Source organism: Carboxylicivirga sediminis (assembly GCF_018156225.1).
In the GTDB taxonomy this organism is placed as follows: Bacteria; Bacteroidota; Bacteroidia; order Bacteroidales; family Marinilabiliaceae; genus Carboxylicivirga; species Carboxylicivirga sediminis.
Genome location: NZ_JAGTAR010000041.1, coordinates 1 through 48,894 on the forward strand (window position 1 = coordinate 1; position 48,894 = coordinate 48,894).

30 protein-coding genes and 1 other RNA gene are annotated in these 48,894 nt (G+C 41.8%); 18 read left to right on the forward strand and 13 right to left on the reverse strand.

Annotation, left to right across the window (positions count from 1 at the left end):
- Positions 1 to 177: 177 nt before the first annotated feature.
- The gene (locus KDU71_RS19780; protein ID WP_212192848.1) at positions 178 to 2,781 is read right to left on the reverse strand and encodes a TonB-dependent receptor domain-containing protein; all 2,604 of its coding nucleotides are present in this window, start codon (positions 2,779 to 2,781) and stop codon (positions 178 to 180) included.
- A 245-nt stretch (positions 2,782 to 3,026) separates the two neighbouring features.
- Here KDU71_RS19780 and KDU71_RS19785 point away from each other — a divergent pair, with 245 nt between their 5' ends.
- The 4 genes from KDU71_RS19785 to KDU71_RS19800 all read left to right on the forward strand — a co-directional run bounded on the left by KDU71_RS19785 (position 3,027) and on the right by KDU71_RS19800 (position 9,160).
- Positions 3,027 to 3,431 (forward strand): hypothetical protein, encoded by a 405-nt coding sequence (locus KDU71_RS19785; protein ID WP_212192849.1) that lies wholly within the window; start codon positions 3,027 to 3,029, stop codon positions 3,429 to 3,431.
- 126 nt (positions 3,432 to 3,557) lie between these two features.
- On the forward strand, positions 3,558 to 5,960 hold the full coding sequence (locus KDU71_RS19790) for a TonB-dependent receptor (RefSeq protein ID WP_212192850.1): 2,403 nt from the start codon (positions 3,558 to 3,560) through the stop codon (positions 5,958 to 5,960).
- 206 nt (positions 5,961 to 6,166) lie between these two features.
- Complete coding sequence (locus tag KDU71_RS19795) at positions 6,167 to 7,327, forward strand: MBL fold metallo-hydrolase (protein ID WP_212192851.1); 1,161 nt, start codon at positions 6,167 to 6,169, stop codon at positions 7,325 to 7,327.
- A gap of 204 nt (positions 7,328 to 7,531) precedes the next feature.
- Entirely contained in the window at positions 7,532 to 9,160 is a 1,629-nt protein-coding gene (locus tag KDU71_RS19800) for an AMP-binding protein (RefSeq protein WP_317195176.1), read from the forward strand.
- Positions 9,161 to 9,373: 213 nt separating this feature from the next.
- Here the strand turns inward: KDU71_RS19800 and KDU71_RS19805 are convergent, their stop codons facing one another.
- Both KDU71_RS19805 and KDU71_RS19810 read right to left on the reverse strand, forming a co-directional pair.
- A complete protein-coding gene (locus tag KDU71_RS19805; protein ID WP_212192852.1) occupies positions 9,374 to 10,432 on the reverse strand; it encodes an NAD-dependent epimerase/dehydratase family protein in 1,059 nt (352 codons plus the stop codon).
- Between the two features lie 148 nt (positions 10,433 to 10,580).
- Entirely contained in the window at positions 10,581 to 12,218 is a 1,638-nt protein-coding gene (locus KDU71_RS19810; RefSeq protein ID WP_212192853.1) for an ABC-F family ATP-binding cassette domain-containing protein, read from the reverse strand.
- 718 nt (positions 12,219 to 12,936) lie between these two features.
- On the opposite strand from KDU71_RS19810, the gene ligA reads away from it, so the two are divergent.
- The 5 genes from ligA (at position 12,937) to KDU71_RS19835 (ending at position 18,560) form a co-directional block, all read left to right on the forward strand.
- Positions 12,937 to 14,940 (forward strand): NAD-dependent DNA ligase LigA, encoded by a 2,004-nt coding sequence (gene ligA / locus KDU71_RS19815; RefSeq protein WP_212192854.1) that lies wholly within the window; start codon positions 12,937 to 12,939, stop codon positions 14,938 to 14,940.
- Positions 14,941 to 14,974: 34 nt separating this feature from the next.
- A complete protein-coding gene (locus tag KDU71_RS19820) occupies positions 14,975 to 15,523 on the forward strand; it encodes a DUF6913 domain-containing protein (protein ID WP_212192855.1) in 549 nt (182 codons plus the stop codon).
- Positions 15,524 to 15,533: 10 nt separating this feature from the next.
- Positions 15,534 to 16,442: a 4-hydroxy-tetrahydrodipicolinate synthase gene (gene dapA, locus KDU71_RS19825; protein ID WP_212192856.1), complete on the forward strand. Its 909-nt coding sequence runs from the start codon at positions 15,534 to 15,536 to the stop codon at positions 16,440 to 16,442.
- Between the two features lie 58 nt (positions 16,443 to 16,500).
- Positions 16,501 to 17,091: a penicillin-binding protein activator LpoB gene (locus tag KDU71_RS19830; protein WP_212192857.1), complete on the forward strand. Its 591-nt coding sequence runs from the start codon at positions 16,501 to 16,503 to the stop codon at positions 17,089 to 17,091.
- 83 nt (positions 17,092 to 17,174) lie between these two features.
- Entirely contained in the window at positions 17,175 to 18,560 is a 1,386-nt protein-coding gene (locus KDU71_RS19835; RefSeq protein WP_212192858.1) for a COG3014 family protein, read from the forward strand.
- A gap of 4 nt (positions 18,561 to 18,564) precedes the next feature.
- Here the strand turns inward: KDU71_RS19835 and KDU71_RS19840 are convergent, their stop codons facing one another.
- The 3 genes from KDU71_RS19840 to moeB form a co-directional block, all read right to left on the reverse strand.
- Entirely contained in the window at positions 18,565 to 19,089 is a 525-nt protein-coding gene (locus KDU71_RS19840; RefSeq protein ID WP_212192859.1) for a hypothetical protein, read from the reverse strand.
- Between the two features lie 75 nt (positions 19,090 to 19,164).
- Positions 19,165 to 20,070 (reverse strand): NAD(P)-dependent oxidoreductase, encoded by a 906-nt coding sequence (locus KDU71_RS19845; RefSeq protein WP_212192860.1) that lies wholly within the window; start codon positions 20,068 to 20,070, stop codon positions 19,165 to 19,167.
- 216 nt (positions 20,071 to 20,286) lie between these two features.
- Positions 20,287 to 21,516 carry a molybdopterin-synthase adenylyltransferase MoeB gene (moeB, locus tag KDU71_RS19850; RefSeq protein ID WP_212192861.1) on the reverse strand — a complete coding sequence of 410 codons (1,230 nt, stop codon included), beginning with the start codon at positions 21,514 to 21,516 and terminating at the stop codon, positions 20,287 to 20,289.
- Between the two features lie 166 nt (positions 21,517 to 21,682).
- On the opposite strand from moeB, the gene KDU71_RS19855 reads away from it, so the two are divergent.
- The 9 genes from KDU71_RS19855 (at position 21,683) to KDU71_RS19895 (ending at position 35,735) form a co-directional block, all read left to right on the forward strand.
- Complete coding sequence (locus KDU71_RS19855) at positions 21,683 to 24,130, forward strand: TonB-dependent receptor domain-containing protein (protein WP_212192862.1); 2,448 nt, start codon at positions 21,683 to 21,685, stop codon at positions 24,128 to 24,130.
- Between the two features lie 150 nt (positions 24,131 to 24,280).
- Positions 24,281 to 24,649 carry a PKD domain-containing protein gene (locus KDU71_RS19860; protein ID WP_212192863.1) on the forward strand — a complete coding sequence of 123 codons (369 nt, stop codon included), beginning with the start codon at positions 24,281 to 24,283 and terminating at the stop codon, positions 24,647 to 24,649.
- A gap of 33 nt (positions 24,650 to 24,682) precedes the next feature.
- Positions 24,683 to 25,387, forward strand: coding sequence for an epoxyqueuosine reductase (locus KDU71_RS19865; RefSeq protein WP_212192864.1), 705 nt, complete (start codon positions 24,683 to 24,685; stop codon positions 25,385 to 25,387).
- Positions 25,388 to 25,468: 81 nt separating this feature from the next.
- Positions 25,469 to 26,146, forward strand: coding sequence for a LuxR C-terminal-related transcriptional regulator (locus tag KDU71_RS19870; protein WP_212192865.1), 678 nt, complete (start codon positions 25,469 to 25,471; stop codon positions 26,144 to 26,146).
- A 214-nt stretch (positions 26,147 to 26,360) separates the two neighbouring features.
- Positions 26,361 to 27,509, forward strand: a complete 1,149-nt coding sequence (locus KDU71_RS19875) for a hypothetical protein (RefSeq protein ID WP_212192866.1) — start codon at positions 26,361 to 26,363, stop codon at positions 27,507 to 27,509.
- A gap of 74 nt (positions 27,510 to 27,583) precedes the next feature.
- Positions 27,584 to 30,349: a S8 family peptidase gene (locus KDU71_RS19880; protein ID WP_212192867.1), complete on the forward strand. Its 2,766-nt coding sequence runs from the start codon at positions 27,584 to 27,586 to the stop codon at positions 30,347 to 30,349.
- 292 nt (positions 30,350 to 30,641) lie between these two features.
- Positions 30,642 to 31,169 carry an FKBP-type peptidyl-prolyl cis-trans isomerase gene (locus KDU71_RS19885; protein ID WP_212192868.1) on the forward strand — a complete coding sequence of 176 codons (528 nt, stop codon included), beginning with the start codon at positions 30,642 to 30,644 and terminating at the stop codon, positions 31,167 to 31,169.
- Between the two features lie 300 nt (positions 31,170 to 31,469).
- Entirely contained in the window at positions 31,470 to 32,546 is a 1,077-nt protein-coding gene (gene aroC, locus KDU71_RS19890) for a chorismate synthase (RefSeq protein ID WP_212192869.1), read from the forward strand.
- 840 nt (positions 32,547 to 33,386) lie between these two features.
- A complete protein-coding gene (locus KDU71_RS19895; RefSeq protein ID WP_212192870.1) occupies positions 33,387 to 35,735 on the forward strand; it encodes a glycoside hydrolase family 95 protein in 2,349 nt (782 codons plus the stop codon).
- A 39-nt stretch (positions 35,736 to 35,774) separates the two neighbouring features.
- Here KDU71_RS19895 and KDU71_RS19900 read toward each other — a convergent pair whose 3' ends face one another.
- The 7 genes from KDU71_RS19900 to KDU71_RS19930 all read right to left on the reverse strand — a co-directional run bounded on the left by KDU71_RS19900 (position 35,775) and on the right by KDU71_RS19930 (position 48,883).
- Entirely contained in the window at positions 35,775 to 37,142 is a 1,368-nt protein-coding gene (locus KDU71_RS19900; protein WP_212192871.1) for an exonuclease domain-containing protein, read from the reverse strand.
- 466 nt (positions 37,143 to 37,608) lie between these two features.
- A complete protein-coding gene (locus KDU71_RS19905; RefSeq protein ID WP_212192872.1) occupies positions 37,609 to 38,916 on the reverse strand; it encodes a YihY/virulence factor BrkB family protein in 1,308 nt (435 codons plus the stop codon).
- A 23-nt stretch (positions 38,917 to 38,939) separates the two neighbouring features.
- Positions 38,940 to 39,310, reverse strand: an RNA gene (gene rnpB / locus KDU71_RS19910) — RNase P RNA component class A.
- Between the two features lie 21 nt (positions 39,311 to 39,331).
- Positions 39,332 to 39,961, reverse strand: a complete 630-nt coding sequence (locus tag KDU71_RS19915) for an SPOR domain-containing protein (protein WP_212192873.1) — start codon at positions 39,959 to 39,961, stop codon at positions 39,332 to 39,334.
- Positions 39,962 to 39,996: 35 nt separating this feature from the next.
- Positions 39,997 to 42,024, reverse strand: coding sequence for an OmpA family protein (locus KDU71_RS19920; protein WP_212192874.1), 2,028 nt, complete (start codon positions 42,022 to 42,024; stop codon positions 39,997 to 39,999).
- Positions 42,025 to 42,080: 56 nt separating this feature from the next.
- Complete coding sequence (locus KDU71_RS19925; protein WP_212192875.1) at positions 42,081 to 43,013, reverse strand: PorP/SprF family type IX secretion system membrane protein; 933 nt, start codon at positions 43,011 to 43,013, stop codon at positions 42,081 to 42,083.
- A 68-nt stretch (positions 43,014 to 43,081) separates the two neighbouring features.
- The gene (locus KDU71_RS19930; RefSeq protein ID WP_212192876.1) at positions 43,082 to 48,883 is read right to left on the reverse strand and encodes a gliding motility-associated C-terminal domain-containing protein; all 5,802 of its coding nucleotides are present in this window, start codon (positions 48,881 to 48,883) and stop codon (positions 43,082 to 43,084) included.
- Between the last annotated feature and the right edge of the window lie 11 nt (positions 48,884 to 48,894).

Below are 48,894 nucleotides of genomic sequence, written 5' to 3' on the forward strand. Positions count from 1 at the left end.
TGTTCACCATAGCTCGCTATGCTTTCACAAATATTCCTTGAAACTAAACATTTATAAGCGATTTGAGCCAGTAATTTTATGTCGAACTCAGGTTAGTACAAAAAATCCCTTGCAATAACACCTATTAAATGGAACTGCAAGGGACCTATTGTTTATTTCAAAAACACAATTGTGGTATTAGAAATAGTCGTCGCTAATATGTTTTCTTTGTGATTTCTGCTTTTTATTATTGAATGAATAACTTATTCCAAATTCAACAATCTGGCCTTCATAATCGTAAACATACCCACGTCGGAGCAAAATCTGCTCTCCTTCATAGGCAGCCGTATACCCACCAGCCTGATTGGTTCCTAAAACATCAAGCATTCTGGCTGAAAAAGTCCAGCCCCGTAATTTCTCAGGCGTATAATTAATAGCCGCATTTAAGGCTTCAAATTGCAGGCTTTCTCCCTGTGGTGTAACGGAGGCCGATTTAATGGAATAGTCAACCGTTAACTTCAAAGGAGCGGTTATTAGCCAGGAGGCATTTGATTTAATATTCCAGTTGGTGCTCCTGCTATCACGGCTTTCACCCAATAACTCATCATCGGCAATTACCTGAAAATCATACAAAGCTCCACCTACAAAAACTTTTACTTTATTAATTAAGTCAAAGTTCATCCCCATTTCGGCTCCTAACGCAGTTTGGTTACCTGCATTGGTATAGCTTCGCAAAAGCACACCACCCGGGTTACCCATGTCATATGCTACCCTGTTTACCCGATAAATGGCATTATCAACACCACGATAAAATCCGGTAAGGGTAATGTTGTTTTTACCAAATCGTCGTGTATAGTTCAATTCTGCATTCAAGGTGTATTCTGGTTCCAGCAGGGGATCACCCATCTCGTATATCTCCTGGTGACGACGGTAAAGAAAAGGTGCCATATCCTTGGCTGGAGGACGGTTAATACGACGACTGGCCGCCAGCGACAGGCTATTGGCATCATTTATATCGTACTTGACATGCAATGTTGGAAACAGGTCAAATTTGCGTTGTTGAAAATCCTTTTGATTAAAATCGCGCCCTCCGCCTATCTCGCTAAAGTAACCGTACACATATTCGAAATACTCTGTACTGCTCACATTCATCAACTGATCCATGTATTCGGCACGCAACCCCAGTACATAATTCAGCTTACCAGTTTTTCCGCTATAGTCCACATAAGCCGAATATACATCGCGCTTCAGGTCTATACTATTGTCATAGCTTTCAATACTTGGGTCGCCCCAATAGCCATTGCCAATTATTGTATCGTATGCAAACTCGCCCTGAAGCCGTATCCATTGTGGCTGAACTCCTGTGTTTAACCTATTTCCATTATCAAATGTATGCTGATAATCCAATACAAAACGATAGGCATCTAAGGGTGTATCATCACTCTGAAACGAATGGAAATCAGGCGTATCATCGTAATAATAACGGTCGCCATCATAGGCATACTCTTTATTATCGATGGTTTGTTCCAGGTTTGAGGTCTCATAAATAAAAGAGGTGCTTAATTTCGACTGGTCCCCAATATTCTGGATATAATCCACACTTAAGTTACTAAACCAACCATCGCGGTGAATATCGTTAGGGTTGTATATTTGCTGCAAGGTACCATCATACGGTTCGCCATCAGGTGAGTCAGAAAAATAAGCTTTATAAACATAGTTGGCTGTTCGACCACTGGTACGTTTCGAATACTGATAGCTGGCAGCCAGCTCCGCATTATCGCTAACCTGGTAGTTAAGGCCGGCATTTGCCATCATATTTGTATACCATTTAGGACGTGAACCTTCCCCATCCAAAACATAGTAGCTACCGGGATAACCACTAACTGACTCATCAGGGTGCTGATAGATATAAGGATCGATTATACCTATCCCCTTATTATTGCGCGATTGCATAGTAAGAGCACCACTAACCGATAGTTTATCCTTGTTATACATGAGGCTCACACTGGTGTTATATCGGTTGTTATTCAAGGCCTGACGGCTATACACATCATCCTTATTTGTCCATGGGGTTCCGCCAATCATGCCACTGGCCACCACCGAAAGTCCGTCAAACGCCCCCTTTTGCGTGGTGATGTTAATGATACCACCTTTGCCCTGAGCATCATATCGTGCACCCGGCACAGTAATAATCTCCACATTCTTAATCTGAGCAGCTGGTATTTGACTAAGAATATCACTGGCACTTGTCTGTGTAGGCTTACCATTAATATATACCAAAAAGTCGCTTGTTCCGCGCACTGACACCATACCATCGCCATCAACTGATACTGCAGGTAGTTTATCCAGCACATCTACAGCCGTTCCTCCGCTTGCAGTAGCAAAATCTTCGGCTCTATAGCTTTTTCTATCAATTTTAGATGTTACGGTTTGTGCTGTTGCCATGACATCAACGCCTTCTATACTCACACTAGCTGCACTCAATGCAACACTTTTTAGGTCAGCTACCCGTTCAACTTCTGTGATTTCAATTTCATTTATCTCTTTAGCATCATAGCCCAAAAAAGACACTGATAGACTATAAGTGCCTGTACTTACATTATCAAGTTTAAAATGCCCTTTCCCATCCGTTACAGTACCGGTAAATATCTCACCGTTTTTGAGTAAAGCAACATTCGCAAATGGAATATCTTCATCACTTTGGGCATCAATCACTCTTCCCTTGACAACTCCTGTTTGTGCAAGCATTGATAATGACCATAGCAGGCCAAATACAACACTTGTAATAAATTTGTGATTCATTCTATTGATATAGTTAAAATTATTCGGGCGCTAAAATAGTATACTCATTTAAAGTATTATGGTAGTAATTTGCTTTTATATACCAATTTTGTTGATCTATATACATTAATTACTTAAGCACAGATAAATACAGACCTGATTTATTTTTAAAATAATCTTAAAGAAAAAGAACCTAGGCAGCTTTGAAATCATCCAATTCGTGTCATCTTTTGAAGCAACGCATTTAAAATAATGTTACTTAAATCATGACAAAATCCCTAATTGTAGGTATTGGCAGGAATAAAGAAATTTTTCATTTTTGCATCGTGATAAAAGAGTATATAAAATACCAAAAGGTCTTTAATAGATTAGCTGTGATGCTAATTGTAGTGTTTGCAATTCAAATTGCAAGCAATGCACTCTTCTATCATACACACAAGATAGATGGTAAAACATACAGTCACGCGCACCCTGACTGCGACGGTCATTCACATAACTCGGCCGATTTTACTTTTTATCAGCAGCTGCAAACAATACTATCTGAAGAAAGCCCTGAACTTCTTTATGATATTCTGCCAGTCTATTTCAACAAGCTTAAGTTTGAAACAGTAATTACTGCCAACAACAAATTCATCGAACACAGCGCTGGCAGGGCGCCACCTGTTGCTTAAGAACTATTCCTCTTAATATTTATTGACGGATAAAGTCAACCGTTTTTCGTGTCTTTTTCTAAAAGAAGACGCACAACCTAATTATTAACTCACAACTAATCTGCGGATTACAAATTACTTTTAACAATGAAGTACAGCATTACGAAAGCCCTGATACTATTATGTTTATTTATACAAGCATCTGTCTTCGCACAAGCTCCACCAGAACCGATGTGCCAACTAACCGGCACTATTTTATCTGAAGGCGAACCTTTACCATTTGCGACAGTTACACTGGCGAATACAACCCTTGGGGCAGCATCTGATCTTAATGGACAATTTGAATTAGGTTTTATACCCGAGGGCGAGTTTACGGTAAAAGTTCAGGCCATTGGATATAAGCCTGTTGAAAAAATTCTCGTATTTAAACGCGGCGAAAAGGTTGTACTTGATGTTAGCCTGGAGACCGATGTGTTAGGTCTGGAACAGGTGGTAGTAACTGCCGATAGAAACGAGCAAAAGAGAACTACGGCATCGGTTATTGTTAATACACTCACCCCTCGTTTGCTGGAAAATACACAATCTGTTTCCATTGCAGAAGGCTTAAACTATATTCCTGGTTTAAGGCTTGAAAACAACTGTCAGAACTGTGGATTTACACAGGTTCGCATGAATGGCATGGACGGTGCTCACTCGCAGGTATTGATCAACAACAGGGCAATTTTTAGCAACCTGGCTGGTGTCTATGGTCTGGAACTCATCCCTTCGAGCATGATTGAGCGCATTGAAGTAGTAAGAGGCGGTGGCTCTGCATTATACGGCAGCAATGCGGTGGCAGGTACCATTAATTTGATCACCCGCGACCCGATGAATAATTCATATGATATATCAACGCAACACAGCTCTATTGGTGTTGGAACAGATGGTAAGGTTGCTTCTGATTACTCGCTGAATATGAATACTACCATAGTGAGCGATGATAAGAAAACCGGCTTTGCCTTATTTGGCTTTTATCGCGATAAGGATCCGTTCGATGCAAATAATGATGGCTACTCTGAATCATCTAAAATTGAAAACCTGACCTTTGGAGGACGCTTATACCATCGTATTGATTATCGCAATAAATTAACCCTCGATTTTATCAGGGTAAATGAAGAAAGGCGCGGTGGAAATGGATTTGACAAGCCACACCACGAAGCAGATGTATCGGAGGCGGTAGACCATAAAATTACCACAACTGCCCTTACTTACGAACGGTTTATTGGAACCGGAAGTCTGCTGTCAGTATATGGTTCAGCTCAGAATGTTGATCGGGCATCATACTATGGTGCTAACCAAAGCCTTGCCGACTACGGACAAACTGATGGGTTGACCTTTAATGTAGGAACACAGTTTAAATCTGACTTTGGAAAAAACAGTATTGTAACTGGTATAGAGCTGGTGCATGATGATATGCTCGACCAGAAACTGGGTTACCTTGACCTGATATACGATGATAATGGCAATGTTATTGGCTCAAATGGCCACGTACCTAACACTGTCATTACTGACCAGAATAAGAATGTATATGGCGTATTTGCTCAATATGACAGATACTTTGGGCCGGTAAAAGCATCAGTGGGTGCCCGATTTGATCGCTATGAAATAACTGACCTTGATCACAAGGAAGGGAATAATTCGGGTAACGTTTTCAGTCCGCGTTTAAATATCTTGTGGGATGTTGCTCCTTCGTTGCAATGGCGCGTGAGCTATTCGCAAGGATACCGGGCGCCACAGGTATTTGATGAAGATTTACACATCGAAACATCAGGCTCTCGCAAAGTAGTGCATGCTAATGCACCTGATTTAAAACAAGAAACCAGTCACAGCTATATGACTTCTGTTGACTTTAACCGTAAAATTGGCAACTGGAATCTTGGCTTACTGGCTGAAGGGTTTTATACCCATCTGAATGATGCTTTTGCCCAAAACCCTGAATACGACGAGTCAACTGGCGTAACCACCTACATCAGAACCAATGCAGATAACGGTGCCACAGTTAAAGGTGTCAACTTTGAAGCAAATGCATCGCCAGGCAACCGTATCTATTTAAAGGCCGGTTATACTATCCAAAGTAGCGTTTATGGTGATGCACAGGAACTGGGAGAGAAAGATTTCCTGAGAACGCCTGATGATTATGGTTTCTTATCGCTTGACTATGATGTATTACCACGCTTATGCCTGATAGCCAGCGCTACCTATACCGGTAAAATGAAAGTAGCTTATTACGGAACCGAATTCAGACCCGACGACATTATCATTGAAGAAGATGGGATTCAAGGAACTATCAGAACTACACCAACTTTCTTTGACCTTGGTTTCAAAGCAGAATATGATCTTAAAGTGGCTGGCTTACCATTCAAAGCATTTGCAGGGATTAAAAACATTTTTAACTCTTTCCAGGATGATTTTGACTCAGGCATGGATCGCGACCCGGCATACATTTACGGTCCAACCAATCCAAGAACTGTATACTTTGGCATTAAACTCAGTAATGTATTCGGACACTAAGCAAGTAACAGCATAATGATATGAAGCCTGGCAATAGCCGGGCTTTTTTTGTTTTATAAAATTTTCTTTTTACTGCCACAAAAAGTTCAGACCTCGCGTTGATATATTGAATTGATAAATCAGTAAAATGTATACAGCAAGCTGTAAAAAGTTTTAGCCTGTGAGCCAAATGACCTTTACTTTTGTTAGCATTAAAATGTGCGGTAATGAAAAAAATGGCAAAGACAATGATAATAATAGCAAGCACCCTGGCATTAATAGTGATATCGGTAGTACTGTTTATGGCACTCAGTCCCCAGTTCGGTGGCCTTCCTACCCAAAAGCAACAATTAATATACAATCAATCACCTCAACATCGTGATGGTAAATTTGCCAATATGGGCGACGTTAAAATGGAGATGACTGGCAAAAAGTTCTGGGCCATGCTCAAAGAGCAGTTCAACGTGCACCCCAATGCTACTCCAGCACAGCCGCCGCATCCGGTATCTATGGATTCAACAGATTTATTGAGGCACAATGGCGATTTTCGTTTGTTTTGGTTTGGCCATTCATCCTTCTTAATACAAACTAATGGAAAAAACATATTGATTGACCCCATGCTCGGACAATCAGCTTCACCGGTACCATTTATTGGTGTAAAGCGCTTTAATAAAAAAATGCCCATTGAGATTGAACAACTACCCCTTATTGATTTGGTGCTTATTTCACACGACCATTATGATCACCTCGATTACCAATCAATTAAGCGACTGAAAGATAAAACAGAAGCGTTTTATACACCTCTGGGTGTTGGAGCGCATCTAAGGGCATGGGGTGTGGATAGCATGCGCATCACCGAACTGGATTGGTGGCAACACGCTCAATTGGATGAGTTGAGCTTTACCTGCACGCCCGCTCAACACTTTTCAGGACGTGGCAAATGGTTCAGCGATCAGGCCTCAACGCTCTGGTGTTCATGGGTGATTCAAACACCTGAAAAGAAAGTGTTTTTTAGCGGTGACAGTGGTTATGGCCCACACTTTAAAACCATAGGCGAGAAATATGGCCCCTTCGATTTGGCCCTGATGGAATGCGGCCAATATAATGACTTATGGAAAGAAATACACATGATGCCCGAAGAAACCATATTGGCAGCACAGGATATTAAAGCCCGCATTGTGATGCCCATTCATTGGGGCGCATTTAAACTGGCCATGCACGACTGGCTTGATCCTATAACCAGAGCCAGTGCCAAAGCCAACGAAACAGGATTACCCGTCATCACCCCACGCATTGGCGAAGGCCTGTTGCTGAATGGCGAAATACCCGCTACAACACAATGGTGGGATGAAAGACGAAATGAACCTATAATAACAGCCAATCAATAAGAATTCGATTCATAGTAATGCCAACAAAAACAAAACATTAATACGTTAATGTTATTCATATTACAGATAAAAGCATATCTAGATAAGATCGTGTGATGTAAAGTTTTATTGTTGATTATTTGCGTTGTGAGTTATTTTGTGTTAATTCAACATTTATTTTAACCAAATAACTTCAATTTATAATTAACCATTAAACCACACATTGTGAACAATCTATTATCGTACGACAACGGAACGTCCGACGTGCCCTTGTTGGGTATTACTATTTCAGAACAACTTAAACAAACTGTTGATAAATATCCTGATAGTGAAGCCCTGGTGGTTCCTTATCAGAATTACCGCGCCTCTTACCGGGAGTTTTGGCAGCAGGTAGAAGAAGTGGCCAAAGGTATTCTGGCCTATGGCGTTAATAAAGGTGACCGTGTGGGGATCTGGTCGCCTAACCGCTTTGAGTGGGTGTTGGTGCAGTTTGCCACGGCGCGCATCGGAGTTATCCTGGTCAATGTTAACCCTGCTTATAAAGCATCGGAACTAAAATATGCACTGAAGCAATCAGAAATCAGCCTGCTCATCATGTCGAAAGGCTTTCGACAGACCAATTATGTGGAGATACTGGATGAAGTAAGGGCCTCGTGCATTCGCCTGAAGCACATCATTGTAATGGAGCATGACTGGAACTCACTGCTTGAAGCTGGCAAAAAAGTAAGCACTGACGATTTGCTGACCAGAGAAGCCAACCTGCAGTTTGACGACCCCATCAACATACAATACACTTCTGGCACAACCGGCTTTCCCAAAGGGGCTACCTTATCGCATCATAACATCCTGAACAATGGCTTTTTCATTGGCCAACGTCTCAAATACACCGAAAAAGACAGGGTGTGTATTCCGGTACCTCTGTACCATTGTTTTGGCATGGTATTGGCCAACCTGGCCTGTATTACACATGGTGCCTGTATGGTATTAACCGGTGAAGCATTCGTTCCCGATACGGTATTGCAAACTGTTCAGAACGAAAAGTGTACATCGCTCTATGGTGTACCACTAATGTTTATTGCCGAACTGAACGATCCCAACTTCGACAAGTATGACTATTCGAGTCTGCGTACAGGCATAATGGCAGGTGCCTCGTGCCCCGAATCTACCATGCGGGCCGTGCGTGAGAAGATGAATATGCGCGAGGTAGGCATTTGTTATGGCATGACAGAAACCTCGCCGGTGAGCACCCAAACCTTTGTGGATGATAATGAGTACCGCCGCTGTGCGACCGTTGGCAAGGTACACCCACATCTCGAAATCAAAATCATCGATCCGGAAACGGGCCGGATTGTAACCCGTGGTGAGCAGGGTGAATTTTGCACCCGCGGTTATTCGGTGATGCTTAAATACTGGAATAATCCAGAAGCCACCGCATCGGTGATTGATGAAGGACGCTGGATGCATACCGGTGATTTGGCCGAGATGGACGAACACGGCTATGTAAAGATTGTGGGCCGTATAAAAGACCTGATCATCCGCGGTGGAGAAAACATATCGCCGTTCGAGATAGAGGAGTTTCTGCACAAACACGATGACATTAAAGATGTGCAGGTGATTGGTGTACCATCGGCCAGATATGGTGAAGAAGTGATGGCCTGGATCATCCCTCAACAAGGTGTTACACTTTCTGGCGAAACGCTTCACAACTATTGTAAGGGGCAGATTGCCACCTTTAAAATTCCTAAATACTGGAAGTTTGTGAGTGAATTTCCAACCACAGTAACCGGTAAGGTGCGTAAGGTTGAAATGCGCGAAATATCGGCCAAAGAACTTGGTTTGGAGCAACGCAAGTAAGCTTTTTATACTAATAGGCTGTCCTGAAGAGAACTATAAACTACCACAACTCCTAATAACATGTGGTATGTATGGAATCATACGCAAATACTAAGTACTCTTTGGGCCAGCCTTTTAAATCAAACTTACTAAGCAAGCATTTAAAGCCACCTCCTCAACTACATTAAGATTACAGCACACCATTAGCATTCAAAACTAAACAAGCCATTTCCCTTACAAAACATCCGCTTCCACCAACTGCTCAAACATCTCATTAACGGTCTCTTCCAAAGAGCGATACTGAATACCCAATTCCCGAATACTCTTTTTACTGTCAGCTTTCCAGCCATAGCCCACATTTCTTGAAATATATTTACGCGTCAAGGCTTTGTTAAGCATGGGGCCTACCAGCCATATCAACCATTTGGGCATTTCTTTTTTGGGTATAGGATAGGCATTACCATACTTTGGCAATAGCGTATTAGACAACCCCAGAAACGTAGTATTATGGCCTGACACAATGTGCCGGCCACTGGCAGTTGATACAAATCCTGCCTGAAAGTGGGCCTCTGCAACATCACGCACATCCACCACACCCCAGCCAATATATGGCACCCCGGCTTTCAGTGTACCATCGGCTATTTGTTTGATAATGGCATAACTCTCAGATGTTACATTTTGCGGATTAACAGCCGGTCCCATCACCAATGATGGATTAATCACTACCAAATCCCATCGGCTTTGCTCACGATTAATTTTCCAGGCCTCTTTCTCTGCCAATGTTTTAGAATAAGGATAAGCACCGTGTGTGAGCGACGAACTGGTATTCCAGTCTTCCTCGGTAAAGATGCCATTGGCGGTATTCTTAATATCGATATTATCACCGTAGATGGCCGCCACACTACTGGTTAGCACCACTCGCTTAACCGATTCCGTGCGATTGGCCTGCTCCAGCACGTTACGCGTTCCCAAAAGCGCCGGTTCAACGAGTTCCTTTTGCGGATCATTGACGCTTAAGGTAAAAGGCGATGCCGTATGAAACACCAGTTCACACCCTTCCATGGCCTCAGCATAGGAACCTTCATCCAATAAATCACTTTTGAAATATTTAATAGTACCGGATGATTGATTAGCCAGTTCATCTAGTACTTTCAGTTTCTCTCTATTATCAGGGTTACGAACTGCAGCATGCACAGTCAATCCTTCGTCCAATAGTTTTTTAACCAGCCAACCAGCCACATAGCCTGTTGCTCCGCTTACCATTACAGGTTTTGTTTTATCAATCTGTATCATAGTTTGGTGCTTATATTTACTGCAATATACGAATTACAGCACTAAGCATTAAAGTGATTAACAGGCCTTTTTGTTCATAAAAAAATCCGGTACTACAGAGTAATACCGGATCAATACCATCATATATAAATAACAGCTTTAGCTGTCTTTAGTTTTTCATTTCAAGTTCATTCAGGTGTGCCATCTTTTTCATTTCCAGGAAGCTCTTAATATCTCCCAGATGTTCTTTGACGCGTTTATTGCCAAACTCATACACTTTGTCTACCAAACCATCCAGGAAATCCCTGTCGTGCGAAACCAGAATCAGTGTACCGTCAAAGGCCTTCAGGGCATCTTTCAACACATCTTTGGTTTTCATGTCCAAATGGTTGGTCGGCTCATCCAGTATCAGCAGGTTAACGGGTTCCAGTAAAAGCTTTATCATGGCCAGACGTGTACGCTCACCTCCCGACAGCACACGTACTTTCTTATCGATATCTTCGCCACCAAACATAAATGCGCCCAGCATATCTTTAATCTTGGTACGGATGTCGCCCACGGCAATGTCATCTATCGTCTGAAACACGGTTAGCTCATCCTCCAGCATCGAGGCCTGATTTTGCGCGAAATAGCCAATTTGCGTATTATGTCCCAGTTGCAACTGACCATCGTACTTTATCTCGTCCATAATGACCTTAACCAGTGTAGATTTACCTTCACCGTTGCGTCCTACAAAGGCAATCTTCTCTCCTCGCTCAAGGGTTAATGAAGCATTGGCAAATACAAGATGATCATCGTAATACTTAGTGACTTCGGTGGCTATCAGTGGGTAGCTACCTGAGCGAGGTGCAGGCGGAAACTTCAAACGCAAAGACGAGCGGTCTTCTTCATCCACCTCTACCCTATCAAGCTTCTCCAACATCTTAACACGGCTCTGTACCTGAAGGGTTTTAGAGTAGGTCCCCTTAAAGCGCTCGATAAAAGCCTCATTCTCGGCAATCATCTTTTGCTGCTCTTCATAGGCTTTCAACTGCTGCTCACGTCTCTCCTGACGTAGTACCAGGTATTTGGAGTAGTTCACTTTATAGTCATAGATACGTCCCATGGTCACCTCAATGGTACGCGTGGTGATATTATCGACAAATGCGCGGTCGTGCGATATCACAATTACCGCTTTTCCACAACCAATCAAAAACTCTTCAAGCCATTGGATAGATTCAATATCCAGGTGGTTGGTAGGCTCATCCAACAGAATCAAATCCGGTTTCTGAAGCAGAATCTTGGCCAGTTCGATGCGCATGCGCCAGCCACCACTAAACTCGCTGGTTGGCTTGTGCAAGTCATCACGTAAAAAGCCGAGACCCAGCAGCACCTTCTCTACTTCAGCATCAAAGTTGGTTTCCTCAATGGAGTAATACTTTTCGCTCAGTGTCGACACCTTCTCAATCAGCTCATAATAGCTCTCCGACTCATAGTCGGTGCGTGTTTCCAGCTCCTTATTAATTGCTGCCATCTCCTGCTCCATGGCAAAGATGTGGGCGAACGCCTGTGAGGCCTCCTCAAAAACGGTGCGATTATCCTCGGTCATCAAATGCTGTGGCAAATAGGCCACCACCTTATCGCTCGGAACCGCCACATGTCCTTTATTGGCCTCGCGCGCACCAGCCAGTATTTTCAGCAAGGTTGATTTACCTGCCCCATTCTTCCCCATCAGCGCAATGCGGTCCTTTTCATTAATAACGAATGAGATATTTTTAAAGAGTGTGGTAGCTCCAAATTCTACCGTTAAGCCATCTACCGAAATCATAATTCTATTTTTTGCGCCGCAAAGATAAAATTATCCACCTAAGCATGAAGCACCTTCATGGCGTTTTAAGGTTTTTTTGATTTAAAAGCCGCCAGAGTATAGCTTCTAGCTACTAGCAATTCACATGGCGCTTAACTCCTCTTCTGCCATCCGTCATTCGTCTTCGGTTCCCAATCTTCTGCCTCCTGCCTAACTACTGACCACTAACTAATGTCAACTTGCATACTTTTCGATTGCCAACCACAGATTCTTCCGTGGCCTAACACAGAAAAGTCTGTAGCCTCGCACAGAAAAGTCTGTGGCCTCGCACGGAAAAATCTGTGGGATTTACCTCCATTGGTGAAAAATGTCACCAACATTGATGGAAAACGTCACCAACATTGGTGGAAAACGTCACCAGCATTGGTGGAAAACGTCACCAGCATTGGTGTAAAGTGTCACCAACAGGTGAGAAACGCCACCAATCTTAGGGGAAGATTCATTGTCTTAGGCTTTAGAACTGCAAACTTCAATCAGATAGCTGTTTTCATAGTATTAGATTCACTCCAGCCGCCAAATCTCTGCCTAACTACTGACTACTATCTACTGCATAACAATCCCTCTGCGCTTTGCTGTTAATAACTTCCTGGCCGTGTACACCACTAACATTGCCAATACCGCCTTTCTGAATGAAATATTATTGTATTTTTGTTTGTCAACCTTACGAAATAATAAGAAGATGCCGAATATCGGGGATAAAATACACGAATTAAGAGAATTACTTCATCACCATAATCATCAGTACTATGTATTGAATGAGCCACAAATATCAGATTTTGAGTTCGACCAGCTGATGCAACAACTGATTGAACTGGAAAAAGAACATCCGGAGCTGGCCGATGCTAACAGTCCGACCCAGCGCGTAGGAAGTGATATTAGCAAGGAATTTGAGCAGGTAAAACATGCCTATCCGATGCTATCGCTGGGTAACACCTACAACGAAGGGGAGATTAGTGATTTTTACACACGCATCAATAAACAACTGATTGATGAACCATTTGAGATTGTTTGTGAACTAAAGTACGACGGAACAGCTATTGGACTCACCTACGAGAATGGTCGTTTGCTGCGTGCTGTAACACGTGGTGACGGTGTTCAGGGTGATGATGTTACCGCCAATGTGAAAACCATCAGAAGCATCCCGCTCAATTTAAAGGGCGATTATCCGGATAGCTTTGAGATAAGAGGCGAAATATTCCTGCCTCACAAGGGATTTAATGCCCTCAATGAAGCCCGTATGGAGGCAGGAGAAGCTCCTTTTGCCAACCCTCGCAATGCGGCGGCCGGTTCGCTGAAAATGCAAAACAGCGCACAGGTAGCCAGGCGTCCGCTTGACTGCTTTCTGTATTATATGCTGGGCGACGGTTTGCCTAGTAACCTGCACTCCGAGAACCTGGAAAAAGCGCGCTCATGGGGTTTTAAGATACCACCACACATGAAAGTGTGCAAAACCATCGACGAGGTATACGCCTTTATCAACCATTGGGATGAAGCCCGTAAGGATTTACCATATGACATTGATGGTATAGTACTAAAAGTAAACAGTCTGGAACAGCAACGCCGACTTGGTTTCACAGCCAAATCGCCACGCTGGGCCATCTCCTATAAGTTTAAAGCCGAGCAGGGCTACACCAAATTAAAGTCGGTGACATTTCAGGTGGGACGCACAGGAGCAGTAACGCCGGTAGCTAATCTGGAACCCGTATTTTTAGCAGGTACTACGGTTCAACGTGCCTCGCTGCATAATGCAGATATCATCAACTCACTGGATTTGCACCAAGGTGATATGGTGTATGTGGAGAAAGGTGGCGAAATCATCCCAAAAATTGTTGGTGTTGATGAAACAGTAAGAGAAAACAATGCTCCAAAGGTGGAGTTTATCAAGAACTGTCCCGAATGTGAAACCCCGCTTGTAAGGGTGGAAGGTGAGGCAGCACATTATTGCCCCAATGTTAGCAGCTGTGCGCCGCAGGTAAAGGGACGCATTGAGCACTTCATTGCCCGCAAAGCCATGAATATTGACGGACTGGGCATCGAAACCATCGACCTGCTGTATAAAAACGGACTGGTGAAAAACGTAGCCGATCTGTATGCACTGCACCCCATGCAACTGACAGGACTGGAACGTATGGGCGATAAATCGGCCAACAATATTATTGCCGGGCTCGAAGAATCAAAACAGGTAAATTTTGCTCGCGTTCTATTTGCATTAGGTATTCGCTATGTGGGCGAAACGGTGGCTAAAAAACTGGCTTCCGCCTTTAAAAACATCGATGCCCTGATGAATGCTACCCTGGAACAGTTAACCGAAGTTGATGAGATAGGCGAACGCATTGCGCAAAGCGTACTTGAATATTTTGACAATGAACTTAATCGCGAACTTATCGATAAGCTTAAGCAAATAGGTTTGCAGTTTCAGCTATCAGACGAAGAGCAGGCTCAGCATTCCGATGCACTCGAAGGCATGTCCTTTGTAGTAAGTGGCAGCTTTAGCAGCTTCTCGCGTGATGAACTGAAAAGTCTGATTGAGAAAAACGGCGGTAAAAATCTGAGCGGCGTGTCATCAAAAACCAATTACCTGGTGGCCGGTGATAAGATTGGCCCAAGTAAACTGGCCAAAGCCGAAAAGCTGAATATCACCATCATCTCTGAAGATGAATTTAAACAACTGATAAACCAGTAACCAATCATCAAATAACATTGAAACGACCCGATAAATGAGCAACTTCATTGATACAATACGACAAAAGGTAGCTTTATACAAGTTGGATAAACAGCTGCAAAAAGCGCCCCGAATTAAAAAACTTCACAACCTTAAAACAGCTCAAACAGCTGGTATCCTTTACGATGCCACCAACGAGGCTAATCACCAGTTAGTAAAAGAACTAATTAAGGAATTGAAGGAAGAAAACATCAGCTCACAGGCACTGGGATTTATTGACAAAAAGAAGCGAGACGACAACTACATTGGTGATAGCACCTACAGCTTTGCCTGTCGAAAAGACTTCAGCTTTTTCTACGCCATTAAAAAGGAAGCTATTCAATCTTTTATTGATACACCGTTTAATTTGCTCATTATACTGGTTAATGAACAACCATTTGCCATTGATTACCTGGGCCAGCTATCAAAAGCTGAATTTAAAGTAGGAAAAGCCGGACTGGATAATGACTTATACGACCTGATGATTGAGCTTGCTCCAACAGCTAGTATGTATGAGCTAAAAAAGCAAATCACCTTTTACCTCAAACTTCTTAACAACAACTAAAATGGCCCCCATGATATCAGCACAACAACTAAAAGGTACTGGCGTAGCACTGGTAACACCCTTTAACGAGCATAAACAGGTTGATCACACAGCATTGACCAAACTGGTGAATTTTGTGATAGAAGGTGGTGTTAACTTCCTGGTTGCACTGGGTACAACTGCCGAAACAGCCACACTAAATGACAAAGAGAGGCTGGAGGTGGTGAAAACCATCAAAAAAGCGAATGACAGCCGGGTGCCAATAATTATGGGAATGGGTGGTAATAATACCAGTCAATTGACTGATACCATCAACAAAACTGATTTTGATGGTATCGACGCCATATTATCAGTCACTCCCTTCTACAATAAGCCTACACAGGAAGGACTGTATCAGCACTATAAAACCATTGCCGAGGCATCTCCCGTACCGATTATTTTGTATAACGTGCCTTCGCGCACAGGGTGCAACCTGGATGCTTCAACATGTCTGCAGCTCGCCAATGACTTTGACAATATCATTGCTGTGAAAGAGGCTTCGGGTGATTTATTGCAGGTAATGGACATCATCAAATACAAACCTGATGATTTTGCGGTATTATCGGGCGACGATGCATTAACATTACCTATCCTTGGCCTTGGTGGCGATGGGGTAATATCGGTTGTTGCCAACGGGTATCCAAAAGCATTCAGTCAAATGGTGCAGGCTGCGCATAACGACAACTACATTAAAGCACGCAGACTACACTATGGCCTTACGGATATTATAAAGAATCTCTTTATTGAGAGTAATCCAGCAGGTATCAAAGCCATTTTAGAAATGCGTGAAATCATTGACAACCAATTACGTCTGCCACTTGTTCCTTTAACAGAACAGACGTATGATACGCTTAAAGCTCAATTTAAAGCCTTTCAGGCTGAATTTTGGAATGCTTTTTGATATTTTCAATCACGGATTCATAAATTAGACTATCCAATAAAATCTAAACTTATTACTTATGAAACGAAATTTGTTATTCGTACTGGCAATAGGACTAGCCGTAAGCTTACTCACCGGATGTGCCCACACTGTTGAACGCGTTGATACCAAAGAAGCCATTGATTTAAGTGGCCGTTGGAACGATACTGATTCTCGTCTGGTAGCCGAAGAAATGGTTAACCAGGTGCTGGGTGGTGCATGGATTGATAACCATCAGGGCGATAATAATGGACAAAAGCCGGTAGTGGTTGTTGGTTTAATCTACAATAAATCACACGAACATATTAGTGCCGAGACTTTTGTAAAAGATGTAGAACGCGCTTTTATTAACAGTGGCCGTGTTCGCCTGGTACAAGCCGGCGATAAACGCGAAGAACTTCGCCGCGAGAGAGCCGCACAGCAAGAGTTTGCCAGCATGGCAACAGCTAAGGCTTGGGGTAAAGAGTTAGGCGCTGACTTTATGCTTAATGGAGATATTAACTCAATTGTTGATACCTACAAGAAAGAACGTGTTAATTTCTACAAGGTTAATATGGAGCTTTCCAACCTTGAAACCAATGAAATAGTATGGATTGGTGACAAAGAAATTAAGAAGTACATTAACAATTAATTGTTACAAAAACCTAAAGATTAATGCCTGTTGCCAGCCAACGGGCATTAATCTACACTTTTCCTCCAACAGCCCTTCATAGCATGAAAAGCAAAATCCTCACCTCATTACTCCTCATTACCATCCTTGGCGGATGCGCCACCTACTACGAACAAAATATTAAGTTACAAACCCTAATCACCTCCGGACAATTTGAAGCTGCTGATAAAGAATTGGCCAAAGATACCAAGGGAGCTGAAGGTAAGAACCGATATCTCTATTTTTGCAATCGCGGTGTAGTGAGCTTTATGAACGGACAATACGAAACCAGCATCAACTATTTTAATCAGGCCGACTATTATGCCGAGGACTTTAGTAAATCGTTTGGTAACGAGGCACTGGCTTTAATCACCAATCCCATGGTGAAGCCCTATCGCCCTGAGGATTTTGAGGCTGTACTTGTACACTTTTACAAGGCGCTTAACTTTATCTACCTGAAGAATTATGAAGGCGCCTTAATTGAATGCCGCCGCGTTAATATTGTCCTGCAAAACCTGAATGACAAGTATAAAAAGCATAAAAACAAATATGCACGCGATGCCTTTGCTCATTGTCTGATGGGCCTGGTATATGAGGCTGCCGGCAATACCAACGACGCCTTTATTGCCTATCGTAATGCCCTGGAGATATACGAAGAGGATTACAAAGCACTTTTTGGTCTGGATGTTCCTGAACAGCTTAAGTACGACCTGATGCGTACCGCTCATGAACTGGGTTTTGGAACAGAACTGGACTTTTATGAAAATAAGTTTGGCTATAAATACGAGCCCGAAGATCCGGATAAGGGCTACCTGGTCTTTTTCTGGTTAAATGGCTTTGGACCGGTTAAGGATGAATGGAGCATTAACTTTACCAACACAGGTTATAACGACGGTTGGATTACCCTGGCTAACGATGAATATGGGCTGAGTTTCCCCATTTATATTGGCAATAAGTCACGTAACGATCAGGCGGCCTTCAAAAACCTGTCTTTTCTTAGAGTTGCTTTTCCTAAATATCGCGAACGTAAACCGGTATTTAATACGGCCAGCATTAGCGCCAACCAGGAAAGCTATCCATTGGAATTAGGCGAGAATATCAATGCAGTGGCATTTCAGTGCCTGCAAGACAGAATGATGCGTGAATTAGCTTCTGGTATTGCCCGCTTAGCCACCAAAAAAGCATTGGAGGAAGTGGCACGTAATGAAAATGAAAACCTGGGAACCATCGTTAGCATTGTCAATGCTATGACCGAAAAAGCAGATACCCGCAACTGGCAATCATTACCTTACAGTATTTCCTACTGCCGTATTCCGCTTGATGAGGGAATGCAACAAGTCGAGTTAAATACATCGGGACGCATGCAGCATACTGTGCCATTTACCTTCGATATAAAAAAGAATCAGACAACCTTTTTTGCCTTCCACAACCTGGAAAGTCAACAGCGCTGATGGTTTAAATATACAAGGCTAAAACAGCCAAAATAAGGCCAACAGCGGTTAACACAAGGCCTCGCTTAAACTTGCTGCTTTTGGGTTTATACATCCAAAGCGATGAAATGGCCAGAAATAGCAGCAACACACCATAGGTCAGTCCCATCCAGTGTGCCCCAAACCGGCTCTTGGTTTTATGAAAACCGTTGATTTGCCACACCCAATCAGGATAGGTGTTAATCGTGTAATCTGCCAATCCTGTGGACTTACAATAAGTTCCATAGTTAAAATATATGGTGTCGGTACTTTCTTCTGTCACATTCAGGCGACGTAATTCCAAAGCGTCACCAAGTTCATCAGCTGGTGTATTAGGCGCTATTTGCTCAACATACCTTTTATCGACTGTAAATAAATTGGTATCCCGATACAACAGGATAATACCACTGACACAATATACAAGGGTTAAACCAATCATTAAAAAACCAATATCGCGGTGCAGTACGCGCATTATTTTTGTTACCGAATTCTTCTTATTCTCTGTTGCCATATTTTATAATTGGGCTGCAAGTTTACTTTTTACTCTTCTATTTCTGGTACTCTTTAACGTTGCATTAACACGTCTTTACTTTATATTGGCCAGGTAAGCGTTAAGATTATCCAGCACCTTGTCCGACAAACGGCCTTTTGCCTCACGTGTCCAGCCCGATGTTTTGTCGGAATAAATAATATTATTGTAGCGGGTTAATGTATTCATGTGTGGACCAAAGCCACAATTATCAAAAATGGCATAGTTCCCATTCCTTAGCAGCCACTTCTCAAACACCTCCTTCTCAAATGGCAGTCCAAGTGAAGTATTCACAATAATTTTGCGGTTACCGAGCCATTGAAAGTATTCCTCATTCAATACTTTTGCATTCCTGGGTAAATGAAAAGAGATAATATCATTGTTCTGCAAAAGCTCTTCCAATGGTTGATAATCTATTTTTAACTGCTCAACATATGGCTTTCTGCTGCGGCTGTAGTAACTCACCTTAGCACCAAAAAACTGCAAATGCCGGGCTGTTAACAGGCCTGTAGTACCCATACCTATTATTCCTACTCTACGTCCACCTAGTTCAAGTGGTTCAGACCGCCACTGATGCTTACCCAATCCTTTCAGCAGGCCAATTAATTCGGCTATGATAAACTCAGCAACACCTTCATCCCCATAGTCCCGTATACCAGATACTTCAATTCCATTTGCTCTGGCATAACGTACATCAACATTGGCAGAGTCTTCATCAATAAGGCTGCAGCACATACCTATGTATTTCAGCTTATGGCAATGAGCCAGCACTTTTGCACTAACAGGCGTATTCCATGATACAAAAAGCGCTTCAGCATCCCGCGCACGCTCTATGGTGGTAGCTTCATCCACTGGCACATCATTATATATGGCTACGGGATTTTCCGATAATTCTTGCAAGCGCTGCAATGCAAAGCCCTGCAAACCTGTATAATCAAGAACAACAATTTGCTTAAAAAACATTCTAAAAACAGTTATTGAGAGAACTAATCAGCACGTGGTATAGCCAATTAATTATAAAATTTCATATTGATTTAACATTCAATTTACGACATTGAGGTCTTCTATTGTTATTTTGTGCACCATTTAGCAATCGCTTAACCCATAGTATACATGGACGGACTCATAGTTATTTCCATCTCTTTCTTTTTCGCGATGAGTCTTTCCATGTTTATGGGCCTAATGGATAGCATCCCACGCATCTATTCCACCGCTTAAATTAATCAGGTTTTTATAGCCCTCTCGCTTCAGATACTGTATCACATGCATACTGCGCATGCCCAGATGGCAGAATACAACCACTGGCATATTCCTGGCTATTTCATGCTTACGATCCGGAACTTGCTGCATGGGTATATTTAGTGCACCAGCAATTTGCCCTTCCAACAGTTCTTCAGGTTCACGCACATCAATGAGCTGTAGCGGTCCTCCCTCACCAATCAATTGCTTCAGTTCATCTGCACTTATTTCATCCTTTTGCTCAACATCTTTGCCATCGCCACAAAAGATTTCGTAATCAATCAATTCTGTTAATGTGGGATGTTCGCCACAACATGGGCAATCAGGGTCTTTCATGAATTTAATTTCATTAAAAGACATGGCCAGTGCATCATAGTTTAATAAGCGACCTGTTAGTGCTTGTCCAATACCAGTAATCAGCTTGATGACTTCGGTAGCCTGCAGAGTGCCAATTACGCCTGGCAGAACACCCATAACACCAGCATCGGCACACGATGGTACACTGCCCGCCTCAGGTGGCTCAGGAAACAAACACCGGTAGCACGGACCATCCTTCGTACCAAACACACTTACCTGCCCTTCAAACTGACGAATGGACCCAAACACATTGATTTTACCACTCAATACACAGGCATCATTAACCAGGTAACGGGTAGCAAAGTTATCGGTTCCATCGGTAACAATATCGAACTGCTTTATAATGTCAAGGGCATTTTCTTTATTCAAAGCACAATTGAACAGCGACACCTTAACATGCGGATTAATCTCCTTAAGGGCCTCAGAGGCCGACCATGTTTTTGCTTCACCTACATGGCTGGTTTTATGAATAATCTGACGCTGAAGATTGGACACATCCACCACATCAAAATCTATTAATCCGATATGGCCGACTCCGGAAGCCGCCAGATACATGGCTATAGGAGAGCCTAAACCACCAGTGCCAACCATCAGCACAGAAGCCTGTTTCAGCTTAGTTTGCCCCTCTGCTCCTATTTCAGGTAACACGATGTGCCGCTTGTAGCGCTCTAACTCTTGTTTTGTTAATGACATGTTAATTTCACTCAATTTGGCAGTGAAGATAATTACTTTAGCCGATACAGTATGTATTTTGATGAAATCGTTACCAGTATTGGGATACAAAGCTACCGGATTAGTGAATTTCTGATTCATTGAGCAGGCGTTCTTAAAACATTCAATACCAATGAATGACTCAAGAGCCTAAAGGCAATAAAATCTTTTTTTTGACCTTATTGTTCTTCTTAGGCGCAGGAATTATAAATGATTAGCGTCAGATTACAGTAAACTTTGGAAACAACTATAAATAATAACAGTAAACGTGAAGATTTTAACCCTCTTATTAGGATTAACAATGACACTTTCGGCATGGGCAAATTCACCCGAGAAAGATGGAATTGTAAAAGGAAAGGTTTTCGATGGTAAATCGAAAGTGCCGGTTGAATATGCTACTGTGGCCATCTACAATGCTGATGACGACAATGTAATAACCGGAACCATCAGCGAGCAAGATGGTAGTTTTAAGATTAAAGGCCTTAAAGAAGGTAATTTTTACATCATTGTATCATTTTTGGGCTATGAAAATAAGCGCTACGACAACATTATTGTGGATGGTGGCCGCGACATGATAGACCTGGGTACTATCACACTTGGTTCATCTAGCCAGGCGCTTGATGAAGTAGAGGTAGTTGCGCAGCGCCAATCAGTAGAATTCCAAATTGACAAGAAGGTTGTATCGGTAGGCGAACAAATGACATCTGCATCCTTATCAGCTGTTGAAGTTTTGGAAAATGTCCCTTCTATCAAGGTGGATATCGAAGGAAATGTATCGTTGCGCGGCAGTACTGGTATAACTGTGTTAATTGATGGTAAACCAACAGTACTGGATGCCAGTGATGTATTACGTCAAACTCCGGCATCTACCATTCAAAATATTGAAATTATCACCAATCCTTCAGCCAAGTACCAACCCGATGGTACAGGAGGTATCATTAACATCATTACCAAAAGAAACCGCACACCAGGTGTGCAAGGCCTTGTGAATGTTAAAGGGGGTAACTTTGATATGTATGGCGCTGATTTCTTACTAAACTGGCGTAAAGAAAAGGTGAACTTCACTTTAGGTGCCGATTACAATAACCGCCCGCGAACCGGCACAATGTATACACGCAGAGAAACAGAAAATGAAAATGGCACCACCATCATTGAAGCCGATGGCGACAGTGAAAGAAAGTTTTATGGCGGCGGTGTCAGGGGTGGATTCGACTGGGATATATCCAAGCGCGATAACTTCAGTATTGAAGCCCGGGTTGGTAAATTTAACATGCAAAGCACATCAGATTTAAATTACTTTGAGCAAATACCCAATATTGAGAATCAGGTTTACCGCAGTATCAATGAATCCAAAAGGTCGGGTATGTACTATTCAATTACCGCCAACTATCTGCACCGCTTTGCACAAAAGGGCCATGAACTGTCTGCCCAGTTAAATTCACGCGGTTATGATGGTGATGAGTACTCCGAGAACTTCCGCTCGCAAAGCAACAGTATAGTTGATGGTACGCGCACCACGGAGGTAGGCCCGAGCAACCGCTGGGAATTAAGACTGGACTATAGCAAACCAATTGGTGAAGATGACCTGTTCGAAGCCGGTTTTCAGGGGCGCATGAGCTTAGGCGATGATGTTACAAAAGTATATAACTGGGATGTGGCACAAGGTGGCTTTGTACCGAATGATACCCTTCAGAATTATACCGAACTGGATCGTAATATTTACGGGCTCTATTCGGTATATAAGGGAAAGCTTAATGACTTTGGCTACCAATTGGGACTGCGTGCCGAATACACTGACCGAAAAACAGAATTTGAATATCAAATGAAGGAATCGGCCGACGCCACAGAAGTAATTCCTGTAAATGAAACCTATGTGATTGATCGCTGGGACTTTTTCCCAACGATACACCTATCGTACCAACTGCCTGCCGACAATCAGATAATGGCCAGCTATTCGCGCCGTATTGATCGCCCACGTGGCTGGTACCTGGAGCCATTTATCACATGGACCGATCAGTACAATGTACGCCGGGGTAATCCTGATTTGGCACCCGAATACATTGATGCCTTTGAACTGGGATATCTGAAAGAATGGAAGAAAATTTCACTTTCGCTGGAAGGCTACTACCGCATTACAAACGATAAGATACAAGGCATACAGATGCCTTATGATGAAAATGGTGAAATATGGCTACGCACCTACGATAATATCGGTAAAGACTACTCATTAGGTGTTGAAACAATGCTAAACATCACCCTGGCTAAGTGGTGGGAAATGAATGTCATGGGTAATTTATATGATTATCGTATTGAAAACTATTATGATGCCAGTCAAAACCGATCATCTTTTAACTGGAGCTCAAGAGTCAACAATTCATTTGCGCTTAAGAAAAATATAAAACTACAGATTGACGGTACTTACGATAGCCCAACAGTAACAGCACAAGGTGAAAACAAATCGAACTACTACATGAATGCAGCGGTTCGTATGGATTTTATGGATCGTAAACTTTCAGCTGTTGTACAGGCGCGAAATGTACTGGGTACTTCACGACGCATATCTATTATTGACAACCCCAACTCATACAGCTACCAGGAAATGATACCTGATTACCCGATGGTATCCGTTACACTTAGCTATCGATTGAACAATTTTGTGCAGAAAAGAGGTCGTAACGGCAATAACGGAGGCGGAGGAATGGAAGATGAATTCTAGATTTTTTTAGTTTCAATAATTACATCAAAGGAAGGTTTGGCACCTTCCTTTTTTTTGAGATCATTTCTAAATCAGTCTAGGTATTCTAATAACATACCAATTAGAATATTAACTTAGTATTGTGAAATGTATCAAAGCAAACTAATCCTTATGAAATTTATCCCTATCATCATTCTTTTTTGCATTGTAAGCAGTTGTGAGAAGAGTGATTCACCTAAGCCTGAAGCTTGTATATCAATCTCGGATGCGAGCAATCTACATATCAATCAAACTATTAATGTTTTATCCTGCTCTGAAAATGCAAAATATATCATGTGGGATTTTGGAGATGAAACAATCTCATATGAGCAAAAAACCTCGCATTCATACAAAGAACCAGGCACATACCTTTTGTCGTTGGTGGTTCAGAATGTAGATTTTACAGACTTAAATGGTGATGGACGCATCGATAAAGATGATATCAGCAGATACAACTCCTCTATTATCAGTATTGAAATAGTTGTTTTACCAGGCATATAATTCTTTAATACGGCTTCATCTGCAGTTAAATCTATGCCTGCAAATAATCAAATAACCAGCTTTTTAAACGATAAGGGCGCTTCCTTTATTCGCTTCGTTAATCTTCAATCGCTTAATAGTCAACAAACGCAAGGTTACTCTTCTGCAATCCTATTTGGTATCGCATTAGGTGCTGTTTATATCAAAAAGGTAGCTAAAAACACAAGCTACGTAGCACAAATGATAAAAACCAAAACTGTAAAACAGGATGAGTTTCATAATACTGAGATTTATACCGATAAGCTAGCTGATGAATTAAGTATTCTATTGCAAGAGGCAGGGTATAGTAGTTTTTCACAATCTGAAGCAAACCTGTCAAAAGCTGGCCTTTATAATTCAACCACACAAACCACGCCCCTTCCCCATAAAACATTGGCAGTTATGGCCGGCTTGGGTTGGATAGGTAAAAATAGCCTGTTGATTACGCCAGAATATGGTTGTGCCATAAGCATGTGTTCAGTACTTACCAGCGCGCCGCTTAACACTGGTACTTTTGATTTAGAGCCTTCTCAATGTGGCACGTGCACTATTTGCCAAAAAATCTGCTGTACAAGAGCCTTAAAAGGCCGTACATGGAACACTGCAACAAAACGTGACCAATTGATTGATATCCACCATTGCACCACCTGCTTACAATGCCTGGTACGTTGCCCATATACGAAAGCATATAGCATGAGGCATACAAGCCTCAAACTCTAATCAGTCAGACTCATATAACAATAAGTTAATTGATGCTGGATATTTATATTATTTGATTGTAATTTTAATCAATAATATGATATGGCGATTAATATTAGCATAATATACAAGCACTTACTCTGGGCTGATTCCCTGAATGCTTTGCTACGCCGGGAGGATTCATTTCATCTTAGCCATGTACTAAAAGTTGATCATATAGCATCACTTAATCACCGGTTTAAAGATATTGTGCTACTCGAGGCCACCTACCCCAATGCTGAACTGGTAAACCAGGTTATCAACCTAAAAAAAAACAAACTTCAGGTAATTGTTATTGGCTATCATCTGGATAATGAGTTTATTGATTTACTGCTGGTTAAAGGATTAGATGGCTTTGTACTTAAGACCTGTGGCAAAGCCAACTTGTTTGAAGCCATTAAAAACGTGCATCAGGGCAAAAAATACTTTTGTGCACCAATCGCCGAATCATTATCTAAGCGCCTATATAACCAATCTGACAAAAACACCTTAACCACGCGGGAAAAAGAAGTTTTAGTTGGCTTGGTTTGCTTCAAAAGCACTTCAAATATAGCACGCCAGATGCACATCAGTGATGCAACAGTTCGAACGCACCGCAAAAATATCATGCGCAAATTTGGTTCGAAAAATTACCTTGGGCTGCTAAGGTATGCCTGCCGCGAAGGATTGCTGCAAACTCCGGATGAGCAGTTCTGCGTTGGTTGCCGAAACAAAAGATGTTCCTCTCCACACTTTGGGTAGACATATATTGTCAGATGTGTAAAAAGGTTTGTATTGCAGGTAGTCAATTTCATTTCTATAAGTATTGAATCCACCTCCAACTAACAATAACTTTACTACTCCTAACTACTCATATGATTTCGCATAATCATTGACGTTGGCAGTTTACAAATGCAGCACTTTGCCTAGTTACGGCCATACACAAAGCAACAGACTTAACATTAAATTTTATGATATGAAATCAATCAAAAAAGTTTCCTTTGGAATTATGTTACTGGCAATTAGCCTGATTGGATGTGAAAGATGGGGAGGACGTGTAGACAACTTGGATTCAGACCGCCCTACTGATGTTGGCCCCGAGTATGGTAAACGTGGCAATGGTGGTAGCACCGATTTAGGCACACTATACGGCGACTTACTTTACATATTGCGTGATGCGGATGGGCTACCGGTTTATACCGATGACGGTTTTGTTCAACCTCTGGCCTTTGTAGATGGTGTGCCGCTAACAGATGATGGCACCCTGGAAGGTGTACAATATGTTTGCGCGGTAAACGATGAGGGCGAAGTGGAACTGAATTTTTACATGGATGGTGATGAAAAGAAAGCCTACGATGGCGTTGGTCCCATGGAAGTAGAGTTTGGCAGAACAAGCATATTCAGGTCCCCTCAAAGAGTAATGGATCAAGCTATCAGGGAGGCTCTGAGAGGTTTATCTGAAGCTGACCCTACTACCATCAGACTTGACTTCTGCGGACGTCTGTATGGCGTACGCCCCGATGGCACAGAAAAAACAGTTGATTCACCACGCGAAAACATGGCGCTCTACCAGAACATGATGGAAAACGAAGGTTTCAGTGGCATTTGTGATATATGTGCTGAACTCAACCTGAATCAACTGCATGACTTCTTTTACAATTGGCAGGAACCATGGATGCACGTTGCCGCCGGTTGTTTGGCAGCAGCCAATGATAAAACAGGCGTAGTTACTGTCGATAAAGTCCGCTATATTCACAGTTTCAAAAACCTGATTGGATTAAATCCTATAGAAGATGAGCAAAACAAGCTTTACTTCGATTTCTCAATATACAACAGCTACGATCGCAACATGTGGAGAAATATTGAACTGGGATTCCTGGTATGGAATGGTTCGTACAATACAGAACCAATTGAAGTCCTAAGCGTTTGGGATATTTTCGAATCCTCCATTACTGGATTTGGTTATGGCACACAGCCCAACTTCACCTATCACTCTGAGCATAACTGGTTCAAAACAACCAACATTGGAGGTTTTGCTCAATTTGCCGATGATTGTAATCAGGTGCTGGAGTATGTACATGGCGACTCTAATATTGTTTGGGTAAAAGAACAAAATGAAGAATAAATACGTCTAAACCTGCTATTTGGCCAATCAATATTAATTGGTTGGCCTTTTTTTACTCAATAAGCTCTTAGCTGATGCGGCCCGTTACTTTCCTATTATCCTTCTTCATCGTAACCTCCTTTTTGCATGCCCAGGAGAGTATTATCTATCGCCCTAAAACACAACAAATACGCTTAAGAGAATTTGCCACGCAGAGGCAATGGGCTCATAAGCATCAAAAGCAAATGGCTGAACAACTTGCAAAACGTTACTCCCTGCCTCTGACAATAGTGAATGATAATGGAGGCATCCAATCGTTGGCGATGGTTAAAAACAAGCGTCCTGTTTATGTGGCCACCCACAATACAAATGCCGCAGCAACTATATCGGCCGACTTGCTATGGAACTCCCCTTACCTGCCAATCCAGCTAGATGGTTCACATACCCAATTGGGCTTATGGGATGGTGGAGGCGTTTTCCAGGAACACCAGGAATTTAATAGTACAAGCAGAATATGGCAGCGCGATACGCCTCCCTTTCTGCTGGGCCATTCGACACACATTGCCGGAACCATAGGGGCTGAAGGTGTAAATCCATTGAGCAGAGGCCTGGCTAATCAGGTTACTTTTTATGCCTATGACTTTAGCAATGACATTGCAGAAATGGCTCTGGCAGCTTCCGAAAACCTGAGTCTCTCCAACCATTCATATGGAACGGTATGCGGGTGGAAATACAATAGCGATTCAGAGTGCTGGTTTTGGTATGGCGATATTAACTTAAATAGCTCAGTAGATGTTGCTTTTGGTCTGTATGACTCAACAGCCTGGCACATTGATTATATTGCTCATCTGGCTCCCTATTATTTAATGGTAAAATCAGCAGGCAACGATCGTAATGAGGGCCCAACTGAACAACCGGTTTCGCACTACTACTGGGACGATGGCTGGCAAGAGAGTTCGGCAATCAGAGATATTGATGGCGGCCCCGATGGTTATGATTGTCTGACACCCAAGGCAGTGGCTAAAAATAACCTGGTGATCGGTTCTGTAATGGATTTACCGGAAGGATATACATCGGCTGATGCAGTCACACTCTCCACCTTTAGCTCTTGCGGTCCAAGTAATGATGGACGTATAAAACCCGATTTAGTCTGTAACGGTGAATCAGTCTTTTCACCGGTGAATGATGCCGCTGACGCTTACGAGACCTACTCAGGCACATCAATGGCAGCTGCATCAGCTACCGGTACTATTGCCTTACTCTCTGATCTGCAACAACAATTGCAACCTGGTGTGCCATTACTATCATCCACGATAAAAGCCATACTTATAAACACTGCTGATGAGTGCGGCCCCTCTCCAGGGCCTGATTACCAATATGGCTGGGGTTTACTCAATGCTTTTAAAGCTGCCACCTGCCTGCACAACAACTATATATCGGGTGGCGCCTTCATTCACGAAGGAAGTATCAGTAACAATGAAACCGTCAGTTATCCTATACATATTGAGGATCATCAAAATGAGTTAAAGGTTACCCTCTGCTGGACCGATCCGCCGGGGCATGTGAAAGAAACAGATCCTGTGTTGGGTTTAATCAATGATCTAGATCTTCACATCGAAAAGCTAACAGAACAGACTATTTACTTTCCATGGGTGCTTAATCCTGATGTACCAGGTCAGGCTGCAAGCAAAGGAATTAACCGGCTTGATAATGTGGAACAGGTACATATCCAAAATCCTGTGCCGGGTGACTACCTAATAACAATAAGTGGCAATGCCATTATTGAAGGAGACCAACAAGCCTTTAGCCTGGTTATAAATGAGTGTTCTGCCAATAAAGACGTATTGCCGCCTGTTAACTTAAAGTATAGAATTGGTGATGCCAGAGCCCAATTATTCTGGTCACCTCCCACCAGTTTACCTCAAAGTTATGAGGTATATATTGATGCTGAGTCCATCATCCAAAGTAACGACACAACCGTTATTCTGAATACTTTATTAAATGAACGCACCTACACATGCTATGTCAAGGCTAAATACCGGGATGACTCATACAGTCTTCCGTCCAACACAGTATCATTCACCCCCCAACAAGCCGTTTCATCACCTTACTATACCAATTTCGAAGATGGATTAAACAAATGGCAAATTAAGCAGGAACTGGATGGCTGGCGATTAGGTAACAAGGATTCTCTCACCTCCTATTACCTCAATCTGGAGGAGAACACCAGCCAGTTTATATGGATAGATTCAGGGATCAACAAATGGCATTCGCACGTGACCGATGTTGCTACATCTCCCCCCATTAACCTGGAAGATCATACCAATATAACCGTTAACTTTAAATACGTATTTGCTACAGGCATTTATGATGTTATAGATGAACTGCATTTAGTATACCGACAAGTTGGCGATAATGAATGGATAAAAGCCGGGCAGCCTGAAGCATCGTCCAAATGGATGCAGGCCAGTTTCACCCTGCCCGATGAAGCGGCCGGACCAAATACTCAGATAGGTTTTTATTACGACGACTTCTATCTACACGGAATGGGCGCCGCCATTGATGAAATCTACATTAGCAGTTCTGTTCCTACACTGATACAAAAGCAGGTTCCTAAAGTCAACATCGACCTAAAGGGCAATACATTAAGCGTTTTAATCGATAATGCCCAAGACAACACCTGTAATTGGCAACTTTTTGATATGACAGGCAGATGCTTGCATCAGGGTATTTTTTACCTGTCAGGTGGTGAAGCAAGTACGATTCTTCCACATTTAGATACCGGCATATATCTTGTCCGGCTAAGTAGCAAGCATACAAATATTACCCGCAAAATATTTAACGCCAACATAGCCAGGTAGTCCAGGCCATATATCACTTATGAAAATATAAATCATCCACAATGTAAAAAATGCCTGATAACTGGAGTACTTGCAAATAGTCGAAAATTTTAAGTATTGTATTGAACTTTTTTTCGTGTCTGCTGTCTTTTTAGTACGATTACTTGCAAGGTTCGAAAAAAACTGGTTTACTTTGCAAGTTTTTTGCATGAAAGGCCAAATATTGAAAGCAATATGTAACTATTTGGCATGCTTGATGTAGAATAACAGCAAGCCATAAAAATGAAATAATTACAATACTAAATTTTATAAAATGGAAATAGGAAGAAATAAATTTGTTACCCTTTCCTACGAATTGCGTACCAACGGTGCAGAAGGAGAAGTGATTGAAAAAACAGAAGCAGAAGCTCCTCTAGGATTTGTATTTGGTGCCGGTAAAATGCTGGAAATGTTCGAAAACAAGTTGGAAGGCTTAGCTAAAGGTTCTGCTTTTGATTTTGAGTTGAAAGCTGCTGAAGCTTATGGCGAAGTGAACCCCAATGCGATTGTTGAGATTCCAAAGAACATTTTCGAAGTAGAAGGACAAATTGATGAGAATCTTCTAACAATTGGTAACCATGTACCTATGCAGGATGCACACGGTAACCGCCTTAATGGTTTGGTACTTGAAGTAGGTGACGAGAAAGTTAAAATGGACTTTAACCACCCACTGGCTGGTGATAACCTGTTCTTTAAAGGCGAAGTACTTGAGGTACGTGAAGCTACTGAAGATGAACTGGTAGAATCTTGTGGTACCGGTTGCGGTTCAGGTGGCTGCGGCGGTGGTTGCTCTTGTGGTTAATATACAAATACAAGCTATATAGATGAGGGAGGTGTTAAACACTTCCCTTTTTTTATCTCGTGACTCAGCCACTTGCTATGGAAGTCATTCTTTCAAAGCTCGTAATGTTTTTCAATAGGTTCTTTTTACAATTAAACGACCAAAAAATAATTAGCTTGTTAAACAAAAACAACTCATCCCGTACAGTAAAAGCTCATGTAAAGCTCTCACAACGATATTCAATAATTGTCTTGGGCAATAGCTTATAAACAACTATTTTTACGCTTCATTTTCTAATAATCTATAAATATAAACCGATATATGTCTGCAAATTCATTTGGCACCCTATTTAAGCTCACCTCTTTTGGTGAGTCGCACGGAAAAGCAGTTGGTGGTATCATTGAAGGTGTACTACCCAACACGCTTATTGACGAAGACTTTATTCAGAGCGAATTAGATCGTCGTCGCCCGGGCCAGTCAGCCATTACCACACCTCGCAATGAAGAAGATAAAGTGGAGTTTTTATCAGGCATCTTTGAGGGCAAGGCAACCGGTACACCTATTGCCTTTGTTATCTGGAACAAAGACCAGCGCTCCAAAGACTATGGTAATATTGCCGATGTGTATCGCCCTTCGCATGCCGACTATACCTACCAGAGCAAATATGGGATACGCGACTACCGTGGAGGCGGCCGTTCCTCAGCACGCGAAACCATTGCCCGTGTAGTGGCAGGTGCAATAGCCAAGCTGATGCTGCAGCAACAGGGCATCACCATTCAGGCATTTACATCAAAGGTAGGACCAATACAATTGGATAAGTCCTATGAAGAGCTTGATTTAGCCAATACAGAGAATAACATTGTACGATGCCCCGATACCACCATAGCCGATAAGATGATAAATTACATTGACGAGGTGAGAAAAAGCAAGGATTCGGTGGGCGGCATCATCAGCTGCGTTATTAAAAATGCACCCGTTGGACTGGGCGACCCGGTTTTTAATAAACTACACGCTACCCTGGGCCAGGCCATGTTGTCCATCAATGCCGTTAAAGGTTTCGAATACGGATTAGGCTTTGGAGCTACTAATTTAAAAGGCTCGGAGCACAATGATGAATTTTATATGGAAGGCGACCGGGTAAGAACTAAAACCAATCGTTCCGGCGGCATCCAGGGGGGTATCAGCAATGGTGAAGACATCTATTTCAATGTAGCCTTTAAGCCCATTGCCACCATTCTTATGGAGCAGCACACGGTGAACCGTAATGGAGAAGAAATAACATCGACCACCAAAGGGCGCCACGATCCTTGTGTGTTGCCGCGAGCAGTGCCAATTGTAGAGGCCATGGCTGCCATCACTATAGCTGATCATATTTTGGTGAATAAGATGTACAGATAATAAAACACTATAAGAGTCAGATGCCAATCCGTGAGGGTTGGCATTTTTTATATGCTGATTCGCATCGTTTTTTAAATATATCAAGTGATAATCTATTAATTATGCATATCAATAGTTGAACCCACTCCGGGGTTCTGTTTGTAATGTATTAATATACCATGGGTTGCAGCCATGGTTATTAAAAATAAATCCCTTCGGGATATAAAAATGTCCGTAGGACATTAATAATAATAGCCCCGTGCGAAGCGTGGGGTTATGAATATGGTGAGAAAACACAACCCTGTTATGGGTTGAAGGTTTATATTCAGCAAGTTTAACAATTGATTCATATTAATTGCCGATACACTGTGTACTCGGCAAAAATTAAAAAAGCGTCGATACACGGTGTATCCATCATTTTTGAACTTGGCGAAGCAAATACAAAGTGTATTTTGCATTTTTAGACTTGGTGGAGCAAATACAGCGTGTATTTCGACTTTTTAGGACTCAGCGGGCCCGATACACGGTGTATCGGCTTGTCTGAAGAGTAAAACAACCAAATACACGGTGTATCGGCCAGTTTTAATACCTGGGGAGCAAAATACACGGTGTATCGGGTTGCCCAACAAAAAAACTGGTAAATACACGGTGTATCCGTTTTTTACACTTTCCCGGTATAAGTACACGAAATATATTGGCTTCCAGAATAACCAGCATAGGAGAAAATTAAGTCTCCTATGAACCTGACTGGTTAGAATGATAATAAAGAGGTAGCTGAATGTACAAACATAATGCCCTTACAACAATGATTTGGTATATTTGAGGCTAATCATATAATTCACCGCATATCCTTTCAAAATAATGAAAAAACTACACCTGTTTCTTTTTATCATCGGCCTGTCAGCCATCTGCTCTTGCCGGCAAACAACCAATAAAGCCACCAATCATGTTTTATGGTACCAACAAGCTGCCGAAAACTGGAACCAGGCCTTACCCATAGGCAATGGGCGCCTGGGAGCCATGGTATTTGGTAAAACTGATACCGAACGCATACAACTGAATGAAGATTCGATGTGGCCGGCTGATTTAGGCTGGGATGAACCCGCAGGACAGGCAGAAGACCTTCAGGCCATTCGTCAACTACTATTTGAGGGTAAGCATCAGGAAGCAGATGCCATGTTTGTCGACAAGTTCTCACGGAAATCAGTTGTTCGCTCGCACCAGACGATGGGTGATTTATGGCTTGATTTCAAACATGACAACATCAGTGATTATCGACGTGAGCTGGACATAAATACGGCCATTGCCACCACCACTTACAAAGCAAACGGCTACCAATTTAGTCAAAAAGCGTATGTCTCGGCGCCACACCAGGTAATGGTGATTGAACTAAAGAGTGAAGCGCCCAATGGCATGAATGGTTCTATACGACTGAGCAGGCCCGATGATAAAGGACACACAACAGCAAAAAGCTACACCGATGGCAACAAGCGCTTATTGATGGAAGGTGAAGTTACACAGCATGGTGGTGCTTTTGACTCCCAGCCAGCCCCCATCAACCATGGCGTGAAATTCCAAACGCTTTTGCATATCGAAAACCACGATGGGCAACTTACTACCACCGGGAATTCCATAACATTGCAAGGCGTTAAAAACGCTGTTATTTACCTGGTAGCCAACTCATCATTCTATCATGATGATTATGCGGCCCAAAACAATGAACAGCTGCAACAAGCACTCAGTTTGTCTCCTGAGCAGCTGGAGCATACGCATATTGCCGATTATCAGCAACTTTACCAACGCGTTGACTTGCAACTTAGCGGCGAGATGCTGGACAGTATACCAACCGACACACGTATTAAACGAGTAAAAGACGGTCAAAGCGATATTGGTTTGGAGGCCATGCTTTTTAATTATGGTCGCTACCTGTTGATCAGTTCATCGCGCCCGGGCACCAACCCGGCTAACTTGCAAGGCTTGTGGAACGAACATATAGAAGCCCCCTGGAATGGCGATTACCACCTGAATATTAACCTGCAGATGAACTATTGGCCAGCCAATGTCACCAACCTTAATGAACTTAATCAGCCCTTGTTTAACTATGTGGATAAGCTGGTGGAGAACGGACAGTTAACAGCCCAAAAGAACTTTGGTTGTCAGGGAGCATTTCTGCCACATGCCACCGACTTATGGGCGCCTACCTGGCTACGTGCTCCTACAGCCTATTGGGGATGTTCAATGGGTGCCGGTGGCTGGATGATGCAACATTACTGGCAACATTATTTATTTACAAAGGATACCGATTTTTTAAAAAACACCGCCTTACCAGCCATAGAACAAGTGGCCAGGTTTTATAGCGACTGGCTGATTGAAGACCCGAGAGACGGCTATCTGGTATCGGCGCCTTCCACTTCGCCCGAAAACCGTTTCTATGATCAAAACGGGCAGCCTGTTGCCACTTGCCTAGGTTCGGCTATGGATCAGCAGGTAATAGCTGAGGTTTTTGATAACTATCTGCAGGCTTGTGCCACCCTGAACATCAGCAATGCATTTACGGAAAAGATAGCCGAACAAAAGGAACACCTCCGTCCAGGCTTTGCTTTAGATGACCGAGGCCTGATTATGGAGTGGGATCGCGCCTATAAAGAAGTAGAGCCAGGGCACCGCCACATGTCTCACCTTTATGGATTTCACCCTGGTACAGCCGTTACTGCCAGCGAGACACCTGAACTATTGCAGGCAGTCAGACGCACGCTGGAGCATCGCCTGGCAAACGGTGGCGCCGGCACCGGCTGGAGCCGTGCGTGGTTGATTAACTGTAGTGCCAGACTATTAGATGGCGATATGGCCCATCAGCACATACTGGAGCTATTTAAAAGATCATTGTTCATCAACCTGTTTGATGCGCATCCCCCTTTCCAGATTGATGGCAATTTTGGTTATACAGCCGGTGTGGCAGAGATGCTTATTCAATCACACGAAAACAATCTCATACGGTTACTGCCAGCTTTACCGAAAGCTTGGGAAAGTGGCTCGGTTAGTGGTTTAAAGGCAAGAGGTGATGTTACTGTCAATATCGTCTGGACCAAGGGCGAGGTAATATCCGCAGAACTCATCTCTGAAAAAGAATGTAATACAGATATTCTGGTCAATGGTGAAACACATACGGTTCATCTGCAACCCAATCAACCATACCAATACAGAAAGTAAAAAAATAAGGCAGTGATTTAGAAGTTCCTGCCTTTTATTTTAATACGGAATCAGCTTCTTATACTTTTTTTGGCGAATATAATTAGAAATAATGCTGCGGGTATCCCCATTATCATGGCAGAAGGTGATATGATCTTTAAACTGTTCGGGCGACTCTATACATGCATCCTCTCCAATAAAGCCCCAGCCAAGGTAACGGCCATTTTCCACAACTACTACCGCCATCTCGGAATCGTTTCGTCCTTTGTCGAGTATTACGAGATTAGAATGCCCATAGGATAGTTTCTGAAGCAACGCCTGTACACGTCTATTATAATTCAAATCCGACTCCTCCCCTACGCAGGCACCTTTACAGGTCTTAAGCTGATATTGAAAACAACCATGTTTTCCATCATAAAGGCCACATAACTGCTGACACAGTTCGTACTCCTCAATCCATTGAAACAGGCGTTCGCGGCCTTCTTGTATCGTATCAAAGGTGGCACTGGGAATATCAACCCCGCTATTGGGTTTAAGTGTCAACCGCAGGTAACCATTACGATCGGTATAATGATACAAGCCTATTTTGCTTTTGGAGCGTCGCTGAGCCCGGTTATAACGTGGTTTCTCCAGCTTTATTTCCTCTGACTCCTTCAGGAGGGCAACTAATTCGCTGCCGGTTATAAAACAGCTTATATCGGCCGCATTTTGCTTCATTTCTATCCCTTTCTTCGTTCGTGGATTGCCCAAGTGTGTGATAATACGACTTCGGATGTTTTTGCTCTTACCAATATAGATAAGTTCGCCTTGCTCGTTGTGCATGTAATACACTCCGGTCTGAGCGGGCAAGGCCTTTATTTGCTCCACGCTCATCTGATGATGTAAGCCATCAGCTGAAAAGGTCTTATATGGATCTTCCGGATTGATTAGTCCATTATTCTTATCCAGTAGTATTTCGAACAGCTTAACGGTTGCCAGTGCATCGCCCGCTGCACGGTGTCGGGCTTCATTGCCAATGCCTAACTCTGGGCATATCTTCCCTAAACTATACGAAGCATGCCCGGGTAACAACTGACGAGCCAGTTTAACGGTGCAAATAGTCGGCATCTCAAAACTATAGCCGAGATTCCGGAACTCTTCTTTGATAAAATTATAGTCAAAAGCAGCATTATGCGCCACAAATACAGCGCCTTTGCATATCTCCACTATATCTTTGGCTATTTGATAAAATGGTGGTGCCGATTCAACCATTTCATTGGTAATACCTGTTAATGAGGTTATAAAAGGTGGAATATAGGATTCGGGATTTACCAGGCTCACAAACTCATCCACTACTTGTTGGCCATCATAACGGTAAATAGCTATTTCCGTTATTTTGCCATTCTTCATATTCCCCCCGGTTGTTTCAATATCTACTATGACGTACATGCACTAACTATCGCTCTTAAACTACACTTGTTTCGAATTACCTTTGTTGCTTTTGTTAAAGTATTGGTAAAAGTACACATTTTAATTTTTTATTAATCAACTCATTCCATCTCAATTTCGCTAAAACCCTTGTATTTTCTTGGATGTAGAGTTTTTAAAAGCTATATTTGTTGTACGATCATTGACAAAGACATTCCGCATCAGTCGTATTTAGATTGTTAAACTCAACACTAAAAAAACACCGAGTGACGCTATGTTTTTAAAGAGCGGGCCTCGCCCTTGTGGTTACTACTTGTAGTACGGAGGATTATCGATAATTACATGCACTCAAATCCTGTTTTCAGGAGTTTAAATAATCCCGGGTGATGCGGTCCTTATAAAAAGGCGATAACTGTTTTGCAGCTATCGCCTTTTCTATTTCATATTATCCCGAAGCCTTGCCAGAAGTTGTCTTTCATCAATATTTTTAAAGTTCTTTCAGCAGAATATTACGTTTACTCTTCTCCAGTAATTCATCAAACTCCGACAGAATATCATCAAGGTTATGCAAGTGGCTGGTTTCCTCGAAGTGCAAATCACGACTACCTTTCGCCTCTACCATCTTAATCACTTTTGTAACGGTTAGTTTATTTATATCCAATGCCGGCTGATAGTAGGTTTCCTTCTCATCATCATTAATCACTTCTGAAAACACCTTACTAATCACCAATTCATATACTACTTCATTAATTAGGCGTATCGGAAGTTTTAATTCATTAGACAAATCCATGTTATTGGGCGGGGTTTTGCCGCGCTCAAAACGCTTTATCACATAAGAAGCCACCATCAGGATGACATGCCGTTTATAGGCATAGCTCACCCGCCTGGTATCTGCGTCAAACTCATAACTGTCGGCATTTTGAAAAGCAAATGACAACTCTGCTCCTAATAAAACAATCAGCCAGCTTGACTGCAGCCAAATCAGGAAAAATGGCAGGGCAGCAAAGCTACCATAGATGGCATTATAGCTGGTTACCGAACTTTGGAAATGTACATAGCCATATTGCAACAGTTGGAATAATGAGCCGGAAATAATTCCGCCGAAAAGTGCTGCTCTAAATTTCACCCGTGTATTAGGCATTATATACATGAGTAGGGTAAAAACAATCCATACGAGTAGGTAGGACGATACATAAATAAGACTGGATAAACCACTATTCTCGAACCCTAAATCTCTTAAATGTTTGCTGACAATAACAACCATACCACTGCTCGACAACATGAAAATGATGGCTATCAGCATCAGGGAAATATAATCGCTAAACTTACGAATAAACGAGCGGGCATGCTTAACTTCCCATATATCATTAAATGAATGCTCAATATTGCCAAATACCTTCATGACCGACCAGAAAAGCACGACCAATCCAATACCGGCGACTTCGCCCCCCGGAGTGCGTTCAAGATAGTTTAACGCGAAGTTGGACACAAATGCCAATACTTCTTCCTGTCCTTCTAACTTCGCTGTTAGTATGTCCTGCAATTTATTGTCTAAACCAAATCCCTTGGCAATACCAAATGCCAATGCGGCTACCGGCACAACTGATAGTAGCGAATAGAAGGTTAATGCAGACGCTTTTAGCTGGCATTTATCATTAATAAAACCTTTAATCGAAATATTTAATATCCGAATGGCACGTATCAGGAAAAACTGACGTTTAGTGGTATCATCAGCTGTTATTCGCCAAATTTCTTCGTTAATGAAGTGAATTATGCGGGCTAAACGTTCTTTCATAAGGCAGTGTTTTAAGGAAAGAAAAAAATAGCAAGCCTGTAAGCCGGGTCCTGTCTCTCCCGAAGGAGCGTCTATCATTTATCTACAATAGCAGTCACCTGCTATTTCCAGCGACCTACCCCTCACAACTTCTTACGAAACAAAACGAGCAGCCTTGCTCCAAAATGGAATTGTGATATACATGGTCTTGCAATCCGTCAGACGTACAGCCAGCCTAGTTACCTAACCTGCTGGTGAGCTCTTACCTCACCTTTTCACCCTTACCCGAAGGCGGTTATTTTCTGCTACGTTACTATACCCTCACGAGCATCTTCCTGTTCAGAAGCACGGTGCTCTGCATTGCCCAGACTTTCCTCTCCAGCCTTATGGCTGCAGCGATAGACCGGCTTGCTATCGCTTACAAAACTACAATAAATTATTCAATCTTAAACGGCATGTACTTATCCAGTTCAACCAAGTGAGCATCTTTATAGCCTAAGGCCTTTATGCGATTTAATTCCTGCTCAGCCACATCGCCCTTGAAAGTACCTGTAGTATAACGAAATATCTTATCTTTCATCCTGAATTCCATTACATCATCAATATTTTTAAAATGACTCAGGTATACAGGAAAACGAAATGCACTTAATTGCACGGTATACGTCTTAGTAGGATCAATTTTTTGTCCTGACTTTAGAGTACCCAATGGTGAACCGCTTCCAATGGTATATTCGCGCGTATTGACCACAAAAGCCTGATCATAACCAAGCGCTTTCACATCAGGTATGGCGGCTTTGGCAGCTTCATAGCTATCATACTGTCCTACACAGAAACGTAGAAATCCATCACTACAAGGATATTCACGCGCAACATCCACATTCTTGAAAAATGATGGCATTTGCGGAGGTTTTGCCAGAGCAATAATTTGAATGGCAAAGTAAGGTGCCTGCGCTTCAGACATCCTTATAATCGTCTTATTTGTGCGAAGAGCATCAAGTTTATCTGCTTTACTAATGGCTGCTGATGCAAGTATAAAAACAGCTACTATAAGGTATTTAAGTTTCATTTTTGACACACTATTACCGTTACACATTAATTCTGTTATTTCAGCATACGCCAGACAACAACTTCAATTCGGCGATTTATGAGATGCTCACTATCCGAACAGTAAACACCACGCTTACATTTATTCTTCAAATAACGCTCGCCATAGCCTCTAGGTATCATCTGTTCATCATTAATACCTTTACTAATCAATATTTGTTCAGCTTTTTCCGCAATATCCTGAGATACATTCAGGTTATTATAGCGATTGCCTTTTGCTTCTGTATGACCGTTTAACTTGACAACAATATTTGGATTTAATGACAAGTAAGTTGCCAGTTCATCTAAAACTGCTAATCCTTCTTTTGTAATCTCGTTGCCTTCGTAAGGAATTATCATCATTCCTATATCGTCCAGTACATCATCCTTGAAAATAGGTGTCAGGCTTAAACCATTGTTATTGATGTCCTCAACTTCCATAATGTTGACAATCATCCTTTTTGAGTTAAATTCGTCGCCTTTTGAAAACTTAATCTCAAATTCCTGATCCTCCTTCTTATATTCATCAGGTATAACAATAGTTACACGTCCATCATCTCCACTTACACCAGTAGCGATCAGGGTGCCATCATTGGCATCTCGCATTTCAACAGTAACACCTGGTATAACAACACCGTTGAATGTTGAGGTTATTTTAGTTTGCAGGCTGCCCGGGAACATTGACAAGTCAACAGCAGGTACAACTACTGGCATTGTCTCAACCGGCGCTTCCTCCTGCATATCAACCACAGGAACTTCGTCAAGACCAAAGATTGGTGGTGCATCATCACCCTCTTCCTCCTCCATTGGTGGCGCAATGGTAAATACCGCATCAGTATTACCACTTCCTAAACGATTGGATGAAAGGAAACCACGTGTTGGATCGGAAGGATCAAGTACATAACCAAAATCATCTTTACCACTGTTAATTGGTTGACGCAGGTTAACTGGTTCACCAAAACCATCACCTTGTTTTTCGGCTTTAAAAACATCTAATCCACCAAAACCCAGGTGACCATTGGATGCGAAGTAAAGGTTACCTTCCTTATCGATGTAAGGCCACTCTTCATCGCCAAAGGTATTAATTACACTTTTCAGATTTTCTCCTTTACCAACAGTACCAGAAGGCTTAATTTCGGCCCGATACAGGTCTTTACCTCCAAAACCACCTCTTTGTGTGGATGAATAATAGATATACTTATTATCGGGGGATATAGCCGGATACGCAGTATTGTATTCATCCGAGTTAATACTTAATTCACGTTCATCCACCCAATCTTCACCATCAAACACCGATGTAAAAATCTTTAAGCGACTATCGCCACCTTTAATTCGCACTGGTTTGGTATAAAATATGCGGCTAAAATCGCTCGTAAATGCAGTAGCACCCACATGATAATCCGATTCGAGATTTTTAGAGAACGAACGACTTCCTTCCTGTATTTCACCCTCCACTAACTTGGAAAAAGCCAAGTTTAAGAAGCCTTTACCAGAACGGTCAACTTCCTTGCTTCTTCCCTGCTTCTCGGCAGAATAAACCACTCCATCTTCATAGTATTGAATACCAAATGATTGATCTCCAACTAAAAGACTTGCCGGGTTAACCACCACATCGCGGTTAAATGAACCATTTTCCATCGCCCATTTACAAGCTTTAATGAGGTCATCCATATCTATCGGATTAGCCCCTTGGCTTTTGGCCTTCTCGTACCATTCAATGGCTAACTCAAAACCACCTTCCTGATGCCAACAAGATGCAAAATTAACTATGTCCTGACCGGTTAAGTTATCTTGTACCTCGTCATAGCGATTGAGTGCTTCAGTTACATTCTTCTGATTAAAATAACAGCGGGCTATTTCAATCTTAACCTGCGTGTTAAACTGTGCACCTTTTTCACCAGCAAGTGTATAGTACTCTAATGCTCTGTAATATTCCTCGTTAGCTAAAAACTCCTGTGCTTTCTTCAATTCTGAGCGCTGTGCGAATGCAGAAGCCACGAACAGAAGCATCAAAAGAAGAAGTGATATTCGAGAATTAGGTTTCATTGGTCAATTATTTAATCCAAAATTCTTTTCCTTAACTATTCAAGATACGGTATTTATTAGAAGTATCTGATTGAACGCATTCCTGCTCTCTTGTTAAAAGAGAAATCAAATTGTAATCCTATTTCGTGTGAACCATATTGTCCATACTTACCTAACTTAGACAATGAATAGTCAAATGAGTAACGAACCGTCCATTGTCGGTTGATAATAAATTCACTCAGCAGAACCATTTCAGAGATACTTCTATAGCCTGCTCCCAACCAAATACGTTCGTTTAACAAGACATTACAGCTTAGGTCAAACGTTAAAGGTGCACCAACAACCGTTCTAATTAAGGCTGTAGGCTTCACTTTTACATCTCCCCAGTCAAATATGTACCCACCATACCAATACGAGTGAATATCTTTAAAACTTACTGTATTCTTGAATTTGCCATCGTTTTCATTTGCTTCATCAAAATCAGGTCTAAAAAACCTCGGGATAGAGAAGCCTGCAAAGTAATTTTCAGCATAATAATAGGCTCCAATTCCGAAATTAAATCCAATTAATGATTGCTTGCCATCAAATACCGGATCACCATAATCCTGTGTAATTGCTTTTGTACCATCATATACATTAGAAGTTACACCTAGTTGTAAACCTAAGGCAAGAAAATCTCTACGGCCCATCTGTAACTTGTATGAACCAGCAGCCATAAAATTGAAATTATTAGAGAATCCAAGTCTATCATTTTCAAGCACAACGCCAACTCCAAGATTAGTATCTTCAATGGGGCCATGAACATTGATGGCCTGGTTCATAGGCGCATCACTCATGCCTAGCCATTGATTACGGCTAACAATTAAACCACTAATGACATCTCTGGTACCATTATAAGCTGGATTTAAAATACCTTGGTTGCTTATATAATGATTGTACTGAGCCTGATCCTGACCACTAACTATCACCGGTAAGGCAATCAGTAGTAATATAGGCAGTAGATATTTCATGTGTTTAAATTTTATCATTAGTCCTAATTATTCACCCTGTCTAAGCAAGGTAGGAACAAATAAACTCTTTATCGTCTTAGTTCAATAAAACCAGTGTATTCTTTAGACACAGTTTTAGAACTTCCAGTGTCTTCGTCAACAACACTTATATCAACTTTAAATATGTAAAAGTACGTTCCACTTGGTAAATCTTCACCTAATGATACCATGCCAGCATTTGATTTACCATCCCAGAAGTTATCTGTATACTTCTTACCTTTAGAGCGATAAACGAGCGTCCCCCAGCGGTTAAACACCTCTAATTTTGATTCTGTTGGTTCTGATTTAAACTGACTGATGACAAATTCATCATTAAAACCATCCCCATTAGGCGAAAATGCATTAGGTATCAGTAATTCATCCTCTGCCTGATTGATGTTTCCTGCAAAGAAATAAATCCTTCCTCTATCGTAACGGTTTGAACCAAGGTAATCAGTATTATAAACCACATAATCAATGGAATCTCGACCGTAGAAACTTGGTAATTTAGTAAATACCACTGTACCATCCACATACATTTCAACAAGGTTCATGTCATTACCATTTCTGTCTAAAGTATGCTTTGGAAGAGGAGCTTCTGAATCCCAAGGCACGAGCTCATCTAAATCAATCTCTTCATCACAACCTAATAACTTAAAGTAGATATTCTTGGATTGACCAACATTAATATCAATAGACGAAAGGCTAATATCATTAAACCAAACGTTGGTATCCGCCACATTTTGCCCATAGGTGACAGGTAATATATCATCTATCGCTTCCAATGGTTTTTCAAAGATATTAACGCTACCTGCCATTAATCTTGAACATCCGTTTTCTTCTGCAAGAATAGTATACATACCACCTACAGGAAGCGCAGTAGTGTATTGGAATGGATTACCTGTTCCACTATCAAGCACATAATCGGGCGAATAAGGTAGATTATTACGCAGTAAGCTATATCTTACTCCTACAGTAGATAATTCCAGTCCAATAAGATCCAGGTTAATAGAACCTGATCCAACTTCGCCATCTTCAATGGTTTCAAAACCACCGACAGATGTACCGACCTGCATCCTGAATTTTTGAATTTCAGAATATGCATTCACTGTAAAATCAAGGCTATTAATATCACAACCACTGTCGAATGACTTTGCGGTTACATAATAAGTACCAGCTAGCACTGATTCCTTAAATTCAAGAACACCAGCATCTCCTGATAAGAAACTTATTCTGTTACCAGTTGCCTTATCGACAATATAGTAATCAATACCCGACTCAACTGCAGTAAGCGATACTTTAACACCTTCAGCATCCCAACAATAGTTCATATCTATTGTTGGTTCTACAACTGGTTGTAAAGGTGCATCTTTAACAGCTATGCGAACTATGTCTAACACAAGATCACATGTAGGCGTACCTAATGCAATAACCTCATATAGATTATCTCCAATTTCATCGCAAAGAACAGGTATCGTCAATGGATTTCCATCGCCAGTAGCTGTAGCGACAACATTATTTAATTCATCAACTATATTGTAAACACGAGTGTCTTCGCTACCGTCTAATTCAATATTAATGGTTGTACCCTGACATATATTAACAAACTCAGTGGCCACAACATTAAATGATAGTGGACTTGAATTAGAAGTAATAGCAATAGCATTACCACTGTTCATTGGAGTAACACAACCGTCACCTCCGTACGAAGCAATAATTGTATATGTACCTTCAGGCATTAAACCAAGACTTAACTGGCCACCTGAGGCATCACCAACAACCTCAGCCTGAAGTTCCATTGCAAGATTAAACACCTGGTATGTTACTCCATCTTGCTGACCCTCAAGCACAATATCAATTCCACCTTCAGCTTCACAGTAGGACAACTCAGTATTAACTATATCATAATTTACGATATCAGCATCTATACCAATAGTTACTTCGCCATTCATATTTGATGTACATAGCGTCGTACTGTTATACGCGACAACAGAATATACACCAGCAGTATTAAACGGACCAAATGTCAATTCGGATCCAGATCCACTTACTCTTGTTCCTTGCTGGATGCCCCCCATTTGTACAATATATTCAACACCTACTTCAGAGCTTTCCAGTCTAATATATGCTCCTGCTTCAGTTGAACAGTATTTACCTGAACCTGAGATCTGATAAGCTATTGGGAGTGGGTGTACAATTAAGGTTTCGCGGTTAAGCATTTCTATTTCGCAACCAGCTCCATCATCAGCCATTACATAATATTCACCTGGATTATTGACAAGATTAAACGTAATAGGTGCATCGCTACCTGCAACTGTTTGCTGAACAGTTCCACTTGAACTACCAGGAGCATCGGCTAAATAAAGAGTATAGTTTACACCATTATCCCCATATGCTACACCAAACTGCTGACCCGGATCACCATTGCAAATATCTCCACTTCCAGTGACAGCATATTGAGTCATTGCACCAGGCACATCAATATATATCGTATTAATTAATGTTTGTTCACAACCATTTTTATCGGCATATACCACATATGTGGCAGCAATATCGAGAACAGGTGTTGGAAACTCTACATCATTACCATCACCTGTAACAATATTTCCTGTTCTAACACCGGATTTAACTAACTCATAAACTACACCTGTTTCTGAAGCTTCTACAATAACTACTGCACCATTATTACAATCCAGGCCAGTTCCTGGCTTGATACTTAACACCTTTGTTAAGTCAGCATAAACCTTCTCGGTAATTGCAATACGCGGAGCCATTTCACTTGTACAAGAAGTCACTCCATCTTTGCGCATAGCAACGATATAATAGGTATCAGTACCAGTAATTTCAAAGTCCAGAACTCCACCATTACCATCAACCCAAGGGCCAGTAACTGAGTCGCCTTCTCTCTCCCATCTGTACTGAACATCTGACTCAGAACCATCTAGGTGCAAGAAGGTAGTTCCTCCTGTACAATAATCACCATCAGTTGTAACATTGTAAACTGTCGGCAAGTTATCTTCAATAAGAATCAGCTCATTATTCATTGGTGCAGAACAAACTACACCGATCGTACGTGCTTCTACACGATAAGTTCCTGCAACACCATAATCACCTAAAGTTAACCGCGCAGTATCATCATCTATTGTACCCGTAACAATTCCAACAGAAATATCGTTATGGAATAATTCATAATCAACACCATTTTGCTGGCCTGATATTGTGATAGTTACCATATCTCCAGAACAAAAATGTGCATTATTTGTAGCCTCTAAATCATATGATTTTGGTAGTGCAACTTCGATAACATTAACAGCACCATTCATTGAAAACTTACAGCCTGTTGCAGTATTAACAACCACGCTATAGCTTCCTTCTATAGTGTATGGTCCAAATGTATGTGCAGAACCATCACCAATCCAGGTGTCGCCAATTTCAATACCGTCTCTGATAACACGATACTCAACTCCTACTTCAGATCCTTCTAATATAACATTAGCACCTGCAGCTCCTACACAGAAATTACCATCTCCACTAACATCAAAACTTGTATAAGTCCCATCAGGATCAATGTTAAAAGTATTACTCATCAAACTACTACACCCTGTAGTTGAATTAGTCGCCATAATGGTATACTCTCCAAAAATTGTTTGGAAACCAAATGTAATTTCATTGCCTGTATTACCAACAACAGGGGTACCAATGTTTCCACCATCTAGCATTAACTGATAGCTGACACCAGTTTCTGAATTTTCGAGTTTTACTTCATGACCTGCACCTCCGCCACAACCAGTCACGGTACCAGTTGGCAGAATGCTAAATACACTTGGTAAATTATTTCTGGTAATTGTGACACGATTATTCATCTCGATCTCTGAACCTGGAACAGACGGATAAAAACCTTCTACTCTGAACTCTTCAGTTGTAAGAGCTGCAGGTACAGTTACATCATCCCACCTAACTGTATTCGTACCGTCAAACAATATTATTGGATTAATAACCTGATCATCAGATGTTCTTATAAGTCGATATGACACACCAGCCTGAGGTGTTGCCAGATAAAGACTTACACCAGACTCATCTTCACAATATTCTGTAGCAGATGATAATAGATCATAAGGAGTAATTCCATCAACAACACTCATTGTTATACTAGCTGTTGCCATACAATCATTAGCATTGTAAACGACAACCGAAATTACATCACCATCAACTAAATCATTGACTGGTCCATAGGTATCACTTGCATTAGGCCCCTGAACAGAAACAGCATTTCTGAAGAACTCATACTGCACTCCACCGGTAGCTGTAAATGTGACATCAGTCCCTGTAATAATATTAGGACCAGTGTCAGCAGAAATACCTACTGTTGGAAGCGAGTTAACAGTATGAACAAGTTCTGCTGACATTTGAGAACAACTTGTTGTGGTGTTAGTCACGTTTACGCTTACACGATCACCATCAACAAGAGCATTTGTCACGTAAGTATTTGCTGCAGAAGGGGCTCCAACACTTGTTCCATTAATAAAGAATTCGTATAAATCCCCACCCGAACCGGTGAAAGTAACTTCATCACCTTCACAAATTGTATTATCTGCGTCCGAACTGGAAATAACAGCTGTCGGTAACGGATTTACTGTAATTGTTATTCCAACATGAGTATCTTCACAACCAGTTGCATCAATAGCACGAACGGTAACTAACTGACCATCTGTTAATCCTGAAGCAATATAAGTATCACTTGGGTCAGGACCTTGTACCGTACTACCATCTACCATGAATTCGTAGGTATCACCTCCTGTAGCTGTAAAGAGGACATCTTCACCACTACAAATATTTGTTTTGTCAGCAGATAATCCAGCAGTTACAATGTTAACTGTGATAATCTCAAATGCTGGCGTTAAAGATTCACAGCCATCACCATTAACATAATTAAGCATCACAGAATAAGGTAAAACACCATCCCAAACAACTTCCACAGATTCATCGTCCAAATCGCCAGTTGGGGTTCCTCCACTGATTATCCAGGTATAGTTACCTTTTCCTAAACCAGTTACATTGGCTGTATATGTTTTAGTATCATTCGCACAAACCACTTTATCTCCATCAATAGAAGGAGTTGGTCGGGCATTCACCTGAATGGTTATATCACTTGATGTTCCGAAACAAGCACTTGCAGAAAGATCGGTATAAGCAGTAACATTAATTTTATCACCATCATTGAAACCATTATAATTAAATGTATTTCCAGCACCGTCTTGTATCGGATTACCATTAATTGAAAACACATATCGAGCAAAACTAGCAGGTGTCACTTCAAAGTCCAGTGCTTCATCTTGACAAATAATTGACGAACCGCCATTATTAGTAATGGCTAATGTTGGAACCGGATTACTAACAACATTGATGATAATTGAACTTGATGCATCTGAACAACCTGTGTCAATATCATTAACAACAACATAGAACTCATCTCCATCTATTGGAGCATCCACTCCAGTAGCAACGTATGTTGAACTGGGTCCATTCGCTTGCACTATGTCATCTGCTGCTCCACGAATTCTATGAAACTCGTAAGAATAATTTCCAGATCCAAGATTACCACTAGCATTAAAGGTAATTGGAGTACCTGCACAAACAGTAGTTACACCAGGAGAAGGAGCACTAACACTGATAGTTCCATCAACTGTATTAACATCAACACTAGTCGTGGCTGCACCAATACAACCATTTGCATCTTCAACGGTTAGTGTAAACACATGCGTACCAGTTCCATAAGGTGTTGAACTGATGGTTACATTTTGAGTATTACCAACAACAGTACCTCCGGCGTTGGTCCATGTATAGGTCGCCATGCCTGCAGGAT

Bases quoted from the DNA above. Each gene is read 5' to 3' on its own strand.
- dapA (WP_212192856.1), top strand. From the start codon at position 15,534: ATGATATCAGCACAACAACTAAAAGGTACTGGCGTAGCACTGGTAACA.
- KDU71_RS19780 (WP_212192848.1), bottom strand. From the start codon at position 2,781: ATGAATCACAAATTTATTACAAGTGTTGTATTTGGCCTGCTATGGTCA.
- KDU71_RS19870 (WP_212192865.1), top strand. From the start codon at position 25,469: ATGGCGATTAATATTAGCATAATATACAAGCACTTACTCTGGGCTGAT.
- KDU71_RS19835 (WP_212192858.1), top strand. From the start codon at position 17,175: ATGAAAAGCAAAATCCTCACCTCATTACTCCTCATTACCATCCTTGGC.
- aroC (WP_212192869.1), top strand. From the start codon at position 31,470: ATGTCTGCAAATTCATTTGGCACCCTATTTAAGCTCACCTCTTTTGGT.
- KDU71_RS19915 (WP_212192873.1), bottom strand. From the start codon at position 39,961: ATGAAACTTAAATACCTTATAGTAGCTGTTTTTATACTTGCATCAGCA.
- KDU71_RS19920 (WP_212192874.1), bottom strand. From the start codon at position 42,024: ATGAAACCTAATTCTCGAATATCACTTCTTCTTTTGATGCTTCTGTTC.
- KDU71_RS19930 (WP_212192876.1), bottom strand. From the start codon at position 48,883: ATGGCGACCTATACATGGACCAACGCCGGAGGTACTGTTGTTGGTAAT.
- KDU71_RS19845 (WP_212192860.1), bottom strand. From the start codon at position 20,070: ATGTTTTTTAAGCAAATTGTTGTTCTTGATTATACAGGTTTGCAGGGC.
- KDU71_RS19840 (WP_212192859.1), bottom strand. From the start codon at position 19,089: ATGGCAACAGAGAATAAGAAGAATTCGGTAACAAAAATAATGCGCGTA.
- KDU71_RS19880 (WP_212192867.1), top strand. From the start codon at position 27,584: ATGCGGCCCGTTACTTTCCTATTATCCTTCTTCATCGTAACCTCCTTT.
- KDU71_RS19905 (WP_212192872.1), bottom strand. From the start codon at position 38,916: ATGAAAGAACGTTTAGCCCGCATAATTCACTTCATTAACGAAGAAATT.
- KDU71_RS19810 (WP_212192853.1), bottom strand. From the start codon at position 12,218: ATGATTTCGGTAGATGGCTTAACGGTAGAATTTGGAGCTACCACACTC.
- KDU71_RS19900 (WP_212192871.1), bottom strand. From the start codon at position 37,142: ATGTACGTCATAGTAGATATTGAAACAACCGGGGGGAATATGAAGAAT.
- KDU71_RS19820 (WP_212192855.1), top strand. From the start codon at position 14,975: ATGAGCAACTTCATTGATACAATACGACAAAAGGTAGCTTTATACAAG.
- ligA (WP_212192854.1), top strand. From the start codon at position 12,937: ATGCCGAATATCGGGGATAAAATACACGAATTAAGAGAATTACTTCAT.
- KDU71_RS19895 (WP_212192870.1), top strand. From the start codon at position 33,387: ATGAAAAAACTACACCTGTTTCTTTTTATCATCGGCCTGTCAGCCATC.
- KDU71_RS19925 (WP_212192875.1), bottom strand. From the start codon at position 43,013: ATGAAATATCTACTGCCTATATTACTACTGATTGCCTTACCGGTGATA.
- KDU71_RS19830 (WP_212192857.1), top strand. From the start codon at position 16,501: ATGAAACGAAATTTGTTATTCGTACTGGCAATAGGACTAGCCGTAAGC.
- KDU71_RS19865 (WP_212192864.1), top strand. From the start codon at position 24,683: ATGCCTGCAAATAATCAAATAACCAGCTTTTTAAACGATAAGGGCGCT.
- KDU71_RS19790 (WP_212192850.1), top strand. From the start codon at position 3,558: ATGAAGTACAGCATTACGAAAGCCCTGATACTATTATGTTTATTTATA.
- KDU71_RS19860 (WP_212192863.1), top strand. From the start codon at position 24,281: ATGAAATTTATCCCTATCATCATTCTTTTTTGCATTGTAAGCAGTTGT.
- KDU71_RS19795 (WP_212192851.1), top strand. From the start codon at position 6,167: ATGAAAAAAATGGCAAAGACAATGATAATAATAGCAAGCACCCTGGCA.
- KDU71_RS19805 (WP_212192852.1), bottom strand. From the start codon at position 10,432: ATGATACAGATTGATAAAACAAAACCTGTAATGGTAAGCGGAGCAACA.
- KDU71_RS19885 (WP_212192868.1), top strand. From the start codon at position 30,642: ATGGAAATAGGAAGAAATAAATTTGTTACCCTTTCCTACGAATTGCGT.
- moeB (WP_212192861.1), bottom strand. From the start codon at position 21,516: ATGAATCAGAAATTCACTAATCCGGTAGCTTTGTATCCCAATACTGGT.
- KDU71_RS19785 (WP_212192849.1), top strand. From the start codon at position 3,027: ATGACAAAATCCCTAATTGTAGGTATTGGCAGGAATAAAGAAATTTTT.
- KDU71_RS19875 (WP_212192866.1), top strand. From the start codon at position 26,361: ATGAAATCAATCAAAAAAGTTTCCTTTGGAATTATGTTACTGGCAATT.